Raw genomic sequence first — 52,823 nt, 5'->3', positions numbered from 1 at the left:
CGGGGAGCGAGACGACGCGCGGGGTGCCGTGAGCCGTCGGCAGGCGATCGGCCGCGGTGTGGGCTGTCTCTTCGCCCCGTACCCAGCGGGCGGCACTGTCACGGGGGTCCGTCGGGTCGTGGGGGCCCGCTGCCGGACGTGGCCGCGTCTCGGCCGTGACTCGTCCGGTGGCGGTCGCCGCGCCCGTCGCGACATAGGAGAGCAGCGCGGTGCGCAGGTCCTCGCGGGTGCGCACGACGAACGCCGCTCGGTATTCGAAGTCCTCCCGTCCGGTGCGCAGGGTGTGGGCGATGTCGGTGAGGGTCACGTCGGCGCCGCGTGGTGCCGTCAGAAAGGCGGCGAGCCGGCCGGCGGCGGCGGTCAGCCGGTCGGGGGTCCGCGCGGACAGCGGGATCAGCCGCTCCCCGTCGGGAGGTTGACCCTTGCCGGTGTCCGGCCGCGCGGCCGGACACTCCTCGATGACGGCGTGCGCGTTGGCTCCGCCGGCGCCGAACGAGCTGAGCGCCGCGCGCCGGAGCCCTCCCCCCGGAACGAGCCAGGGCTCGGCCGTGCGCTGGAGCCGGAACGGCGTGGCCTCGAAGTCGATCCGTGAGTTCGGCGGATCGCTGTGCAGGGTGGGCGCGAGGGTGCGGTGTCTGATCTGGAGGACGAGCTTGGTGAGCCCGGCGATACCCGCGGCGGCCTCGGCGTGGCCGATGTTGGGCTTCAGTGACCCCAGCGCCACCGGGGCCCGCCGCTCGGCGGACCGGCCGAATACCCGTGCCAGGCCCTCGATCTCGATGGGATCGCCGAGTTCTGTACCGGTGCCGTGCGCCTCGACGCAGCTGATGGTGTCGGGGTCGACTCCCGACCGGCGCAGCGCGGAGCCGATCACGGCGGCGTGGGCCTTCGGGGAGGGCACGGTGTAGCCGTTGGTGCGCCCGCCGTGGCTGATGGCGGTGGCACGGATGACGGCGTCGACGCGGTCTCCGTCTGCGCGGGCCGCGGCCAGTGGCTTGAGCACCACGGCTCCGACGCCCTCGCCGGGTACGAGGCCGTTGCCGCCCTCGCCGAACGCGCGGCAGACGCCGTCGGGGGACATCATGCGCTGCTCGGCGAGCATGCCGAACTTCATGGGGTGCAGATTGAGATACGCGCCTCCGGCGATCGCCATCCGGCACTCGCCGTGCCGAAGGCTCTCGCAAGCGAGGTGAAGGGCCGTCAGGGAGGCGGAGCAGGCGGTGTCGACGGCGAGGCTCGGCCCGTGGACATCGAGGAACCAGGAGAGGCGGTTGGCGAGCGAGAACTCCATGGAGTAGGCGGGAACAGGGTTGCCCCTGCCCCACTGCTCGGCGCCGACCAGTCCGTAGGCGAGACCGGTGGTGCCGGCGAACACGCCGACCGCGTGGCCGTCGTCGGTACGGGTGGCGTGGTGGAGCCGGTCCCGGGTGTAGCCGGCGTCCTCCAGCGCGGTCCAGGCCACCTCCAGAAAGAGGCGTTCGGCGGGGTCCATCCGCCGTGCCTCGCGCGGCGCGACGGAGAAGAACAGGGAGTCGAAGCGGGCCATGTCGTCGAGGAAGCCGCCCCAGCGGCCGTAGCTGGTGCCGGGCAGCCGCTCGCCCCGGTCCGTCCAGCGGGCCTTGTCCCACCGATCCGCCGGTATCTCGGTGATCGCGTCGCGGCCCTCCACCAGCATCTGCCACAGTTCGTCGATGTCGCGCGCGCCGGGGTAGCGGCCGGCGATGCCGATGACGGCGATCGCGTCGTCGGGGGCGCCCGCTCCGCTCCGGATGCCCTCGCCCGCCGGTGCGGACCGGGCGGTGCTGCTCGGCCACGTGCGCGACGCGTCAGGATCGGGATCGGCATCGGCATCGGCATCGGCATCGGCATCGGCGGAAGGCTCGGACGCGCGCGCGGAGGCGGCCAGCGCCGGGCCGTGGTGCGAGACAAGATAGGCCGCGAGGTCGTCCACGGTCCGGTGGTCGAAAAGCAGCGTCGCCGGCATGGGGCCGAGGCGGTCCTCCAACGCGGTTCCGAGGCGTTTGACCATGACGGAGTCGATGCCGAGCGCGGAGAACTCCTGGTCGGGCCGGAGCCGGCCGGGCTTCATCCGAGTGAGCCGGGAGACCTCGCCGAGGAGGAGGTCCCGGGCGGTTCCGGTCAGCGCGCCGCCCCCCGGCCCGGACGGATGGCCCACCGTGGCGTCGGCCCGCGCCGCACTCGGGGCCGGGGCCGGGGAGGCGAGCCGGTCCCGTACGAACTTCTCGATCCGGGCCCGGTGTCCGTGGACGACGACGATCTCGGGCGCGTCCACCCGCCGTGCCGCGGCCAGCACCGACAGCCCGGTGCGTGGCGGCATCGCGACCATTCCCTGGAGGGCTTCGACGGCCCGCCGGTCGGTGTCGCTCAGCGTCATCCCGCCGTCGGCCCACAGGGGCCAGCCGACGGAGACGGTACGCCCCCGGCGGCTGCCCGCCGCCACCAGCTCCGCGCGCCGGACGGCGAACCCGCCCAATGCCCGGCCCGCGGCGGCGTAGTCGGCCTGCCCCGGGTGGCCGGCGTACCCGGCGAGGGAGGAGAACAACGTGAAGTGCCGCAGCGGTTCGTCACGGGTGGCCTCGTCCAGGGCGCGCGCTCCCGCCAGTTTCGGCGCCAGCACACGCGCGTGGGCGCCGGGAGCCTTGTTGACGATGTAGGCGTCCTCATTGACACCCGCCAGGTGCAGCACATCAGTGACCGGTCCGAAAGCCCTGTGCGCCTGAGCCACCGCCCGGCGTACGTCGTCGGGGCGGGTCACGTCGCCCTGTACGTAACGGACTCCCCCGCTGCCCGCGTCCCGGACTCGCCGCACCAGGTCGTCGACGCCGGCGCCCGGCGCGGAGCGGCCGAGCAGGACCAGCCGGGCTCCGGCCCCGAAGGCCAGTTCCTCCGCCAGGCGCAGGGCGATCCCTCCACCGCCGCCCGACACCAGATGGACACCGCCCAGGGCGTCCGGCCCGGCGTGGACGGCAAGCTCGGTCGCGGTCAGCGTCCGCACCCACCGGCCGTCCGCGTCCACCCGGACCTGACGCAACGGCGCGGCGGGGAGCGCGAGTTCACGCAGGGCGGCCTCCACGGGATCGGCGAGGCCGACGGCGGAGAGGGCCACCGGGCGGAGGCGGCCGTCCTCCAGGGCGGCGATCGAGCAGAAACCACCGAGAGCGTCGGCCGACTCGGCGCCGCGCTCACCGACAGCGACACACGCGATCGCGACGGGGCCGCCGCCCGGTCGGCGGATCAGCGTACGCACGACGGGATACACGGCGTCCAGGCACCGTTCGGGGCCGTCCGCCGTGACGACCACCACCTGCCGGGGAGTCTCGCCTTCCGCGTCCAGCCGGTCCCACAACCGCTCCCACTCGGTGTCGTCGCCGACGGGGAGCGCCGAGCCGTCCGGGGAGCCGGTCCGCCCGGTCACGGCGCGCAGGACCCGCGCGCCCTTCGTCGCGAGGAGACCAGGGAGTTCGGCAGCGGCGGGGTCCAGCACGACCAATGGGCGGGTTCCGGGGGACGAGGGGGGAGCCCCGGCAGGTTCGGCTCTCTGCCACCCGGCCCGGTAGGCGACCACCTCGGTGCCGTCGTCTCCGTCCGCGCGCATGAGCGTGACCGCGTCCGTCACGGACAGCTCTCCGGTCCGGACGCGCTCCAGAATGTCCCGCCGGTTCATTCCTGAGATCACCGCACACCTTCCATCAGCTGTTCCGCCTGGTCCACCGTGAGGCGGCCTTCGTTGAGGGCCTGGAGCAGTCCGGGCAGGGAGTCGCCCGCGGGCGGCACCGCTGCCGGGCTCGGCCCGTCCGGCTCCAGGGGTTCGGCCCAGTGGCGCTGAGCCTCGAAGGCGTACCCGGGCAGCGACACGCGCCGGCCGGGGGCGGAGCGCAGCGGCGCGGTGCCCGCCGCCCATCGCCGCGCGGCCCGTGCCGCGTCGGCCGGCGGGTGCACGGAACGGACGGTCGCCGACGCGTCGGCGGCATCGCCGGTGAACGCGCGCGGGTCCGTTTCGCCGTCGATGGTGCGTCGCAGGACCTCGACCAGTTCCTCGGTCGAGGCGACGGTGAACGCGGCGCGGCTCGCCATCTCGTCCCGGCCCACGGTGAGGGTGTGGGCGATGTCGGCCACTTCGGGCAGGTCCTCGGGCCCGGTGAGGGCGGCGTACAGCGTCTCGATCTGCGCGCGCAGCCGCTCCGGGGTACGGGCGGACAGCGGCACGACGAACACGCTCCCCGCCGCCGCCGGAACGGCGGCGGGACGGGTCTCGGGGAAGTCCTCCAGGAGGACGTGCGCGTTGGTGCCGCCCAGTCCGAAAGCGCTGACACCAGCACGTCGGGGTCCGTCGTGCGCGGGCCACGGGGTGAGCCGGTCAGCCACCCGGAAGGGGCCCCCGTCCAGGTCGAGCAGGGGGTTGGGCTCGGTGAAGTGAAGCGTGGGCGGAACCAGCGCGTGCCGCATGGCGAGAACCGTCTTGACGACTCCGGTCAGTCCGGCCGCCGCCTCGGTGTGACCCACGTTGGACTTGACCGTACCGAGCAGGCACCAGGGCTCGACCTCTTCGGCGTCGGTCCTGCCGTCCAGGGTGGCGAACGCCTTGCGCAGCCCCCGGACTTCGATGGGGTCGCCGACCTCGGTGCCGGTGCCGTGCGCCTCGACATAGGTGACCGTACGGGGGGCGACTCCGGCGTCGCGGTAGACGGAGGCGATCAGCTCCGCCTGGGCGGTCGGGTTGGGCATCATCAGGGAGTCCATGTGGCCTCCCCCGCCGTGCGAGACGCCGCTGCCGCGTACGAGGGCGTAGACCGTGTCGCCGTCGGCGAGAGCCTGGGAGAGCGGTTTGACCAGGACCGCGACAGATCCCTCGCCGCGGACCATGCCGTTGGCCCCGCGGTCGAAGGCGGCGCAACGCCCGTCGGGCGACACGATGCCCAACTGACCGAGCGCGACGAACAGATCGGCGGTCAGGAACAGATGCACACCGCCGACCAGCGCGGCCTCGCACTCCCCGGAGCGGACCGCGCGCACCGCCCGGTGCAGCGCGGTCAGCGAGCTGGAGCACGCGGTGTCCACGGCTTCGCTGGGCCCCCGCAGGTCCATCTGGTACGACACCCGGTTGGCTATCAGACAGTGGCCGTTGCCGCTGACGACATGCCCCTCCCGGTGGCGACCGGCACGCTGGAGCTGCCAGTCGTAGTCGTGGGAGGTGGCGCCGACGAATACACCCGTCCGGCTGCCCCGCAGGTCCGCCGGGCGGTGGCCGGCGTCCTCCACCGCGTGCCAGGCGGTCTGGAGCATCAGTCGCTGCTGGGGGTCCATCAACTCGGCCTCCAGCGGTGTCATACCGAAGAAGTCGGCGTCGAACTCGTCCACGCCGTCGATGAACGAGCCCCAGCGGCTGTTGACGGTGCCTGGCGTACGGTGCGGGTCGCCGAACACCTCGCGCCAGTCGAACCGGTCGGCGGGGATCTCGTCGACCAGGTGCTCGCCGTCGCGCAGCCGGCGCCACCATGTGCGCAGGTCCGGTGAGCGCGCGAAGCGCCCGGCCATACCGACGATGGCGACCGGGTCGTCGGGCGCCTCGTCCTTGGTCCATGTCCTGCGGGAGGCCGCGTACCGCGCGACGGCCGACGGCACCGGGGCGGCGGGAGCCGGCTCGATGTTCGACGGAACCGGTGCGTGTACGGCCAGATGTGCCGCGAGCGAGTCGATCGACGTGTGCTCGTACAGAAGCACCTTCGGCAGCCTGCCGAACTCCGGCTCCAGACCTCGGACCAGCTGAATGGCGCTCAGAGAGTCCATTCCGTAGCGGTCGAACGGCGCGGCGGTGTCCACCTCACCGGGCTCCAGCCCGAAGAAGCCCGCGAAGACGGGGCGCAGGCGTTCACGAATCTCGTCCGCGTCGGCGGCCGCGTTGGGCGATGCGGCGGGCGCCGGGACGGCCAGGACGGGCGGTGCGGGGACGGGGGCGGGATCGCTCACGTGGGGTGTGCGTACGGACAGGTGTGCCGGGACCGTGGACGGCACCTGGCTGTAGAGCACCGCGTTGTCGAACTCGGTCTCGGACAGATCCGGCGCACCGAGCGCCCAGGTGCCCTCGAAACCCTGCTCGGCGAGAGCCGCCCGCCACCGTGGCACGTCGAAGAACGGTGAGTGCGGCAGTCGCGCCTGCGCGTCGATGGCGGACCAGTAGCCGGGCAGCGGTCCGATCATGGCGGCCATGCAGTCGTGGTTACGGACCAGTTCCTCCAGGACGAGTACACCACCGGGGGCGAGCAGCCCGCGGACGCGGGCGAGGCTCTCACCGAGGTGGCGGCTCGCGTGGACGGAGTTGGCCGCGACGACGATGTCCACGCCGCCCGGTGCGAAGCCTTGCTCCACCGGATCCCGGTCGAGGTCGAGCACCGCGCAAGAGAACTCCACCGGTGTGCCGTCGAACCGGGTGCGGGCGGCCGGCAGGAAGGCGGGCGAGACGTCGGTGAACTGGTAGCGCACGCCGGTGCCGTGCTCCGCGAGGGCCTCCAGCAGTCGCCGGGTGGTTCCGCCGGTGCCACCGCCGATCTCCAGGACCCGCACGGGCCGGTCGGGCCGGGACGCCCGGAGATTGCGCGCGCGGGCGGCCACGAGCCGGGCGACGATCTCGTTGTGGTGGTCGGCGACGGTGTTGCCGTCGTAGACGCGCAGCAGCAGATCGGGATGGTCGGAGGAGAAGAACACCTCCAGGGCGTCCGCCCGGCCGGCCAGAATGTCCGGCAGCCGGGGCAGACACACGGTCACCAGGTCCAGCCAGGGCGCGAGTTCGGGGTGCTCGGTGCGCAGCGCGGCCATCTCGGCGGGGAAGTCCGCCGGGCCGACGGGGCCGGGCAGTCGTGCGCTCATCGCGACGAGCGCGTCCGCCAGGCGGCCGTAGCGTTCCTCGTCGTGCAGCAGGCCGCGCAGGCGCTCGGCGGTGAGCGGGGAGCCGCCCTCACCGAGCAATCGCGCGCACCAGCGCCTGAGCAGGTCGTCGAGCCGGTCCAGGCCCAGCCCCGCGTGCCGGCCGGAGAATCCGCTCGCCAGGACATGCCGTCGCACCTCGGCGACCTCCGGGACCTCCGGCGCGGCCCCGGCCCCGGCCTCGGCCTCGGCCTCGGGCAACGCCTCGGCGGAGAGGACATCGGTGCCGCCGAACCAGTACCGGGTCCCGGCGAAGGGGTGCACGGGCAGATGAACGCGCGCGGTTCCCGGAGCGGGTGACACATCGTCCGGGACCGCGCCGCCGTCGGCCCAGATCCGCGCCGCCTCCCGCAGCCGGGGACCCACCGCATGGTCCGGGGCGGCGACGTACACGGCGTTCACGCTGTCCTGGCCGGCCAGGTACTCGTCCATCGCGGACAGCAGCCCATCGGCGGAGGCGGCGACCAGGGCGACCCGGTGAGGCATCGGCTCGCGGCCGTGGTGGAGCGTCGCGGCCAGCCCTGCGAGAGGCGTACGCGGCGCCTCGGCCAGGAAGTCACGGTGGCGCCGCACCAGTTGACGCAGGTACCGGTGATCGCGCGCAGAGAAGGGGAACAGCCGTGGTTCGTCGGCGGCGGCCGGCACGGGACGGCCGGGAGCCTGCTCGATGACGGCGTGGGCGTAGGACCCTCCGAAGCCGAACGAACTCACCCCGGCGAGACGCCGCCGTCCGGCGGGGGCGCGCCAGTCGAGCGGCCGTGCGGGGATGTGCAGCGGGGACCCGTCGAGCGAAATGTGCGGACTGGGACGGCTGTAGCCGGGCATGGCGGGGATCACCCCGTGACGCGTCTGCAGGACGGCCTTGACGAGGCCGACCAGCCCGGCCGCTCCCTCGGCGTGCCCCATATGCGCCTTCGCGGACCCGACGGCGCAGAACGCGGACGCGGTGGTGTGGCGGCGGAAGGCCGCGACCGCACCCTCGATCTCGACGGGGTCGCCCAGCGCCGTACCGGTGCCGTGGGCCTCCAGGTAGCCGATGTGCGCCGGGTCGACACCGGCCCGCGCCCAGGTGTCCAGGAGCAGTTGTGTCTGCCGGGCGGGGTTGGGCGCGGTGACGGAACCGGCGCGTCCGCCGTGGTTGACGCCCACGGCCCGGATGACGGCGTGGACGGGGTCGCCGTCGGCGAGGGCCCGGTCGAGCGGTTTGATCAGGACGGCGACCACGGCCTCGGCGGGTACGTAGCCGTCGGCGCGGGCGTCGAAGGTGTGGCAGCGCCCGGACGGGGACAGCGCCCCGAGCGCCGAACTGCGCACATAGTGCTGGGGGTCCAGGATCAGGTTGGTGCCGGCGGCGAACGCCATGTCGCACTCGCCGCGGCGTACCGCCTCGACCGCCAAGTGCAGGGCGTACAGGGACGACGAGCACGCGGTGTCGACCACGAGCGAAGGCCCGGTGAGGTCGAAGTGGTACGCGGCGCGGTTGGCCGTCATCGTGACGGACGTGCCGGTGACGTCGTGCGCGCCCATACGCCGTCCGGCGGACGTCATGGCCTGGTCGTAGTCGCCGAAGCAGCGTCCGACGAAGGTGCCCGTGGCCGAGCCGCGCAGGCGTGGAGCGACGGCGGCGTCCTCCGCGGTCTCGTGCAGCACCTCCATCAGCTGTCTGGTCTGGGGGTCCAGGCCCTCGGCCTCGGCAGGTGTGAGGCCGAAGAAGGCGGCGTCGAAGCGGGTGACGTCGTCCAGGAAGCCTCCGTGCCCGCAGTCGGTGGCGTCCACGCGACGGCCCTCGGGGTCGTGGAAGAGGCTGTGGTCCCAGCGTTCGGGCGGCACGGGGCTCACCAGGTCGCGAGCGGCCAGCAGGTCGGCCCAGAGTCCGGCGGTGTCGCGGGAGCCGGGGAAGCGTCCGGCCATACCGATGACCGCGATCGGCTGTTCCCCGTGCCCGGCCCCGGCGCCGGGGTGTGGATCACGGGCGGACCGGGGACCGGCGACCGCCGCGGGCGGGCCGACGGGCATCCTTGCCGGGTCCGTCGGGTCGAGCGTTTCGGGGTCCTCGTCCGCTGGCGGCCCGTCAGGCACGGACATGTCTGACGCGGCGGACGCGGCGGACGCGGCGGACGCGGCGGGCCCGTGCTGGTCGAGGAGATGGCCGACGAGCCGGTCGGTGTCCGGGTAGCGCAGGAGAGTGGTGGCCGGCAGCTCGGCACCCAGCCAGGTACCGAGTTCCGTCGTCAGCCCGGCCAGCTCTACCGAGGTCAGTCCGAGTGCCATGAAGCCGGCACGTGTCCAGTCGGCCGGCGGTTCGGTGCCGGCCCGGCGCAGCGCCCCGGTGACCATGGCCTCCACCGCGGCTTCGACACGGGCCCGTCCGTCCGGCCGGGCGGGCGGCGCCGAGGCTCGCGCCGGTGTCACCGACCGGTCCTCCGGCATCCGGCCACCTGCCTCCGGCGCGGTGTCGAGTGCGGCGGTCAGCCTGACGGGGTCGCCGTGCAGCACGACCACCCGTTCCGCTCCGAGGGCGAGTGCGGCGTCGAGAGTGTCGAGGGCGGTGCGCGAGTCGAGCGGGACCGATCCGGTCCGGGCCAGTACCCGGTCCTGGAGTCCGGCGTCGATCCGCATCCCGCCGTCCCGCCACAGCGGCCAGTCCACGGCGAGCGTCCTGCCGTGCCGGGCACCGGCCGTACGCCGCTCCTCCCGCCAGGCCGCGAAGGCGTCGAGGGCCCGGTTGGCCGCGCTGTAGTCGGCGCCGCCGATGCTGCCGACGGCCGAGGCGAGCGACGAGTGGATCAGAAGATAGTCCAGGGGGTCGTCGCCGGTGACCGCGTCCAGGCCGGCGATACCTTCCGTCTTGGGCGCGAGGACCCGCTCGGCGGAGGCGCGGGTCTTGTTGACGAGGAGGGCGTCGTCGAGCACCCCGGCCGCGTGCACGACTCCGGTGAGGGGGCCGAACCGCTCCCGTACCCTCTCCACCGCGGTCAGCAGCGCGGGCCTGTCGGTCACGTCGGCGGTGAGGTAGAGGGCATCCGCCCCGAGCGCCCGGAGTTCGGCGACCGCCTGTGCCGTTCGGTGGTTCTCGGGTGAGCGGCCGAGCAGTGCCAGGCGAACGCCGTCCGTGGCCGCGATCCGCCGGGCCGTGTGCAGGCCGATCCCGCCGGCCCCGCCGGTGATCAGGTAGACGCCGCCGGGCCGGCTGAGGACCGGTCCCGGCTCTCCGTGACCGGTGAACGGCCCGGCGGGCAGGAACACTTCGGCGAAGCGGCCGTCGTCCGTGTGGCGGATCTCGGTCCCTCGTGCATCGGCCGGCGCGCACACCTCGGCCCACAGGGTCGCGGCGTCAGCTCCCCCGGACGTGAACCGTACGGCCCGCAGCAGCAGGTTCGGCTGTTCGAGCCGGACGCTGCGGGCGAGCCCGCCGACAGCGGCGTGGCCGGGACTCGTGCCCCGCGAGGCGTAGGAGTACAGCACGGGCAGGGGGTGTCGCCGACCGGTCATCAGCGCCCGGCACAGGAACAGTGCGGAGAGTACGCCTCCCGAAGCGGTGGAGCCCGTCGTATCGCCCGCGGAGAGCGCCCAGAGATGGAGGACGGCGGCGGGGTCGCGGCCCTCCGCGCGGAGGGTCGCGACCAGCCGGTGGTACTGCTCGGCGTCACCCGGCTCGATCTCGAACGTGTCGGGCGCGGTGCGCTGGTAAGACATGCCCGGCCTGACGGTGACGACCTCGGGGTGCAGCGCGCGCAGCTCGTGCGTCCGGTCCGGATCGGTGTCGAAGACGAGCAGGGGGCCGTCCGGAGCGGTGCCGCGGCCCGGCAGCGGAAGAGGCGTGGTGGACGGCACGTACAGCAGCGTGCGGACACCGTCGGGCGTACCGGCGGAGGTCGCGGGCGGGACCTCCACAGCGGCCGGTCCGGGCTGCGCGATGTCGCCCAGCCAGTGACGGCTCCGCTCGAAGGGGTACGTCGGCAGCGGGACGCGGCAGGCTCCCTCGGGAACGGTCCACTCCGTACGGCTTCCGGTCACCCACCGGCGCGCCGTCTCGTCCTCGTCGCCGCGCCGGGCGGGTCCCGCGTCGGATCCGTCGGCCACGGTGCCCGTATGAACCGGACAGCCGGGAGGCCGGCCTTCCGCGAACGCCCGCAGACCGTCGGCGAGTTCGGCGGTCGTGGAGGCCACCACGGCGAGTCGGTGCGCCATGGCGCGGCGGCCTGCGCGCAGGGTGTGGGCCACGTCGGCGAGTTCCAGGTCCGGCCCCGAACTCAGGTGCGCGGCCAGCCGTCCCGCCTGCTCGCGCAGCGCGCTCGCGGAGCGTGCGGACACGGGGACGGCGAGGGGACGGCCACCGGCGGGCCGGGGCAGGTCCGGGGCCGTGAACTCCTCAACGATCACATGGGCGTTGGCGCCCCCCGCGCCGAACGCGCTGACCGCGGCGCGCCTGGGCAGCGGGCTGCCGTCGGCCGGGTCCACCGGGGCCGCCCAGGGTTCGGCGCGCGCGGGCAGCCGGAAGGGGGTCGTCTCCCAGTGGATCGACGGATGGGGGTCGCCGACATCCGCGGCCGCAGGCAGGGTCCGGTGCCGCAGGGCCATCAGCACCTTGGTGATACCGGCGATGCCGGCCGCCGCCTCCAGGTGTCCGATGACCGGTTTGGCGGATCCGATGGCGCAGTAGCCACGGTCGTCGGAGGCCGCCGAGTAGACGGAGGTGAGCGCCTCGACTTCGATCTGGTCGCCGAGCGGAGTCCCGGACGCGTGCGCCTCCAGATATCCGATGGTGCGCGGTGAGACTCCCGCGTCGGCGAGCGCCGCGCTGACCACACGTGCCTGTGCCTCCGGGCTGGGCACGGAGTAGCCGCTGGTGCGCCCGCTGTGCAGCAGCGCCGAGCCCCGTACCAGCCCGTAGACGTGGTCGCCGGGTACATAGCCGTCCGCGTCTCTGCCGAAGGGGCGGCACCGCCCGGTCGGGGAGAGCAGTCCGAGTTCCGCCAGCCTCAGGTACTTGTAGGGGTGCAGGGACAGATTCACCCCGCCGACGAGCGCGGCGCGGCACTCGCCGCGCCGGATCGCGTCGGCGGCGAGATGGAGGGCGGCCGTTCCGGCGGAGCACGCGGTGTCCACGGTGAGGCTGGGGCCCGCGAAGTCGAAGGCGTAGGACAGCCGGTTGGACAGCGCCGAGGACCAGGATCCGGCGATGTCGGCGGTCCCCGCGCGCAGCCGGTCCAGTCCGTGCAGCTGGTAGTCGTTCCACATGGCGCCGGCGAACACGCCCACCGCACGGCCGGTCTGTTCGGCGAGCCCTTCGGGGGTGTGCCCGGCGTCCTCGACGGCCTCCCACGCGGTCTGGAGCAGCAGCCGTTCGTGAGGGTCGGTCAGCTCGGCCTGGCGGTCGTCGAAGTGGAAGAACCCGGCGTCGAACTCGGCCACTCCTTCGCAGAAGGCGCCCCACCGGGAGTAGGTGCGCCCCGGTGTGCCCCGGCGCGCGTCGAAGTACGCCGTGTGGTCCCAGCGGTCCGCCGGAACGGCGGTGGCGCGGTCCTCGCCCTCGGCCAGCACCTCCCACAGTTGCTGTGGGGTCCGGGCCCCGGGGTAGCGCCCGGCCAGACCGACCACGGCCAGCGGCTCCACGCGGGCGCTGTCGTCGTGGGAGGACCGGTCACGGGGAACGAGCGCGGCGGCCGGGGTGACAGGGGGTCTCGGTGCGGGCTGTGCCGCCGGAGGCCCCGACGCGGGCTGCGCCGGGGCGGTGGCGGCGGGGTGCTCCTTCCGCACATGGGCGGCCAGCCGCCGGACCGTGGGGTGCTCGAAGAGCAGGGTGGGATACAGCTCGACGCGCAGGATCTCCTCCAGGTCCGCGGCGATGCCGAGCAGGTCGACGGAGCTGAGACCGCACTCGTAGAAACCGAGGTCCCTGTCGACGTCGTCGGCCCCGACTCCCAGTCGCCCTGCCACGAGAGCGCCGACCTGGTCCTCGAAGTCCCCCTCACCGACCGCGGCCGCGGCGGGAGTCGGGTCCGCCGCACCATCCGGGCGGTCGGCCGGGCGCTGGGCGCGGTCGGTGATGAGGTCGGCGGAGCGGACACGTTTGGCGCGGAAGCCGATCAGTTCGGCGACCACTTCGCCGGTCGGCGAGCAGATCTCCAGATCGGCGTCGAAGAGTTCGCTGTCCAGTCCTCCGCCGACCGGTCCCGGGACATGGACCACGTTCTGCGCCGCCACCCCGGTGCGGGCGCGGAACGACTCGATGTACAGGGGGATGTACGCGGGGCGCGGCCCGTCCGCGTCGTGCCCGTCGAGCAGGAGCATCGGCACCAGGGTCGCGAAGTCGAGCACCGCCGGGTGGGCGTGGAAGTCACCGAGGTGGGCCACCGCCTCGTCGGCCAGCCGCATCCGTGCGACGGCGTGCAGGGAGCCGACGTGGACCGTGCCGGACGCCCGCATGAATCCGCGGTGTTCGATGTCGAGCCCGCGCACCAGTCCGTACAGGTCGTCCACGGCGACCGTGCGCGGGGCCGTGTCCACCAGTGCCGCGAAGTCGACGTGGCGGGTGGGCCGGCCGTCGGCACGGTGGAGTTCGGCCGTGCAGTTGGTCTCCCACGGTGCCTGTGGGTCGTCGGCCGGACGGCTGCGTACGGTCACCGGCAGCGGCTGCCCCTCCGCCGCCTCGCCAAGGCCGACCTCGACCGTGCTCCGTCCGCCGGTGCCCATGACGGGGGCGCGGAAGACGATGCGGCGCAGCTCGACGAGGCCGGGGTCGATCCCGCCCCTGCGGACGGTTCGAAGCACCAGGTCGAGGAGGAACACACCCGGAAGCACGGGCACTTGGTGGACCAGGTGATCGCGGACGGCCGGGTCGTCGGGTCCGACGGTGGTGGCGGCCCGTCGGCCGGTGAGCGGTCGCAGGAGGTCGTCGGGGCGCTGGGGGGATCGATTCTCCGGCATGGCTAGATCAGTTCCTCCAGCTCGAACATGGGACGGGGGCGCGGGTACGAGGGGTCGAGCCGGGCGGTGCGCTCGACCCAGTGCCGGCGCCGCCGGAAGACGGGCGGTGCGAGGGGCGACCGCACGGACCGGGTGGTGCTCAGCTCCGTGTCGGTGGGCTCGCGCAGGACGACGTGACAGTTGGTGCCGCCGAAACCGAAGGCGCTCAGCCCGGCCCGGCGCACACCCTCCCGGCGTTGCCAGGGTTCGAGCCGGTCCTGCACGCGGAACGGGGAGGTCTCGAAGGCGAAGCGGGGGTTGGGGCGCTCACAGTGCAGGGTGGGTGGGAGCTGCCGGTGCCCCAGGGAGAGGACGATCTTCTGGAGTCCGGCCATGCCGGCCGCCATCAGCAGATGCCCCACGTTGGACTTGACGCTGCCGACCGCGCAGAATCCGCGTTCGTCGGTGCTTTCGGCGAACACGGCAGTCAGCGCCCGCAGTTCCATCGGATCACCGATCATGGTGCCGGTGCCGTGTGCCTCGACGTACGAGACGGAGGAAGCGCTCACTTCGGCGGCGCGCAGCGCCTCGCGCACCACGTCCTGTTGGGCTTCGGGGTTGGGGGTGGTCAGTCCCATGGTGCGGCCGTCGTTGTTCATCGCGGTGGACTCGATGACCGCGAGAACCCGGTCCCCGTCGGCGAGGGCCGCGTCGAGCGGTTTCACCAGGACGACTCCGACGCCCTCACCGGGGACGAATCCGTTGGCGGCGGCGTCGAAGACATGGCACGTACCGTCGGGCGAGAGCGCGCGGGCGGCGCTGAGCGAGAGGAACCGGGTCTCGTCGAGCAGCAGATCGGCACCGCCGACGAGGGCCATCTCGCACTCACCGAGCCGCAGTGCCTGGCGCGCGAGGTGGAGGCTGGACAGGGAGGACGAACAGGCCGTGTCCACCACGAGGTTGGGGCCGCGCAGGTCGTGCAGATGGGCCAGGTGGGCCGCGATGAAGTTCTGGTTGAGCCCGGTCGCGGTGGCCCGGCCGGGGACGGTGACGCGGGAGGCGTACCCGCTGCTCCCCGAGCCCACGTAGACGCCGATCCGGCGGCCCGCCAGCTCCTCGCCCCGGTACCCGGCGTCGGCCAGTGCCGATTCGGTCGTCTCCAGGACGAGCCGGGTCAGCGGGTCGATGTGTGCGGCGTCCGCCTCGGGAATGCCGAAGTACTCGGGGTCGAAGTCCTCGATGCCGTCCAGATAGCCGCCCCACTTGCCGACGCTCATTCCGGGGGTGTACTCGGGCGAGTAGAGCGAGGCCACGTCCCAGCGGCTGCGCGGCACTTCGCGGATGCCGGACCGGCCGTGTGCCAGCAGGTCCCAGTAGGCGTGGGTGTCGGGTGCTCCGGGGAACCTGCCTGCCATGCCGATGACCGCCAGTGGTGTCTCGGCCCGGGCTCCTCTAGGCACACCGGCACCCGGCGCCGGCACCGGGTCGGGTACAGGCGGGGCTTCCCCGTGGCCGCCGTTCGCTGTTCCGGGGCCGCCGGCCCAGCGGGCCACGGCCTCGGGGCGGGTGCTCGCCAGATGCCGGGCGAGACGCCGTACGGTCGGATGTTCAAGGACGGCCGACGGTTCGACCGCGGTACCGGTGACGGCTTCGAGCCGGACAACGATGCTCGCGATGAGGATCGAGTCGACGCCCAGATCGGCGAACGGCCGGTCGGCGCCGATCCGTTCAGGTGCCATCCCGAGGGTCTCCGCCAGGATGCCGGTGACATGACCGGAAAGACGCTCGACGAGCGCGGCGTGGGCCCCGTCGCCCGCCGTCTGCGGTGGTGAGTCCTGCAGCGAAGGGCGGCCCGCCGTCGGGGCACTCACCGGAGCCGGCCGCTCGTCCGGCCGGACCGCGACGGCGGTGAGGATCCCGTGGTCCGGCACGGCGAGAGCGGCGTCGAGCAGGGCGAGACCGTCCTCGGCGCCCATCGGCACCAGGCCCAGTTCGTCGTAGCGTGGGGTGGTCACCGCCCCCATGCCCACGCCGGACCAGCTTCCCCAGCCGATGGAGAGCCAGCGGGTGGCGCTCCCGCGTGCTCGGGCGGCGGCCGACGCGAAGTCGGCGTAGTCGTCCAGGGCCGCGTTGGCGGCGGCGTAGTCGGCGAGGCCGACGGCGAGGGCGGGCAGCCGCGCCGACACGGAGGAGTAGAGCACCACGAAGTCGGGTTCGTCGTCCCCCAGGGCACGTACCAAGGCCGCCAGTACGGGGCCCTTCGGTTCCCACGTGAGGTCGAACTCCTCCGCCTTCTTGTGCACGAAGGCGGGTGTGGACGACAGGGCTCCGGCACAGTGCAGGATTCCGGCGGGCCGGCCGAAGCGGGTGCGGACATCGTCCAGGAAGCCCTGGAGCCGGTCGGGGCCGCCGTGGTGGAGCAGCACCTGGGCGCCTGCGCGCTCCATACGGGTGATCGCGGCCGTACGGGCGCCCCACCACACGTCGGGGCCGGTGTCCTGCCATCGCTCTCTCGGCGGCAGTTCGCGGCGCCCGGTGAGGGCGATTCGCCGGGCACCACGCGCGACCAGCAGTTCGGCGGCGGCGAGCCCCAGGCCGCCGGTGCCGCCGGTGATGACGTAGGGGCGGTCGGCCGCCACCGGGAAGGCTCCGAGCCGTCCCTCGCCGGCCACGCGGGGCGGTGCGACCTCTTCGGCGACCAGGATCTCCCGGGTGCCGGCCGTCCAGCGGACCTCGGTTCCCGGGGTGGCGCCGGAGCCCTCGGAGACAGCCAGACCGAGGGTGCCCGACGTCCCCGGCGGGGGCGTGTCGTACGCGACGGTGACGGCGGTGACGGACCCGTACTCGGCACCGGCCGCCCGTACGAATCCGGCCATCCGGCCCGCCGTCAGCACCAGTTCACCGTCCGGCGAGCTCGTACGGGAGCCGGGTGTGCGCCGGACGTGGACCAGGGTCAGGGGGTGGTCGGCGGCCTTGGCCGCCAGCTCCTGGAGGAGGGCGACGCGGCCCGCGGTCCGCGGTGGCCGGCCGGGGCCGGCGAGAGCGTCGACCAGATCCACCACCATGGTGAAAGGACCGTGGGCGGACCGCGCCTCCGCGAGGGCGGTGAGGGTGCTCTCCCGGCCGCCGAGATCCGTCTCGACCGTACGGGCGCAGGGCAGCGGAAGCCTGGACGGGCCACGGAGGACAACCACGTCGCGGTCCGCGCCGGCGACCTCCTCAAGGAGGGTGGCATCGGCCTCCTCCGGCGCGAGAACCAGAAGTGTGCCGTGGCTGTGGGCGACGGGGCCGGGAACGGGCGGCTCCGCGCGCCGGACCTGGGCGAGCAGTCGCAGTGCCGGGTCGTCGCGGACGACGACGTGCTCGGAGCGTTCCGGCCAGAAGGGTGCGGTTCCGGTCGGGAGACCGGACGGCCCGTAGCGGGTCGAGTGGTCGAAGGGACGGACACACAGCGGCACGCGTCGCCGACCCGGTTCCCGGGGCCACTCCATGTCCTCGCCCGCCGCCCAGCGAGCGGCCCTCGCCGGGTCCGTGCCGATGGCTCCGGACCCGCTGCCGGTCGCGGTGTGCGGCAGGGGCACCGCGCCGCCCGCCAGGAAGGCGTCAAGAGCGGCCACGGCCTCCCCCGGGCCGGGAACGACCAGAGCGAGTCGTGCCGGCATCGGGTCGCGTGTCACCCGGGAGGTGTACGCGAGGTCGGCGAAGTCCCTTCGCGCGCACAGCAGTTCGTCCCGCAAGGCGCGGGCGTGGGCGCGCAGCCGGTCCTGGTCCGGCGCTGACAGCAGCAGCACGTGGGGCTCCCCCGGCGTCGTCCGGGACGGCCCCGGTGCGACGGCGGCCGGCGGCTCCTCCACCACGAGATGGGCGTTCGCGCCGCCGAACCCGAACGCGCTGAGTCCCGCGCGGAGCGGCAGGGGCGCGCCATCGGTGTCCACGGGCCGCCATTCGCGCGTCCGGTCCGGCAGCGCGAACGCGGTACCGTCCAGGCGAAGATGCGGGTTGGAGGTGTCCCCGACGGCGTTGGGCGGCAGTGTGCGGTGCTCGATGGCGAGCAGCACCTTGAGCAGCCCGGCGATTCCGGCCGCCGACTCCAGATGGCCGATGTTGGGTTTGACCGCGCCCAACTGGCACCAGGGGGCCTCGCCTTCGGCCGGCCGGCCGAAGGCCGCGGTCAGGCCGGCGATCTCGATGGGGTCACCGAGCCGGGTTCCGGTCCCGTGCGTCTCGACGTAGCTGATGGTGCGCGGATCGACGCCGGCACGGGCGAGGGCGGTGGTGACGACCTCGGCCTGCGCCTCGGGGCGCGGTGCGGTCAGTGAGTGCGCGCGTCCACCGTGAGCCACGGCGCTGCCGCGCAGGACGGCCCGGACCGGATCGCCGTCGGCGATCGCCCGGGACAGCGGCTTGAGGACGACGGCGCCGACGCCTTCGCCTCGGACGAATCCGTCGGCCCGCCCGTCGAAGGTCCAGCAGCGGCCGGTCTCCGACAGAAGCCCGGCCTGCCCCAGCGAGTCGAACCAGTCGGGGTCGAAGAGGGTGTTGACTCCCCCCGCTATCGCCAGGTCGCACTCCCCGGCCGCCAGCGCGCCGAGGGCACGGTGCAGCGCGGTGAGGGAGCTGGAGCACGCGGTGTCGACCACCTCGCTGGGGCCTCGCAGGTCCAGGAGGTAGGAGACGCGGTTGGCGATGACGCTCTGGACATGCCCGGTGATGCTTTGGGCGGCGATCCTCTCGTCTGCCCTGCGGAGCAGATCGGCGTAGTCGGACAGTGTGGCGCCCACGAACACACCGGTGCGGCTGCCCGCCAGGGAGGAGGGCCGGATCGCCGCGTCCTCCACGGCCTGCCACGCGGTTTCGAGGAACAGTCGCTGCTGGGGGTCCATCAGAGCGGCCTCGCGCGGTGAGAGGGCGAAGAACTCCGCGTCGAAGGCCAGCACATCCTCCAGGAAGCCGCCCCGGACGTCCGAGAGACCGAAGCGATCCGCAGGAGCGGGGCCGACGAGGTCGCGGCGCTCCAGCAGGTGCCGCCAGTAGGTGTCGAGATCGGGCGAGCCGGGCAGCCGTCCCGCCATCCCGATGACGGCGACGGGTTCCATGGCCGACGGAGTCCCCGACGGGGTCCCGGACGGCGGCACCGCGAGCGGGGCGGCCGGGAGCGTTGCGGGCCGTGTCTGTTCGGCGCCCGGCGGTACGACGACCGGCTGCCCCGACGTACGCGGTCCGGCATCGGCCCCCGCCCCGTCCGACGGCCCGGTGCCGGACAGCTCCGGAACGCGAGTGACGGTCTCCAGGAGCGCCGTGGTCAGGGCGTCGACGGTGGGGTGCTGGTAGAAGACCACCGGCGTCACCGCCACATCCAGCAGATCGTTCAGCCGGTTGGCGAAGTCGGTGAAGAGCAGGGAGTTGAAGCCGTAGTCGCCGAAGGCGGTCGTGTCGGTGAGCTGCCGTACGTCGACCTTGACGAGGTCGGCGGCCTCCTGGCGCAGCAGTTCCCGCAGTCGGGACTCGTGGTCACCGACACGGGTCGCGGCGCCGGTCGGCGGGGGAACAGATGGGCGGGCCAGTGCCGCCGCGATCCGGTCCTGGTCGCCGACAGCGACCAGGACGCGCGAGCTGTCCTGGCGCAGCGCGTTCTCCAGGGCGAGCAGCCCGGCGGGCGTTTCCAGTTGCCCGAACCCGGAAGTGGATCCGATGAGCCGGCGCACCGAGTCGGGCATCCGCATGCCCCCCTCGCGCCAGAGCGGCCAGGCGACCGAGACGGACCTGCCTGAGCGCTCTCCCCGCTCCACGAGCGAGCGGCGGTGCTCGGCGAAGGCGTCAAGGTAGCGGTTGGCGGCGCAGTACGCGGTCTGTCCGCCGTTGCCGAGAGTGCCGACGAACGACGACATCATCACGAAGAAGTCGAGAGGGTCGTCCGCCGTGGCGCTGTCGACGGCGACGGACCCGAAAGTCTTGGGCGCCAGCACGCTCCGAAGCTGCTCGCGGGTCTGTTCCCGGGCCGGAGCGTCGTGCAGGAGTCCGGCCGCGTGGACGACGCCGTGTACGGGCCCGAAGCGCCGCCGTGCGGAGGCGAGGGCGGCGGCGAGCGCGTCCGCGTCGGTCACGTCCGCCCGCAGAGTGTGCACGGCACCGCCGGAAGTCGCCTCGGTGTGGCACGCTTCGCCGGTGCCGTCCTCCTGCCCACCGGAGCGGCCCAGCCATGTCACCTTCGCCGCCCAGTGCTTCACCAGGTGGGCCGTCAGCAGCCGGCCGAGTCCGCCCGCGCCACCGGTGATCACATAGTGCGCGCCACGCCGCAGCGATGTGCCGCCGCTTCCCGGACCGGCCGCGGACCACGTTCGCACGAGACGGGCGCCGTCGGCGACACGGACTTCCCGGTCACCGGCGGCGACCTGGTCCAGGATCTCGGCGAGCGCGGGTTCCGGGGCGCCGGGATCGACCTCGACGCGTATCTGGCGGAAGCCCGGCGCCTCGTGCTCCAGTGCCCGGCCGAAGCCGGTGAACAGGGCGGCGGCCGGATCGGCCCGGTCGGGACGGGTGACGGTGACGTAGGTGCACGACCGGCCGTCCGCGAGAGCGGCCAGTGCGTCCAGGGTCTCCGAGGCACGATCCAGCGAGGCGGTCAGCGCGCCGCCGTCGTGTTCCAGGCCACGGCGGTCCACCACCACGATGTCGTACGGGCCGCCGCCGACGGCGGCGGCCAACTCCCGGGGATGCGCCACCTGGTGGGGGGCTCCGTCCGCCCACTCGGGCGGGCCGCCGACGACGAGCACGACGGCGCCGTCGGCGGGTACGGCGGTGGGGGCGGGAGCCGGTTCCCAGACCGGCGTGTACAGCGTGACGGAAGACTCGTCCCGCGACGGGGCGGCGGCCGGTGCCGTATCGGTGACGGGAAGCCAGTGACGCTGTCGCGCGAACGGGTAGCCGGGCAGCGAGACCCGCCGCCGTCCCGTGGACGGCAGGATCCGGCCGGGGTTCACCCGGGCGCCCTGGCTCCACAGCCGGCCGAGTTTCTCCAGTCCGCTTCGGTCTCCGTCCGCCACGAGAGTGCGCAGCATGTCGTCGGCCGGCTCGCCCCCGTCGAAGACGTCGCCGAGACGCCCGTCGTCGGCGCGGCCCCAGACCGCTCCGGGTGTGTGCCTGGCGGCTTCTTCCACCGTCCGGTCCGGCGCCGCCAGGCTCTCCAGCCGGTCCACCAGTTCAGCGGTGCCGGAGACCACCAGCGCGACCCGGACCGCGAGATGCTCGCGTCCTTCGCGCAGGGTGAACGCCGTGTCGGCGAGCGGCGGTTCGGAGTCGGCGGAGCGCAGTCGGCCGGCCAGCCGTGCGCAAATACGGCGCAGCGCCTCGTCGTCCCGCGCGGAAAGCAGGACGAGTTCGGGTCCCGTGATGCGCCGCGTCCGCGGCGGCGGGTCCGGTGCCTCCTCGATCACCAGATGGACGTTGACCCCGCCGGCGCCGAACGAGCTGAGACCGGCCCGCCGGCGTGCCCCGTCCGGCGGCGTCGGCCAGGGAGCTTTGTGCTGCTGGACCCGGAACGGCGTGGCCGCGAAGTCGATGTCGGGGTTGAGGCGTTCGGAGTGCAGCGAGGGCACCAGTGTGCGGTGACGCAGTTGGAGCAGGACCTTGGTGAGTCCGGCGACCGCGGCGGCGGCCTCGGTGTGCCCGATGTTCCCCTTGATGCTGCCGATCGGTATGTCCGACGACGGCGGCACTGCGGCGAAGGCACTGCCGAGCCCACGGATCTCTACAGGGTCTCCGAGTGGGGTTCCGGTGCCGTGTGCCTCGACATAGCCGATGGTGGACGGGTCGGCGTCGGCCCGCCGCAAGGTCCGTGCGATCAGGTCGGCCTGCGCCCGGGGGTTCGGGACGGTGAAGCCGTTGGTACGCCCGTCGCTGTTGGCGGACGCCGCTTTGACGACGCCGTACACGTGGTCGCCGTCGGCGAGCGCGTCCCGCAGCGGACGCAGCAGGACCACCCCCACGCCCTCACTGGTGACCATGCCGTCCGCCCCGTCCCCGAAGGGCCTGCACCGGCCGGTGGGCGAGATCATGCCGAGCTGTGCGTACTGGATACGGCGGGCCGGGTGCAGGATCAGGTTGACCCCGCCGGCGAGGGCGGCGGACACGGTCCCCGACCGGATGGCGTCGCAGGCGAGCTGGATGGCGACCCCGGAACCGGAACATGCGGTGTCCACGGCGATGCTGGGGCCGGTGAAATCCATGAAGTGCGAAACACGGTTGGCGAGTTGATACAGGTCGCTGTTCGGATAGCGGCTGTTGCCTTCGAGGGCGGCGTTCGCGCTGAGGACGGCGTAGTCGGGCCCCATCGAGGCGACGTAGACGCCCACGTCACGGCCGATTGAGGCCATCGTGTGACCGGCGTCCTCCAGGGCGTGGTGGGCGGCCTGGAGAAACAGGCGCTGCTGAGGGTCCATCGTCCGGGCCTCGCTGGGGGCGAGGTGGAAGAAAAGGGCGTCGAACTCGTCGATTCCGTCGAGCAGTCCGCCGGAGGAACTGTAGGTCCGGTCGGGGCCGCCTCGGGGGTCGACCGCGTCCAGGCCGCCCCAGCGTCCGGCCACGTCGTCCAGCGATTCAGCACCCGCCTTCAGGTTGTCCCACAGCCGGGTGATGTCCTCCGCACCCGGATAGCGGCCGGCGATGCCGACCACGGCGATGTCGTTGTTGTTGTCGTGCCGGTGTACGGAGTTGGCCCGCCCCGGCGTGGGTAGCGCGGATCTCGCCTCGGCCGGACGGGCGGCGTGGGGCTCCTTCGGCGCGGCTGGCCCCGAGTTCGGTGCGGGTACCAGCGCGCGGGACAGCGCGCCGAGAGTGGCATGTTCGAAGAACAGCGTCTTGGGCTGCCGGCCGAAGACCTTCTCCAGCGCCACGGTCGCGTCGACGATCTCCAGCGACTGGAGCCGGAGCGATTCCAGGGTGGTCTCCGGGGTCAGATCGGTGACAGGGACGCGTACGAGCCGTGACACGACCTCGCGCACGGCCTCGAACGGGTGCGGGAGTGCTTCGGCGGACGACTGCTCCCGTTCGGACGGCGGTGAGGAATCCGGGTCGGTGGACCCGTCGGTGACAGCACGGTGCAGGGCGGCGCCGTCGGTCAGCTCGCAGGCGAGTTCGGCGAGCGCCGTGCGCCGGGACGCTTCGTACGCCGGTGCGGTGGCCGTGGGAGTTACGGCACGGGCCGGGCCGTCCGGCAAGGCGCCCCGTGCGTCGGGTCGAAAGCGCAGCGCGGCGAGCCGGTCGAGCGGCGCTCGGTGCCTGCGGGTGCCGTCCTGCGCGTCGTCACCCTGGCCCATGGCATCGCGGAAGAAGTCCGCCGCGGGTGTGTTCCGGCCGGTCGGCCGGTGTCCGGCGGTCAGTTCCGCCGGTCCGGTGCCTGCCATGAGGGCGCGAGCCACCGACGCGAGAAAGGCGTGCTCCACGCCGCGGCCCAGAACACGACAGCTCAGCAGGAAGGTGTCGAGCACCACGGCGCCCGCCGATTCGCGGGTGACGGCCACGCCCACCAGTCCGTAGTCACCGAAGCGGTCGCGGACCTCGGCCACGCGGCAGCGGGCGCCCCCGGCCAGCAGGGCGCGCAGTTCGGCGAGCGTACGAGGATGAGGCGCGAGGTTGAACTGGTTTGTGCGTTGGGTGAGTTGGGCCGCGCGGGCCAGCTGTTCACCGGTGGCCTCGTGGACGTCGACCTCCAGGTCGAGTCCGTCGATGAAGGCGGCGAGCGATGTGGCGGAGCCCCGTGCCTCCTCCCGACGGCGCGATGCCCGGTACATGGCGGTGCGCCGCCGGTCCTCGTCGGTGACCTCGGCCCGGTCGAAGCTCCACAGCCGGGCGAGGAAGGCGGGCCACCGCGACTCGTCGGCGGGCAGAGTCAGGGCGAGCACGTCCGGCTGGGCCGCCTGGACCGCCGCCACCTCCACCGGGTTGTCGTCGAGGAAGACGAACGAGTCGATTCCCACGCGGAGTTCGTCGGCGAGCGCGCGAAGGTTGTCGGCCTTGGGGTTCCAGTCCACCCGTCGTGCGGCGATATGCTCCGGGCGCAGGGGCATGCCGGGGTGGTGAAGGAACACGTCGTCTATGTCCTCGGCGGTGTTCTTGCTGGCGAGGCAGACCAGTACTCCCTCGTCGTGTCGCTCGACGGCCCACCGCTGGAGCGCGAGGTGGGCGTCGGCGATCTCCACCCCGCCGGGACCGTCCTCACCGCAGACACCGCGCCACAGGGTGTTGTCGCAGTCCAGCACGAGAACCTTGTACGGCCGGCCGAGCAGCGCGTGGACCTGCCTGGCCACGGCGGTGGCCAGTACCGTGCACGCCTCGGGGGTGTAGGGGATGTGCGCCAGTTCCTCGCGCGCCGGATCGTGGTGGTCGGCCACCCAGTGTCCGTCCGCACGGTCGCCGACGCGCACCGCACGCACGCCCGGCACACCGTCGAGCGCATGGGTCAGGCGTTCTTCCATGGCCCTCAGAGCCTGGCCCCGGCGCTGAACGGCGGGCGGCGACCCGGGGAGGAGCAGGACGAGCAGGGGGACCGTGAAGCGAGCCGCCCCGGCACGGACGGCCTCCTCGAACTCGTCGGCGGTGCGCTCACCGTCGGGTCCCTCCGGCCAGTCCTCGACGCGCAGCAGTACGGCGTTGCACCCACGGGTGTTGGACGCGAAGATCCCGCCGGGGTCGAGGAGTTGCTGAAAGACCTGGCCGTAGGGGGCGGGGCGGACGGTGAGCCCGAGCCCGAGCCGCCCGCACCAGTGGGCCAGTGGGGCGTGGAGCGGATCGGTGGTGAAGGTGGCGGCCACCGCGAGCGCGGGACTGTCCGGCTCCCGGTCGACCGGGGCCGGTTCGTCCGCGGGCCCGTCCGGAGCGGGGGCTTCGGTGTCGTACGCCGCGCTTGTCTCCGGCCTCGGTCCTTCCGTGGTCGTGTCGGCGTGACGGCTGGATATCCGGGCGGGGCCGGGGCTGTTGTCGGCACTTTCGAACCGGGTCAGCAGGCCGACGGTGCCGAGGGGTACGCCCTCGGCGACACGAACCGCGACGGTCGCGGCGGCCCGCTCGACAGCGAGCGCGTCGTCGTCGGTGACACTGTCCCCGAACGCGGTGGCCAGGCGCGGAGGGCGGACGACGAGCGCGGCGAGATCGGGCCGGTCGACGGTCACCGCCTCGACCAGGCCCTCCACGGCCCGCTTGGCCGCCGTGTAGTGGGACAGGCCGCGCCGGGGCCGCTCGGCGTAGGCGGAGGACACGGCCACGACCAGCCCCCCTGCGGGAAGATCGGCGAGGAAAGCGGCGAGCGGCGCCTGGACCAGCCGCACGGCGGCGGCAAGGTGTTCCCCGGACCTGGTCACCGTGTCCGGGTGCGGATCCAGCGGCCTCACCGGTGGTGCGGCGTTGAGTACGAGGATGTCCGGTGCCCCGGTCGACCGGAGTACCTCTTCCCTTACCTCGCGGCAGCCCGGAGTGTCGCCCACGTCGGCCTGGTGGACATGGACACGGGCGCCGTCGTGGTCCAGTGCGTCGACCAGCGCCGCGGCCTCGGCCGCACTGTCCCGGTGGATCAGGTGAACGGTGGCGCCGGCCAGGGCGAATGCCTGCACGAGCGCGGCACCCAGGCCACGGCTGCCGCCGCACACCACGGCGGTACGGCCGGCGAGCGGCCGGGTCCGGAGGGTGTCCGGGCCGAGCAGATCGCGCAGCAGTCCGGTGTCCGGTGCGCCGAACTCACGCCGGGAGAAGGACCGTACCTCCACCGTGGCGGTGGTGTGTCCGGCGGTCACTTCGCCGGTCAGCCGCACCGCGCGGAAGCGGGTGTCGACATCGGCGAGGACCGCGCGCGCCGCGAACACGCCGCGGGCCGGGGCTTGTTCGAAGTCCGCGTCGATCCCGCCGACCAGTGCCGAGCGGCCGGGCACCTCCATACCGGCGAGCTGGCTCGCCCAGGCGAGGACGGCGGCGTGCTCGACCCCGACCCCGTGCCGCGCCAGTCCCGCCTCGTCCACAAGACGGGCGAGGGCAGGCCAGTCGGGCCGGTAGCGGGTGCCGAACTCCGTGCCGGGCACAAGGTCCTGGAGTACGCTGTCGGCCGCTCGCCGGACGAACCGTCTGCGCGTCGGCGCCGGCGGTGGACCGGACACGGCTCCGGGGGCGTAGCGGGCCTCGATCTCCAGCAGGACGCTTCCGCCGTCCGCGACCCTGAGAGTGGTCACCGGCGTGTCCGGCCCCCCGGTCTCCCCCGTGGCCGGCGTCTCCCAGGTATAGCGCTGGTCGGGGAAGACCGGCCCCAGAAACCGGGCCCGCAGCGAGACCAGGCACACGTCTGCGGCGACGGGGACCAGGGCCAGCGCCCGCAGTACGCAGAGCGCTCCATGCGCCACGGGCTGCCCGAAAGGGGTACGGCGGGCGTGCCCGTCGTCGACGTGCAGGGGGCTGGCGTCTCCCCCCGCTGCGGCGAAGGCACGGACGTCAGACCGGGTGACACGGAAGTCACCCGTCACGGCGGTGGGTTTCATGCCCGGTCGATCCTCCAGGTCCGGTGTGGCCGATTCGTCCGGTGTGGCCTTCTCGCGGTGCGGGCGTCGGCCACGGAGCGCGGCCGAGCCTCGACGTACGCCGTGATCCGTACGCCGTGATCCGTGGTCTGTCCGCCGTCAGCCGCCCGTCGTGACGGCGTTCCGAGCGGCGCTGATGCGCTGGGTGAGCCCGGTGAGGACGGTGCCCGGACCGATCTCGCGGAGGTCGGGATCGGGCAGCCTCAGCAGGTGGTGCACGGTGTCGGTCCAGCGCACCGGTGACCACAACTGGCGGCAGAGCAGGTCGCGTACGTCGTCGCCGTAAGGCAGCGCCGTCGCGTTGGCGATGACCGGGATCTTGAGCCGGCCGAACACGAACCCGCGCAGGTAGCGGTCGAACCGCTCGGCCACGGGCCGCATACGCCTGGAGTGGAAGGCACCGCTCACCGGAAGCGGAACGACGGTGCTCGCCCGCGCGGCCAGGGCTTTCGACACCTGGCGCACTTCCTCCGCGCCGCCCGAGACAACGATCTGGTCAGGTGCGTTGAGGTTGGCGAGGTCGACTTCCGGCGCCTCGGCGGCCAGTACGTCGCGTACGGCGGATTCATCCAGCCCGATCACCGCGGCCATCGCACCCGGACCGGCGTCGGCCATCAGCTCGGCCCGCCGGGCCACGATCTCCAGTCCGGTGCGGAAGTCGAAGGCACCCGCGGCGAAGAGAGCGGCGTACTCCCCCAGGCTGTGGCCGGCCACCGCGTCGGGGATCACGCCGACGCCGCGGACCGCGTCGATGTACGAGAGGGCGTCCACCACATAAATGGCGGGCTGGGTGAAGCGGGTGTCGGCCAGCCGCTCCGCGGGACCCTCCAGACAGAGGTCGGCGATCGAGTAGCCGAGCGCCGACTCGGCCTGGCGTACCAGGTTGGGGTAGGAGGCGAACAGTTCGGCTCCCATGCCGATCCGCTGGGAACCCTGTCCGGCGAAGAGATGGGCGACGGTCACGTTCGGCTCCTGTGGGGTGCGTTCCCGGTCAGGCCGGCCAGTTGCCGGGTCAGGACGTCGGCCGCGCCGCGCATCAGCCAGTCGGCCAGATCGTCCACGTGCCGAGCCCGCCAGTGCTCCCGGGAGGTGCCGCGCAGACGGGAGTTGAGGGCGCCGAGCGCGGGGCCGCAGTTGATCTGGTAGTCCACCTGGTGTTCCTCGGACCCGCTCATGGCGAGGCGGATCGACTGCACGAAGTACGCCTTGAAGACCAGCAGCATCTTGTGTTTCGGGTCCTGCTCGGCGCGGGCCAGCGAGCGGGGGTCGGCCTGCTCGTAATGGGCGCGTGTCTCCTCCCACACCTGCTCGAAACTCCGGCGGAAGTAGCGTCGCTGGAGCTGGTGGGCCGTGCGTTCGTCGAGATCTTCGAGGGAGTCGTGGCGGCGGTACAGCTCGTAGAGCCGGTTGGCGCGGGCCGGGTAGAACAGTCCTCGGCGCAGCACCTGGGCCCGTGCTCCGGTCTCCAGCATGTCGCCGGCCGGGACGACGGCCATGTCGTGGACCTCGGCCTGCTGGAGCATGTCCTTCACACGGTCGCTGGTGCCGCACTCGAAGGTGCACTGGTTGATACTGCCGGTGAGGACGAAGTCGGCACCGAGCACGAAGGCCGCGGCCACCGACTCCGGCACGCCGAGCCCGCCCGCGGCACCGACGCGGACCGGCGCCGCGGCCGGGAGGCGGGCCGCGGCCACGTTCCGCCGGTGGACCAGGTCGGGCAGGAGTACCACCAGTTGGCGCTGGTCGGTGTGGCCGCCCGAATCCGCCTCGGCGCACAGGTCGTCGGCGAGGGGGACACGTTCGGCGAGAGTGGCTTCTTCGGCGGTGACGACCCCCTCGGCCAGCAGTTCCTGGACGATCTCGCGGGGCGGGGGTTCGAGGAAGTAGCGGGCGACCTCGGGTCGGGACACCTTCGCCATCACCCGGTTGGGTATGTGGACGGTGCCGTCCCGCGCCGTACGCAGGCCGCTGATCCGGTATCGCACGAGTGGCCGGGTGGGGACGATGAACGACGCCGCCTCGACCCGCCGGACGCGGTGTGCCAGCAGAACCCGTACCTGCTCGTTCTCCTTGGCGGGGTTCTCGTGCGAGGCAAGGAGGTTGAGCCCCCAGGGCCCGTTCCCGATCTCGCGCTCGAAGCGCCCGACCGCGTCCGCCACCCGGTCCGCCCGCAGACCGCCGGTGCCGAAGTACGCGAGCAGCCCGGCCCGGCCCATCGTTACGACCATGTCCTCGGATGCCACCGCCTTGTACATCGAGCCGGCCGCGTAGGCGTAGCGCACCCCGTGATCGGCGCGGAAGGCCGCGCTGCCGAGCGCCCCGGCGTCGATGGCACTGCCGGGCCGGGGCGTCCGGCCGGCCTGAGCCAGTGTGGTGGTCATGGCTGCCCCCTCCTGCTTCCATACCGCTCGGATCACGTACGCGACCGGCCCGGTCGTCCGCGCGGACGCGGTCGGCCGGTTCGGGTCAGTCCGCGGACCGGGTGCCGCGCTTCTCGTAGCGGTCGAGGATGGCCGGCATCTCCGCACTGACGAAGCCCAGGAAGCGCTCCATGTTGGCCAGTCGGCGCAGCCGATCCTCGGGGGCGTTCTCGGCCCTGAGCCCGGCCAGCCCGTCCGCGGCGACGCGATGGAAGTCGGGGAACTCCGAGAAGATGCCGCGGACCTTGGGGCCCCAGCTGTTCTCCCGCAGCCGGACCGTGTAGTTCTCCTGGAGGGTGCCGGAGCGCTCGAAGACGCTGACCGGGTCGTTCTCCGGAGTGAGCTGGTCGACGATGCGGTCGATGGCCGCGCGGGGCGCACCCAGTGCCTTCTCGATGTCGGCGGCGGTCTGCTCCGGCGGCTCGCAGATCATCATCCAGCCGACGACCCGGCCGCGGTCGTGGGGCATGCCGTCGTTCTCGAAGTAGTACTGTGCGACCTTCTCGACGAACGCCTGCTCGCCGTCGGTCAGGGTGGTCGGTGGCGATTGCTCGGTCATGGAGCGGTCTCCTCGCGATATGTCCGGACGGTCTGTCTGTCGGCGGCTCAGCCGGTCAGGCTGCGGTGAGGCGGTGCTCCTCCCACCGCTTGGACATGTCGGCGAGGTCGCCGACGATGTGTCCGAAGAGTTCCTCGATCTCCGCGATCCGCCTGCGCCGCGCGTCGTCCGCGCCGGCTTCGTCGAGCACGTCGAGCCCGAAGCGGAAGATGCGGTGGTACTCGGGCCAGCTGGCGAAGGTGTCGGAGACCGCCTTCGGATATCCGTCGTCGACGAGCCGGTATCGGGTCTCGCCGCCCGGTGCGTCGATACGCCGGTAGAGGCCGGCGAGCGTCAGCTGCTCAATGAGCTGTTCGATCTCGTCGGGGGTGGTGTCCACCGCGGCGCAGATCTGTGGGAGGGTCTGCTCGACGGGATCACTGATGATCATCCACGCCATCACCCGGCCCTTCTCCCAGGTGACGCCATGGGCCTCGTGGTAGTGCCGGGCAACCCCGTCCACGAAGGACCGCTCCGCCTCGGTCAGGGTGTCGTACTGCTTGTACGTGGTGCTGGTCACGTGTCCCGCCCTTCGGATCGGCAAGTCGGCGGTCACAGAGGCCGAACTCGGGGGCGCTCGCCCTCCGGACCGGCGGCCCAGCCTGGCCGACGGGAGCGGCGCACACCCCCGGAGCGCCCCCAGCAGCGACCCCAGTCCTGTTCACCGCCCGGTCGGCGCCCCTCGCGACCACGCCGGTACGGCACGGGCGTCGGGAGCGGCACCGTATCCGTACGGCCGTCCGGAGCCAGGTGGACATGGACATGGGTCCGCCCGAGCCGGCGCGGGGGACGGCTCGGGCGAACGGGACCTTGGCCGGGGCCGGGCGGTTCACGACGTGGCGTCGCGCGCCTGGCGGCACGGCTCGCAGCCGTCCGGCGTGGGCGGTCGAACGGCGGGGATCACTCGCGGCCCGCCGGTGGCGCGCCGCCTACGCGGAGCAGCGAACGGCTGGAGTGTCCGCGGCTGCCTCGGAGCTCAGGACGCGTGAGAGCTCGGCCCGTTTGGCGATTCCCAACTTGGCGTATGCCTGGCTCAGGTGCCATTCGACGGTCTTGACCGTGACGAACAGCGCCTGTGAGATCTCGCGGTTGCTCAGACCGGCCGCCGCCTTGTACACCACCCGCTCCTCGGCGGGGGTGAGGGACGCCCTGTCCTGGCTGGCTCTGGCCAGTCGCACGCCGGCGAGACGCAGTTCGGAGCCGGCCGTCGACTCCAGCGCGTGGGCACCGATGCGATGGGCCAGTTCCATACCTGCCGTCAGCCGCTCCCGGGCGACGGCGCGACGGCCGATCCGCCGCAGGGTGGCGCCGAGCGCGACCAGTACCCGCGCGTGCTCAAGCAGGTAGGGGGTGGGGGCGAGCAGGCAGTCCGCGCGTTCCAGCATCGCCACTCCCGCCTCCCCGCCGACGATCTCACCCTGCGCCCCGAGCGCGACGGCCAGCGGCCGGGCCGCGCCGAACGTCTTCGCTCCCTCGACGGTGTCGGCAGCCAGTTTGCCCGCGGCCCGCGGCCCGGTCGTGACGGCGAGCGCCCTCACCGCGTCCGGCAGGCAGTCGATATCGGCCGAGGGGTATCGCCAGCCCTCCTTCCTGGCCCGGTCACGGCACTCGCTCAACTCCCGCAGCCCCGCCTCGAATTGGTCCTGTCTTATGAGCAGCCGCGCGCGGGCCAGACGCAGCGGTACGAACAGGGCCGACGCGGGCACCGGGCCGTCGAGGCCGTGGTGGCGCAGAGCCTCCTCCGCCTCGCGGGTCCGGCCGCGCTCGACAAGACAGTGGACGAGTACCGCGGCCGACAGCGGTACGCACGCTGTCATCAGCGATCCCTTCTCCTGCCGGTTCAGCAGGCGCCGGACCGTTCCCTCGGCCTCTCCCAGCCGTCCGGTGTCCAGCAGAACCTGGGCCAGCAGGCTTTCAGCCGCCTCGGCGGTGAGTACCTGCCCGGCGTCCCGGGCGCCGCGTACAGCGTCGCGGAGTGCCACCTCGGCCGGTTCGGCGGCGTCGCACTGGGCGAGCACCCACGCGGTGAGCATCGTGCCGTTCAGTTCGGCGTCCTCCCGGCCGCCGCCGGGGTCGCCCTGTGCGAGCGCTCCGGTGGCCAGTCGGAGCACTCGGCTCCGGGGGAACCCCCGTGCGAGCGCCTCGACCGCGGCGTGGGCACGGACGACGAACGGCCCGGAGCGGCCCGGCACACGATGGCCGGGAGCTACACGGCCCAGCACCGCTGCGACCCTGCGGGCGGTCTCGGACGTACCGGACGCGTCCGACAGCCGAAGGAGGGTGAGGGCATCTTCGTGGCGGGCCGAAGCGGCCAGTGCCAGGGCGAGTTCGAGCCTCAGCCGTTCCCGGGCGAGCGAGTCCCGGGTGCGGTGCAGCGCCTCTTTCAGGTGCTCGACGGCCGATGGCTGCCGGGCCCGCAGTTCCGCCGCGCCGAGCTGCCCCAGAATCCACGGGTCGTCCTCGGCGGCGGGGTCGGCCAGGGCTCTGCGCAAGTAACGAGCGGCCTCCTGCGGCTCGGACCTGCGTACAGCGTCCAGCGCCGCCGCGCGCAGCGTGCGCACGGTCCACGGGTCGCCGCCGGGTTCGGTACGGCACAAGTGCGCCGCGACGGTGGGAAGTTCGCTGCCGGTGGCATGCAGGCAGCGCGCGGCCCGGTGGTGGGTGTTGCTGCGGGCTTCGGACGACATGTGGGCGTAGAGGACCTGTCTCACCACAGAGCGCTGGAAAGCGTACGGGCTGCCCGCGCCGAAGATGTCGGCGTCACGCAACGCGCTCGCGGCCCGCAAGGTCGCCGACTCGTCCAGTTCGGCCACGTCCGCGCAGTGGCGGGGCTCGGCGTCCTGCTCCAGGACGGCGACGGCCCCGGCGAGGGCGACGGTCTCGGTGGGAAGTCGGTGGAGTTGACGCAGTACCTCCTTGGTGAGGCGGGCGGGGGCGAGTTGGGCGATCGCCGGGACCGCCGCCTGCTCGGGTTCGATCCCCTGGTGGTCCATCTCGTCGAGGATTTCCTTCAAGTGCAGGGGATTGCCGGCGCTCGCGGTCAGGCAGGCCGCCGCCGCCTCGTCGTGCGGGGGCCTGCCGAGACGTGCGGTGATGGTCTGCCGGACCGCGTCCGGTCCGAGCGGGGCGAGCGCCGCGTGCCGCGCCACCGGCGAGCCGCCGACGGAGAGCAGTAACTCCTGCGCCTGCCCGGGGGCGGCTGGAGTGCCACCGGCGCGGGTCGTACCAGGGGTGCTGGCCAGCACCAACAGCACACCACTGCCTTCGAGCCGGTTCACGAGGTAGTTGACGAAGCGCAGTGACGGGATGTCCGCGTGGTGCGCGTCGTCCAGGAGGAGCAGGAGGGGATCGGTCGAGCAGAGATTCCTGCACAGCCAGTGCAGTCCGTGCAGTCTTCGATACAGCCGGTCGTCGTCCTGCGGGCCGCCTCCGAGTCCCTCCGGGTCCGCGTAGTCGAAGATGGTGCCGGCGAGAGACGCGGGACCGGCGAGCGGATCGCCCTGGTCACCGTACCGCTCCGCGTTCAGGCAGTGGTCGAACAGCTGGCGGACGACGGCCCAGGGAAAGCCCTGCTCGAACTCGTTCCCCCGGGCGTGCAGGATCTGGAAGCCGTCCTTCTCCGCCTGCCGTCGCGCGGCCGCCAGAAGGTGAGTCTTCCCCGCACCGCGGACGCCCTCGAACATCACGAGCGCGCCCTCACCGGCTTGAGCCCGGCGCATCCCCGCACGTACCAGGCCCATTTCATGATCGCGTTCCACCAGCAGAAATTCCTGCCGCATCCGCCAACCCCCTCTAACGGAAACCTGAAATGACCGGCACGTTCTCCTCGGAAGGGAAACCGCTAGTCAAGCCGGCCACAGTTCGGCAAAACACGGCACCAAAACTCAGACAATGGAAATAACGACGCGCTTTTCCGCCCCAGAAATTTCCACCTGTTTACGCAAGAATCATCCGCAACCTAGCATCGACGTCACGGCCATCTCCAGCACACCGGCATCAAGGGCGCGTCAATAAAACCGAACCGGGAAATGTTTCCGAAAAGGACGAACCACCCCTTGCCGCTCGTGATCAGCAAGGAGTGGGGTCCGTCTCTCGGTGGTACCGCCGGGCGGAACGCGTCAGGCGACTCGCAGCGAGACCGGAAGCTTGTCGAAACCCACCATCTGGGGCGGAACGGCCCAGGCCAGATCGCCGTCCCGGTCGACCGATATCTCCTTGAACCGGTCGAAGAGTACGTTCAGCACGAGCCGGGTCTCCAGACGCCCGAGCGCGTTGCCGATGCAGTGGTGCGTGCCGAATCCGAACCCGAAATGGCGCCCCTCGCTGCGGCGATGGATATCGAAGCTCTCAGGTTCGGGGAACTGCCGCTCGTCCCGGTTGGCCGAGCAGAAACTGGCTGCCACGTGCTGGTTGGCCGGGATCATCACGCCCCCGACCTCGACGTCCTTCGTGGACGCCCGCAGCCCGGTGGTGATCGGTGGCCGATGGCGCAGGACTTCCTCGACCGCCTGACCGATCAGTCCGCGGTTCTGGCGGAGTTCGGCCTGCGCGGCCGGGTTGAGGTCCAGCAGGTCGATCGAGTTCGCGATGGTCATCGTCGTACTGATGTGGCCGCCGGCGAACATCACGTTGGCGAAGTTGACCGTCTCGTCCTCGGTCAGCCGGTCCCCGTTCAGTTCGGCGTTGGCAAGCCGGGTGAGCATGTCGTCACCGGGCTTGTCCCTCCTCTCGCGTACACGCTCGCGAAGGTAGGAGATCGCCTCCTGTTGAAGCTCCCCCAGCGCTTCGAGGAATCCCTCCTGCGCCATTTCCTCAGGGGTGACATTCATAACCTTTCGCGCCCAGTCATAGAAAAGGACGCGATCCTCCGCAGGCAAGCCGAGTATCGCGAGAATGACGGCTATCGGGACGGTGTACGCGAGGTCGGCGACCAGGTCGACCTGGTCCCGGTCCCCGATCTCGTCCACAATCTCATTCGTCAGCCGCACAATCTCCGGCTCGTAGGCACCGATGGAGGCGGGAGTGAAGGCCGTGCCGAGAATCTGCCGTACCCGGGTGTGACGCGGCGGGTCCATCTGCGGCAGGCTCTCCAGACCCGACTCGGGAAATCCCATACGGTGCATCTCGGAGGAGAAAGTACCGGGATTGGTGAGCACATGACGGGCTTCGGCGTACCGGTAGACCACCCACCAGCCCGTGGTGGGGTCCCGGTGGACCGGGTGCTCGTCGCGCATCATGCGGTACCAGTCGTAGACCGCCGGGTCGTTCACATTCGGTTGCGGCGGAATCTCAAGCCCTGTTACGGACACCCCATCACCTTTTCACCAGACGACACGGATCGGCGGGTCGGTCGATGCAGCCTCGCGGTACGGCCGCCCCGAACGCACCCAGGTCTCCCCCAGCACCCACCCCAGCAGTGATGCCGGGGTGGGCCTGTGTTCAGCTGTTGATGTCGCGGCGGTTGAACCGGCTGACGCCCAGCCCGAAGAGCACCAGAGCGGCGGCCGCGAGCACGAACATGTCGACCCACTGGAAGCCGTGCCGCAGTGGCTGCCCGCCGATGTAGTAGTGGAACGGCGAGACATAGGCGAGCCAGTCCGCGCCGATCTGCCCCGCGAAGGCGTGCAGGGTGTACGACACCACACCGATCACGGCACTGCCGACCAGGACGGCCGCCTTCCGGCCGACAGCGGCACCGAGTCCGATGGCGAGCGCGCCGAACAGGATCGCCAGCAGGGAGAGGCTGAGGCACTGGGCGAGGAATTCGACCGGTGTGACGCTGGTCAGTTCGGCGCTGTCACGGATCGCCAGAAGCGCCACCCACACGAGGAGGCCGACCCCCACCGCGCCGGCGGACAGGGCGCCGAACCGTTCGGCGGCGACCTGGGTGCGCGTGACGGGGTGGGCCAGCAGCAGGTCGAGCTGGCCGGACTCCTCCTCGGCCGCGACGGCCCGGGTACCCGCCGTCACCCCGTAGATCATGGCGAGCAGCGGGAGGACGATGCCGAAGACGCTGGCGTGCAGATAGCCGGCCGCGCTGGCATCGATGTTCAGCCCTTCACGCAGGGCCTCGGGAAGACTCGCGGTGTTCTCACGCTGCGAGGGGTAGGTGCTCCCGTAGACCATCCCTACCAACGCGATCCCGACCGCCCAGCCGGTGAGACTGCGGCGTCCGTCGGACAGGTACTTGGCGAAGATGGCGGCGCTCATCAGTAATCCTCTCGGAGTTCGGTTCTCGAACGGTGACGGCGCTGCCGTCAGGCGGCGGGGGCGGTCTCGGTACGGGGCGCGTCCTCGGCGCCCGCGTAGTAGCTGTGGAACAACTCCTCAAGGGCCGGCTCGGTGGCCCGCAGACCGGTGACCGTGTGCAGCGCCAGGGCCTTGACGAAGGCATCCGGACTGCCGGAGATCTGACCCGTCAGGGTGGTGCCCGCCTCGTCCAACGCCAGGCGGTCAAGACCGGGCACTTCGCTGAACTGCGCCACCGAGACGGGGCTTTCGAAGGTGACCTCGACGTCACGGACCGCTCCGGTACGGAGGTTCTCGACCGTGTCGACGGCGGCGAGGCGACCGTCGCGGATGATCCCGACGCGGTCCGCGACCGCCTCCACCTCGCTCATGATGTGGCTGGACATGAAGACGCTCTGACCGCCCTCCCTCGCCTCGGCGACCATGTCGAGGAAGGTCTGCTGGACGAGTGGGTCGAGTCCGGCGCTGGGCTCGTCGAGGATCAGAAGCTCGGGGGTGTGCATGAACGCTTGCACGAGACCGACCTTCTGCCGGTTTCCCTTGGACAGCTTCTTGATGCTGGTGCTCTGGTCCAGCCCCAGCCGCTCCGCCAGTTCGTCGATTCGCGCCTGCGGGACACCGCCACGCAGCCGCCCGAGGAATTGGAGATATCCGCGGACGTTCTGGCGGCCGTCACAGACGAAGTCGCCCGCCAGATAGCCGACTCGGGCCCGCAACGCGAGGCCGTCCGTCCGGGGATGCAGCCCGAGGACGGACACATGGCCGGCGGTCGGCCGGATCAGGTCCAGCAGCAGCCGGATCGTGGTGGACTTGCCCGCCCCGTTGGGCCCCAGATACCCAAAGACCTCGCCTCTGCGCACGTCGAGGGTCAGACCGGTCAGGCCACGGCGGGTGCCGTAGGTCTTCGTGAGCTCGTGTAGCTCAATCACGTTTGCCATTGACACAACGTATCGAACTTTCAGAGATCTGTAAACATTCGGAGCTTTCAACCCCCGCGTATGATAAGAACTCGTCAAGAGGAGGCAGCGATGGACGACAGAGACGCACAACTGCGCGAAGGCGCCGAACGGCTGGCGCTGACGCTCACGGAAAGCGGCATGCAACGGACCACGGCGCGCGTGATGACGGCACTGCTGTTCAGCCAGCAGGAGACCATGACGGCGGCCGACCTCTGCGAGGAACTCAAGATCAGCAGCGGCGCGGTGTCCGGCGCGGTCAAGCAGTTGATCCCCACCGGCATGATCGAACGGGTGCCCGCGCCCGGCAGTCGCCGCGACCACTACCGCTTTCGCGACCACGCGTGGGCGACGCTGATGGGCAACCAGAACACCTTGCTCGACAGTATGTGGAACGCCGCTGCCGAGGGCATCAAAGCCGCGGGCAAGGAGAGCGTCGCGGGCCGTCGTCTTGACGAGATGCAGGACTTCTACGGATTCATGCAGCGGGAGATGGCCGCCCTCATCGACAAGTGGCGTGAGGGGTACGACGCCGGGATGCGCTGACTCGCCGCCGACGCAATGACGTCACCCCGCGCCCAAGCACCTCACAGCCAACCCTGACGCACATCCCCACCCGACGTCGGGAGACTCCGGCTCCCCGCCTTGGGTGATTCGGCGAGCACGGTTGTCCGCAGCTAATCAACTGAGAGCGTCGACAGCTGAAGCGACCGGCGCTGTCGGCGGCAGAGCCCACCACCTTGCGAGCACCCCGTGCGGGGCAAACCCGGGTCGCTTCCGGGCCAGAGCCCCGCTGGCTCGGTCGCACACCCGATGTGTGGTCGATACCGAGCGCCCTGGCCGCCTTGGGGTCGTCTTCGTCGCCGAGTCTCCGCTCGGCGAGCCCCGGCGGGACGACCGCGGTGCTCAGGCTCGCGAATCGGCGCGGTGCGGCGAGCGGACAAGGACTCGTGCAACACCGCGCCGAGGTGCTGCTCGCCGAATCCCGCGTCGAGCCGACCGTCGAGGCCGGCTGCAAGGCGTGGCGGGCCAGTGATACTCGTACTACGACGGCGTCATCGTCACCGTCCCGGGCAAGCTGGACGTCGACCACATGGTGCCGCTCGCCGAAGCCTGGGACGAAGGCGCCAAAGACTCGGCACCGAAGCGGCGCGAGGCGTACGTCAACGACATCAACGTCGAACGGTCGCTCGTGGCGGTCACCGCGAAGACCAACCGGTCCAAGAGCGACCAGGACCCGGCCCACTGGCTGCCCTCGCTCGCCGACACTCACTGCCGGTACGCCGCCGACTGGATCGCCACCAAGCTCCGCTGGGACCTCACGGCCGACACCCGCGAGATCAACGCGCTGCGGCATCGCCGCAGGCTGCTGACACCAGACGGCGGAGTACGAACCCGCCGCGTAACCACCGGGCGAAACGGTGTGGCCCCGCTGGTCGTCGACCAGCGGGGCCACACCGTTGCACGGCGTCCTACTCCGGGCGGACGGCGACGTCCAGCTCCGCGCCGTCTCTCAGAACCGATGTCCGCGGCGGTCGAGCAGATCAGTCACCGATGAAGTGCAGATAGCCGGCCCGGTGGATGGCCTGTTTCGCGCCGTCGATCACCTGCTGTACGACGGGATTCTGTTCGTTCTCGGGAAGGGATTCCAGCTCTCTCACCAGTCGGCGCAACTGGATGCAGTTGAAGAGGGTGTCCCCGTACTTGTTCACGCCATTGAGCAGACTCTCTTCGGGCGCCGACTCACAGACGCCCATGAAGGAAGCTTCCTTGTCATCCGTGAAGGCGCTCAACCTGCCGTGCCACAGGTCCTCCACGTAGATACCGAGTCCCATTTCTCCCTCTGCGGATCAGTGCGGGTACATGGTCACGACGTCGCTCGTCGGGCAGGCGTAGATGTGCGGTTCAGAGGCACTGTGCAGCGAATACAACAAGCGCCTTCTAAGCGCTCGCTCCAGAGACACGCCGACGGCGGTTCCACTGACGAGGGTGACCGCCACCGTACGACGGGTAGCCGTTCCGCGTCTCCGAGTGGCTTGCCATCCTCGGTCGTCCCGAAGGGAGACCGCCACCTTGGCCCGCTGCGGATCGCGGCCCACGGCGTAGCGGCTGCGATCCTCGGTCGCCACGAGGGGTGGCCGAGGATCGCAACCACAAGCCGCCGCCCGACCTCTCCGGTCGGGACGGGTGGTGGTCGCCCACTCAGCTTGCCGCTTAAGGCACCCTCCTCGTCGTCCGTAGGCTCCTCCCACCGCCGCATGGCGCTCTCGATCAGATGGTTGGCGTGATCTCGCGCCTCCGCCAAGAACTTCGCGTAGTGGCGGAAGAGGACCTGAATGCTCTGCCGACGTTCGACAGCAGCCCGAGCAGGTAGGAGAGTGGGGTGGCCCGCGCCTCAACTCGGCCGAAGCGTCCCGCGATCCGAGCCATGACTTGGTCGAACATGGTTGGCCGCCGGGCAGGGTCTATGCGCTGGCCTGCGGCCGCTTCGTGATCTTCAGGAGTCCACACAACCCCTGATGATCACGCAGTTGCTTGACCCGTTCCCAGCCCGGTCCGGTCCGGTCCGTGTCAGGGTTGCAACTATCCGCACTGCGATTCCCGGCGGGCCCGCCCGCGTGCGCCCCGTCGCCAGCAGGGAATCCAGACCTCAGCGCGGGTCCTTGCGCATGCACCATGTGTGGGGGCCGCCGTCGGGGAGGGTGACAGCAGCCGTGGCCCGGAAGCCGAGCCGCTCGTAGAACCGCACGTTCCTTTCGCTGGAGGTCTCCACGAACGCCGGATACCCGGCGTGCCCTGCCTCCTCGATGCCGGGAACCAGCACCGCACTGCCAAGGCCCCTCCCCTGCGCTTCGGGGGAGACGGCCACCGTGCTGAGGAACCACGCCGGCTCCTGCGGCCGGTATGGAGCAATAGCCTGCTCTGCGGATTCGTAGGCGGCCTGCCGATCGCCGGTCAGTTCGCCGAGCACCGGGGCGACCTCGGCGAAAGCAGGCGAGGGATCCTCGTCGGGAGTGGCCCACACGGCGACAGCGCGCCCTTCGTCGGCGACCCACACGCGGCCGTACACCAGGCCGATGCGAGTGAGACAGACTTCCTGGAAGCGCCGGACCCGTTCCTCATGGCTTTCTTCGGCGATCACGTGCCGGGTGAAGGGGTAGTCGGCGAAGGCTCGGGCGAGTGTGTCGACCGAGGTGGGGATGTCGGTGTCGGTGATGGGACGTACGACAGGGACGTTTTCGTGGTGTGCCATGTTCACCGAATCATCTTGTCAGCAGGCAAACGATTGAGCCGCCCGGCCTCGTTGTCAGCCTGAACACGCGGTCCGGGAGCCGTCACCCTGCCGCAAGATCGCGAAGTCGTACTGGAGTACTAAGTGCAGATACGGGCGTTGAGGCGCTCAAGGCCGGACACCAGGGGGCGGTCGACCGTGGTGCCCATCAGTCCCGAAGCGCTGGGATGACGTCGGCTCCGTAGGCGTCGGTCGCCTTGGCGTCGTTGCATGTCATAGAGGGCGAACTGGTCGACGCCGAGGCCCGCAGCGCCTTCAGCTTCTGGATGTGCGCCTCGGCCGCGAAAGCGGTCGATGACCTCGTCTGGTACGAAGTTCCCGACGGGTTCCCGGTCCGGCCGTGGTGGCTGTACTCGTGGCCCCGGCGCTGCTTGACGTAGTCGGTCAGGGCGCCGCGGCGCCCTCACAGGCCACCGGGCCCGCAGCACTATCGCCAGCCGGCTCCTCAACGCGCGCCCCCTCACGCCTGGCGCTCCCCGATAGGCGAGAGCCAAGGTCACGTGGGGCAACCGGTCGCTGTGGAGTGCAAGGTTTCCCGGATAGAGCTCGATACGACGGGCAGGACACCTCGGATGAAGACGTGCAGAAGCCGCCCGCTGCGAGATCTGACAGGAGGGGCCGTGGCCCATGGGACAGGTGGGAAACGGTGAGCGCGCGGTGGGCGCCGCGCCGGTTCGGTGCGTGGGCGCGCGTCGCCGGGAAGGTCGCGGGCGGGGTGGCTGTGATGACCGCGGTGGCGTTCCTCGTCGTTCTCGGGTATGGGTTCGCCCGTACAGGACTTGACGGGCTGAGCAATCCCTCCCAAGGCGCCGCGCGTGAACGATCGGTCGACGGAGTCGTCCTGGCGAAAGACAGAGTGAGCGAGCCCCAGGGAAGTAGCAGCACGAGGATCGAAGTGCGATTCACCACGGACGCCGGAACGTCCTACCGATTCTGGGAAGCCGGCGATGCGAACATCGGCGACACGATCCCTGTCCACTATGAACCGGGGCGTCCCGAGACGGCGAGCACCCACTCCGTGACAAGCAACAGCATCATGTTCGGTATTCTCGCCGTGTCCGGGCTCGCGCTGGTGCTCCTTATGCCACTCCTGGTACTCAGGCTCGGCCTGGAGAGTCTCCGCCACGTCGGGCAGGCAATACGGAAACGATCGGCCGTGGGATGACGACGCCGTACCCGGGAATGTCCCATCTCACAAGCTTCTGCTCGGCCAGGAATGACGCCTGAAGCACCGGCTCACGCACCAATGCGGTTCTGCAAGACCTCGCCTCCCGCAGCGCGGGGCAGCGCGCTCGGGGATGTGTCACAACACCCCACCAGCCGTACGCGCTAGAACACATGTCACAAAGCGAACTTAGACGGCGTCCTATGTGGTGATCACTCGTTGGTCCGCTCATGGGGCGGGGTACATGGAGTTGGATTGTTCCGGACGGCTTGTGGGAGCTCCGCGCATGGCAGACCTGCAACCAGAACACCGTGGGCCGGGCATCTTCGAGCGGCTTCGGAGACCCGAGCAGGAGCGAGTAACGGCTGACCAGGCAGACCAAATAATCCACTCTCTTCGAGCTCAACTTCATCGGCACCCGAACACTCAGTAACCAGATCACGGAATGTGTGCCAGAACCTGCTTGGACCGACAGAACCCCTCGACAAGGTTCATCGTTCCAGCTCAGAAGGCACTTTCGTATTTCCTCCCCGCTTCCGGCCTCATCTCAACCGAAACGGCGAGGTTTATCAATGCAAAACCAACTACGCTGTACGGGCCCGTCAGCAGGTAGGCCATCGCCGACAGCGAAGCGCCCACGCGACCGGCGCCCCCGTCGCACACCGTACGGGACGCCGTTGATTCGGAATTGAGATTGAAACGTTCAATCCTTCGCTCCACTTCAAGGGTATTGACCTCGCGTGCAAGTGGCCTTAACTTCCCTGAAGCACAGTTGAAACCTTTCATCACATCGCCCGACGACAGACGGAGGGGTCTCGATGAGCGACGACAATGGCACACAGGTCTCGCGCAGGCGAATGCTTCAGTTGGCCGCGCTGGCCGCGACGAGTACCGGTGCGGCCGGCTTCTGGCAGCCGGTCCATGCCGCGACGCCCGGCGGTTCGGGGGGCTATTCCGCAGTCCGGTTCGCACGGCCGGGCACCGGCAGCATGCCGATGGTCCTGTGGTTCTGGAACGGTGCCGTGACGCGCGAGCTGGTGGATGAGAGCCTGGCGGACCTGCGCGACAAGGGCGTGACCGAAGTGCTGGTCTTCCCGTTCGACACCCCGGCGCTCAAGCCGTCGTTCTTCACCGAGGCGTGGTTCGACCTCATCGGGTACACGCTGCGTGAGGCGAAGCGGCACCGGATGGTGGTGTGGCTGTTCAACGACGACTTCTTTCCCAGCGGCCGGGCCGGCGGGCTGGTGGTCAACGGCGGCACGGTCGGCATCCGCACCTACCAGCCACGCCCCGATCTGCGGGCCAAGTGCGTGGTCAGAAGCACCATGGAGATCACCGGCGGGACCGCGGTAAAGCTCACGGGCCAAGGGCTCGCGGTGGCCGACGGGAGGCTGATCGTGGATGCCGCCGCCTACGACGGTGTGCGAGTGCTCAAGGAGGGCACCGCCTGGAGCGATTACACGGTCGCCGCGAGAGTCTGGGTCGAGCGGGCCACCGCGGGTCTGATGGTGCGTTGTGCGGATCAAAAGAACGGCTATCTGGCGGACCTGCGCTCGGACGGTGGGGTCGACCTATGGCGGCAGAAGGGCGGCGCCTTCACGCTGCTGCACCAGGGCAAGGCCCAGCCCGCGTTCGATGCGGACGCCGAGCACGAATTGGCCGTAACCGTGCTGGGCGACACCATCACCCCGGCGCTGGATGGCACAGGGCTCACCTCGGTGACCGACACGACGTTCGCCACCGGCACGGTCGGGGTGCGGGCCACCGCCACGCAGCGCTCGTCGTGGGACAACCTGAGCGTCGCCGGCTCCACCGGTGCGGAGTTGTTCGCCTCCGGCTTCGACACCCCCGACAGCGTCGACGCCTTCAAGACCCCCGACGACCTCGACGCGCCCGTCGCCGCCGCGGCCCGGCCCGCCGGTGCCGGTGCCGGTGCCGGGACGATCGCCAAGATGATCGATCTGACCGAGGCCGTCCAGGGCTCCGGGGTGTGGCAGGCGCCCGCGGGCAAGTGGCAGGTGGACTTCTACAGCCTCCGGCTGCTGGCCGATGCCAGCGGTCCGTGGCGCAACTACCTCGATCTCCTCGACGACGAGGCAGTGAAGTTGTACCTGGACATTGTGCCGGGTGAATACGTGCGAAGGTTCGGCTGGGCCGTGGGCAACGTGCTGCGCGGCTTCGCCGACGACGAACCGTTCGTGGCCTCCGCGGACGCGGCCTGGGCACGGGTACCGTGGTCACCAAGCCTGCCTGGGGAGATCAAGAAACTGAGCCCGAAGGCCGGTGTGGGGGTGGTGCTGTCCGCGGTCCACGACGACCTCGGGGACGACGGCGGCGAACTGCGCGGGGTGTTCTGGCGCGCCGTATCCAACCGGTTCGCCGACGCCTACTACCGGGGCATGGGCACGTGGACGGGTGAGCACGGGCTCCAGGTCATCTCCAACCCGCTGTGGGACGAGTACGGCCCGGCCGAGCAGATCAGGAGCACCGGAGATCTCAACACCGCCCACCAGTGGGTCCAGATACCGGGTACCGATCTCATCTTCGACCACTACCAGCGCGGCTACCATCGGATCCTGCCGCGCTGGCCGGCCAGCACCGCCCATCAACGAGGGCTGGAGCGCGTATACCTGGAGGCCATGGGCGGCGCCGGCTGGCAGGTCACACCGGCCTTCACCCGCGAGGTGATCGGGGCGTTCGCCGTCCGCGGCATCAACCAGGTCCTGCTGCACGCCCGCTTCTCCGACTCCGGCAACCTCGTCTACCCGCCGCCGTTCCAGCCGGCCAATCCCTGGTGGGACCTGTCCGCGCCGCTGAATGACTGGATCGGCCGAGTGGTGGAGGCGACCCGGGCCACCGCCACCGCCCGCACCGCGCTCATCCAACCCCAGCGCGCTGCCGAGTGTTTCCAGGACACCTCAGGGCAGGACGACATCAACGAGGCGTTCATCGCCGCGGCCCACGCCCTCGAAGACGTCCAGGTCGACTTCGACTTCCTCGACGAAGGCGCGCTGGACGGCGACCCGGCCCTGATCGAACACGCACACCCGCGCCGTTCCCGTCTGGTTGTCGGAGCTCAGCAGTACGCCATCGTCGTGCTGCCGTACACCCCGATGCTGTCCCTCGGCGCGGTCAGGACGCTCACCGACTTCGTGGACGGCGGCGGAATCCTCGTGGCGGTGGGCGAGTTGCCCGAGCGTGAGCCCTCCGGCCGCACCGACCGGCTCGCTCGTGCCCTGGGCAGGCTCTTCACCAGTCCCCGGGCACACCGGGCCACCGACCCGGCCAAGGCGGCCGAAGTGGTCGCGGCATCCGGCGGCGCCGCAGCCACGCTGTCCCCCGCCACCTCCGACGTGCGGGCACTGCGCCTGAAGCGCGCGGGCGAGCCGGCCTTCCTCGTCACCAACGAGAGCGACAAGGCCGTCTCGGTAACAGCGACCTTCCCGGCACTCGGGGCACCGCAGATCTGGGACCCGGACACCGGCGAGGCCACCCCCGCCGGCGTCTGGCGCAAGAAGGAGTCGGGCACGGCCGTCCCGCTCCGGTTGGAGACCAGGGCGACACTCCTGGTCGTCTTCCGCACCACCGGTGGCGAACCCGCGCACGCCATCGAGGCCAACGCGCCCGTGGAGAAGGTGACCGTTGACCACGACACCGTGACCGCCACCGTGCGGGTCTCCTCCGCGACCACCGTCCGCGTCACCGCCGTCGACGGCAATCGGCGATACACGGGTACCCACACCAGCAGCGACCCACTGACCGCGATGCCGCTGGACGGCGAATGGAGTTTCCGCTTCGACCGCGACGGCACCGAGAGCATCAGCCGCCCGCTGGGCCCGTGGACCGACCTGGATGCCTCCCACTCCGGCTCCGCCGTCTACCAGCGGGACGTCACCCTCGGGGCGCGGGACCTCGCCGGACGCCGCTGGCAGCTCGACCTCGGCCAGGTCCGCGACGTCGCCGAGGTCACCGTCAACGGCGGACGACTGCCCAGCCGGCTTTGGCCGCCCTACCGTCTCGACGTCACCGACGTCCTGCGCACCGGCACCAACACCATCCGGGTCCGCGTCACCAACACAGGCGCCAACGCCCGCGGAGACACGCTCCCCTCCGGCCTCCTCGGACCGGCCTTCCTGCGCCCCGAACGCCTCATACACATCCGTCTGTCCCGCCAGCCACACCGGTCACACTGACGGGACATGGCGTGTGCCCTGTCCGGAGCCCTGATGGCGAACGAGTCGGCCTGTGGCCTGGGCCACTAGTGCTCGGCGTTGTCTTCTTCCTCGCCGGGCAGCAGGGCCCGGCCGGGGCGTTTGCGGTGCGGGACGACGAGGCCGGTGATGATGTAAGCGCCGTCGGCGAGGACGGTCACGCCCTGGCACGGCTGGGCCAGGCCGGATTCCCGCCAGGCTTTGGCATCCGCGGTGTTGCCGGGCACCGGACGGGCTGCGGCGATCACCAGCTTCGTGTCGGCGTCGATGATGACCTGCACGTTCGCAGAAAACCGGTAGTTGCGTGAGGATGCTCCGGTCGTTCGGTCACGGACCGGGACGAGGGTGCCGTCCACGATCCACAGCCGCTCGAACTGTCGCATCCTCAGCCTGGCGAATGTCTCCACCCACGCCGGCTCACCCCTCAACACCCCACGCCCACAAGTGAAATGCCCCAATCGCAGCCTTCTGCAACACGCATCAGGGAGGGTATCGAGTCGTGATCAACTTTCAGGACCCGTGCTCTGGGCGGGGCCTGGACTGGTAGATCATCTTGCGTGACGCGAGTGCGATTGACGGGCGCGGAACGGAGGTTCATCGAGCCGTACCTGCCGATCGGCGAGTACGGACCGTAGCCTGAGCGGCTACGTAGCAGTTCGAGGGCGAAGATCACTGCCGCAGGCGCGGCGCTCACCGCCCACCTCGGCGTACTCCGCTCGCTGCCCAGCCCGATCGTCATCACCCGGTGACGCCGGTCGAGGGCACCCGGTCCCCAACTGGTCCCCAATAATGACCAAGGGCCGGTTTCGGATCTCTCCGAACCGGCCCTGATCTGCGACTCTTTCGAGTCGGGACGACAGGATTTGAACCTGCGACCCCTTGACCCCCAGTCAAGTGCGCTACCAAGCTGCGCCACGTCCCGTTGCCCGTCTGACCTGGAGTTTCCCCCGGCCGAACGCGCATGAGAACGATACCGCACTCCGGCCGGTGGTCACGAACCGCTTTCTCCGTTCCGCGACCTCGGCGAGCGGGAGACGCCCCGCTCGGCCACACACTCGCCGACGCGCTCGGCCTCACGCTTGACCTCAAGTTTGGTTGAGGTAGCACGGTGGTCCGTATGACGACATCGACGACCACGTCCCACGGCTACCGCGAGCTCGACCGGCTGCTGTCCCTGATGACCGGCGACGAGAAGCACGGTTCGGCCGCGACCTCCACCCTGGACGCGATCTGGGTGCTCTACGACCGGGTGCTGAACGTCTCCCCCGCGACCGCCGACGACCCGGCACGCGACCGTTTCCTGCTGTCGAAGGGGCACGGCCCGATGGCGTACTACGCCGTCCTCGCCGCCAAGGGCTTCTTCCCCGAGTCGCTGCTCCCCGGCTTCGGCTCGTACGACTCACCGCTCGGCCATCACCCGGACCGGCTGCTCGTGCCGGGGGCCGAGATCGGCAGCGGCTCGCTCGGCCACGGGCTGCCGCTCGCCGTCGGGAGCGCGCTCGGGCTGCGGGCACAGGGCCGTACCGGCTCCGACGTGTGGGTGCTCATCGGGGACGGCGAACTGGACGAGGGCAGCAACCACGAGGCCATCGCGTACGCGGGCCCCGCCGGTCTCGAACAGCTGCACACGCTCGTGATCGACAACTCGTCGGCGGCGCACGGCTGGCCCGGCGGGATCGAGTCCCGTTTCACGGCGGCGGGCTGGTCGGCCGTGACCGTCGACGGGCGGGACCACGAGGCGCTGTACGAGGCGTTCACCGCGCCCCACCCGGGCCGGGCCAGGGCGGTCGTCGCCCGTGTCGAAGCCCGCTCCTGACCACCACTCACTTCTGACCGACCCGGAGGTTTTCTGATGGACACCATGCGTGAGCGCTTCGCCTCGACCGCGTCCCGGCTGCTGGACGAGGACCCGCGGCTCGCCGTCGTACTCGCCGTGATCGGCCACGACGGCTTCCAGGAGGCCGAACGCCGTCATCCGCACCGGGTGATCGACGTCGGCATCCGTGAACAGCTGCTCGTCGGCGCGGGCGGCGGGATCGCCCTCACCGGGATGCGGCCGATCGTGCACACCTTCGCGAGCTTCCTCGTGGAGCGCCCCTTCGAACAGGTGAAGCTCGACTTCGGGCACCAGGGCGTGGGTGGCGTACTGGTGAGCGCGGGAGGCTCGTACGACTGGCCGGCCGGTGGGTTCACCCATATGTCGCCCGGCGACGTGGCGCTCCTCGACACGCTCGACGGCTGGACCGTGCACGCACCGGGGCACCCCGACGAGGCCGAGGCCCTGCTGCGGCTGGCCGCGAAGGGCGACGACCGGGTGTACGTACGACTCTCGGCGCAGACCAACGCGCGCGCCCTGCCGGTCACCGGCGCCGGCTTCCTGACCGTGCGCGAGGGGAACCACGGCGCGGTGGTCGCCGTCGGGCCGATGCTGGACAACGTCCTCGCGGCGACGGAAGGGCTCGACACGACGGTGCTGTACGCGCCGACCGTCCGCCCCTTCGACGGTGCCGCGCTGCGCCGGGCGGTCGGGGACACGGGCGCGGCCGAGGCGGTGATCGTGGAGCCGTACCTCGCCGGGACGTCAACGGCGGCGGCCGACGAGGCGCTGGCGGACGTACCGCACCGAGTGCTCGGGCTGGGCGTGGGGCGGCGCGAACTGCGCAAGTACGGGGAGATGGACGAGCACCTCACGGCGCACGGCCTGGACGTCCGGTCGCTGCGCGCACGCGTCGCCGGCTTCCTGACGGGCGTCGCGTGACGGACACTTCCTGACGGTCACTTCCGACGGGCACTTCCTGACGGGCGCTCAATCACAGAAGTGGGCGGCACATACAGCTCACCGGTGCGGATATTGGCCGATCGGACGGGATGACGCCGGTACCGCCAACTCCCCTACCACAGTGGACGCTTCCGACCCATTGACCCTCCGGAAGCGGGGAACCTACGCTATGCGGCGTACTTAAGAAAGCGCTTTCTTCCCATTCGTAGCCGCCACCTGCACCGGGAGCGCCCGTGAGTAGCCGTCCACCAGACCGATCCCTCCTGCGCACCGGCCGACCGCGAAGGGCCCTGACGCCCTTCACCGTCGTCCTGGCCCTGCTCGCTCTCGTGCTCGGACTCGGGGTCGCCTCGCCCCCTCCCGCGGAGGCCGCGCCCTACCGGGTCCTGGTCTTCTCCAAGGTCACCAACTTCGAGCACGATTCGATCCCGGCCGGCATCGCGGGAATCAAGAAGCTCGGCGAGGAGAACGGCTTCGAGGTCGAGGCGTCCGACGACGCGAGCGTCTTCAGCGACGCGAACCTCGCACGCTTCCAGGCGATCGTCTTCAACAACACCAACTCCACGCCGGAGTCGGGCGATCTGCTGGACGCGCCCCAGCGCGCCGCCCTCCAGAAGTTCATCCGCGCGGGCGGCGGCTGGGTGGGACTGCACGCCGCGTCCGCGAGCGAGCGTGACTGGGACTGGTACGAGGGCCTGACCGGGGCCATCTTCGACAAGCACCCCGCGATCCAGACCGGCCGCGTCAAGGTGCTCGACCAGGCGCACCCCTCCACCAAGGACCTTCCTGAGCTGTGGGAGCGCTCGGAGGAGTGGTACAACTGGCGCGTCAACCCGACGGGCAAGGTGCACACCCTCGCGCAGATCAAGGTGAACGACGGCATCACCGGGCTGGACGAGGGCGTCGACCACCCGTGGTCGTGGTGCCAGAACTACGACGGCGGCCGTTCCTGGTTCACCGCCGGCGGCCATGACTCCTCTGCCTTCCAGGAGGAGAACTTCCGCAAGCACCTGCTCGGCGGCATCCAGTGGGCGGCCGGCAACAAGCCGGGCGACTGCTCCGCCACCAAGACCGGGTCCTTCAAGCGGACGCAGCTGGCGACCGACCTCTCCGACCCTTACGAGCTGGCCGTGACGCCCGACCGCCGGGTGCTCTACATCCAGCGCACGGGCAAGCTCCAGGTCCTCGACCAGACGACCCAGGAGACCACCACCGCGCTGGACTTCGAGTACAGCCTGAAGATGACGGAGCAGTCCGACGGGCTCATCGGGCTGACGCTCGACCCGGACTTCGCGACGAACAACTGGCTCTATCTCCTGCACTCCGACAAGGCGAAGAAACAGCTGAACCTGTCGCGCTACACGCTGTCGGGCAACACCGTCGACCCGGCGTCCGAGAAGCTCCTGCTGGAGATCCCGACCGACCGCGACGAGCAGCGCGCCAACGTGCACATGGCGGGCTCGCTCACCTTCGACAAGAACGGCGACCTGTACATCGCGACCGGTGACAACACCGACCCGTTCGTGTCCGACAACTTCACGCCGATCGACGAGCGTGCGGGCCGGCAGGTGTTCGACGCGCAGCGCAGCTCGGCCAACACCAACGACCTGCGGGGCAAGGTCCTGCGGATCACGCCGAAGGACGACGGCACGTACGCGGTCCCGGAGGGCAACCTCTTCGCACCCGGCACGGCCAAGACCCGTCCCGAGGTGTACGCGATGGGGCTGCGCAACCCCTTCCGTATCACCACCGACCCGAAGGACGGCGCGCTGCTGATCGGTGACTACGGTCCCGACTCACGGGCGGTGGACCCGAACCGCGGACCCGAGGGTACGGTCGAGTTCAACCGGGTTCCCAAGGCGGCGAACCTCGGCTGGCCGTACTGCATCGGCGCCAACTCCCCGTTCAACGACTACGACTTCGCGACGAAGGTCTCGGGGGCGAAGTTCGACTGCGCGAAGCCCGTCAACGAGTCGCCGAACAACACGGGTCTGCGCGAGCTGCCGCCGGCCAAGGCCGCGACCGTCCCGTACCAGTACTCCGGCTCGCCGCTGTTCCCCGAGGTCGGCGGTGGCGGGGCGCCGATGAGCGGTCCCGTCTACGACTACGACCCGGACAACCCGTCGCCGACGAAGTTCCCCGAGTACTTCGACTCGAAGTGGTTCAACTACGAGCTGGGCCAGAACTGGTTCAAGACGTTCTCGATCCAGCGGAAGGACCAGTCGTTCAGCGACCCGCGCTTCCCGCCGGCCAAGGCGGGGGACATCCAGTCGATCAACAAGATCTTCACGGACATGAAGTTCAACCAGCTCTTCGAGGCCGACTTCGGCCCGGACGGCTCGCTGTACGTGATCGACTTCGGGATCGGCTCGGGCGCGGGACGTACGGGTGTGATCAACCAGGGCACCGCCATCTACCGCATCGACTACGTCGGTGACGGCGAGCTGCCCACCGCCAGGATCACCGCCACCTCCGACACCGGGCCGGGGCCGCGCAGTGTGAAGTTCTCCAGCGCAGGTTCCGGCTTGTCGGGGGGCAAGCCGGTGACGTACGCCTGGGACTTCGACGGCGACGGCACCGTCGACTCGACGAAGGCCAACCCGAGTCATATCTACACCGACAAGGGTGTCTTCACCGCGCGGCTGACGGTCACCGGCGGCGACAAGCTGTCGGCGCAGGCGGTCAAGGAGATCACCGTGGGCAACACCCGGCCGGTGGTCACCATCCAACGGGCCCCGGACGGCGGCATGTTCAGCCTCGGCGACACCGTTCCCTTCACGGTGAAGGTCACCGACCGCGAGGACGGCAAGGGTGCCGAGATCGACTGCGAGCGCGTCACGGTCGAGGGGCGGCTCGGTCACTCGACGACGCTGCATCCGGTGCAGTCCAAGAAGGGCTGCGCGGGTGAGTTCACCGTCCCGACGACGGACGAACACGCGAATCAGGATCTCTTCTACCGGGTCACCGCCAGCTACAAGGACGACGGCGGCGACGACACGAGCGTGCCCGCGCTGACGGGGACCGCCACGTCGAACCTCAGGACCTCCTACCGCGAGGCCGAGTTCTTCAGCGCCACCGGCGGCGAGAACGGCGGCGTCACCGTGGGTGCCCGTCCCGAGGCGTCCGGCGGCAAGCGCGTCATCGAGGTCGAGCACGGCGACTGGGTCGCGTACGACCCGGTGAATCTCACCGGGATCGACTCGGTCACCGTCGGCGCGTCGTCGGGCGGCACGGGCGGCACCGTCGAATTCCGCAACGGATCGCCGACCGGCCCGCTGATGGGCTCGGTGACCGTGCCGAACACCGGCGCCTGGACCAACTTCATCTCGCCGACGACGCATCTGCGGCCGGTGGGCGGCACGGTGAAGATGTACGCGGTCTTCCTCAACCCCGACTGGAAGCCGGACGGGCAGGACGTGCTGTCGATCGACTGGCTGCACTTCAACGGCCGGGGAGTCGAGAAGAAGCCGGGCACCACTGTCACGGTGAGCACCTCCAAGGAGGAGGGCGCGGCGCCGCTGGCGGCGGAGCTGACCGGCACGGTGACGCTCGCCGAAGGCCGGAGCGTCGCCTCGTACCGCTGGGACTTCGGCGACAACACGAAGCCCGCCGGTCAGCAGGGCGCGAGCGCGACCCACACCTACGCACGGCCGGGCGCCTACACGGCGCATCTGACGGTCACCGACGACAAGGGCGACACGACGACGGGCGCCGTCGAGATCAGCGCGCGCTGAATCCACTCAAGCCGGATCAACATCAGCCGCGTTCAAGCGGGTTGAGAGTCCGAGAGACTGAGAGAGACGAGGTCACGTGAGGGTGAACGGCACACGAAGAGCCTTTCTGGGTACGGCGGCGGCGGGGCTGGCCGCGGTCGGACTGGCGTCGACGGCGGGCACCGCGCAGGCGGCGGAGTCCGGCCGGCACCACGACCCGCGATGCCGGCGGCGGATCCCGCGCGGGGGCATCGGTATGCACCTCTACACGATGCGGTCCGTCCTGGAGACGGCGTTCGAGGGGACGCTGGAGCAGCTGGCGGACATCGGTTACGCGACGGTCGGCGTGAGCGGGCGGTTCGGCCGCGACGCCACGCAGTTCCGCCGGGTGCTGGACGATGTCGGCCTCAAGGCGGTGCTGGAGCACGTCGGTTACGCCACGGTGGCGGGCACCGGCCTCCAGAAGGCCGTCGAGGACGTCCACACGCTGGGCGGTGAGTGGGTCGTCGTACCGAGCCTGCCGACCCAGATGCACACCCCCGCGGGCTACCGCGAGGCGGCGGCGGCGATGAACCGGGCGGGGCGCGTGGCACGGGAGTCGGGCCTGGGCCCGGTGCTCTTCCACAACCACGACGCGGACCACAAGGTCGTCGAGGGCGAGGTGCTGTACGACATCCTGCTGAACGAGACCGACCCCGAGTACGTCGGCTTCGAGCTGGATGTGTACTGGGCGGCGAAGGGCGGCGCCGATCCGCGCCGGCTGTTCGTCGAGGAGGGCCCGCGCTTCCCGGCGCTGCACGTCAAGGACATGGCGCCGAACGGCGACTTCGCGGACGTCGGCTCCGGCGTGCTGGACTTCGCGGAGATGTTCGAGACGGCGCACCGGGGCGGCGTACGGCAATGGCTGGTCGAGCACGACTCGCCGAAGGACCCGATCGCCACGGCGCGCAACAGCTACCGCCATCTGTCGAGGCTGCGGTACTGATACGGCTCCGACAACGAAGCCGCACCCCTCGTCCCGGCCGCGCGGCCGGG

21 protein-coding genes, 1 tRNA gene and 2 pseudogenes are annotated in these 52,823 nt (G+C 71.1%); 8 read left to right on the top strand and 16 right to left on the bottom strand.

Going from position 1 to position 52,823, the window contains the following annotated elements; translation table 11 throughout:
• The 11 genes from BHU15_RS17780 to BHU15_RS17730 all read right to left on the bottom strand — a co-directional run.
• Positions 1-3,697, bottom strand: a 3,697-nt coding sequence (locus BHU15_RS17780; protein WP_171908388.1) for an SDR family NAD(P)-dependent oxidoreductase, incomplete at its 3' end; no start/stop codon positions are given.
• Positions 3,694-13,872, bottom strand: coding sequence for an SDR family NAD(P)-dependent oxidoreductase (locus BHU15_RS17775; RefSeq protein ID WP_069628092.1), 10,179 nt, complete (start codon positions 13,870-13,872; stop codon positions 3,694-3,696). The genes BHU15_RS17775 and BHU15_RS17780, both read right to left, overlap by 4 nt.
• A 2-nt stretch (positions 13,873-13,874) precedes the next feature.
• Positions 13,875-26,366, bottom strand: coding sequence for an SDR family NAD(P)-dependent oxidoreductase (locus tag BHU15_RS39290; RefSeq protein WP_069628091.1), 12,492 nt, complete (start codon positions 26,364-26,366; stop codon positions 13,875-13,877).
• A gap of 138 nt (positions 26,367-26,504) precedes the next feature.
• Positions 26,505-27,368, bottom strand: a complete 864-nt coding sequence (gene fabD / locus BHU15_RS17765; RefSeq protein ID WP_079128211.1) for an ACP S-malonyltransferase — start codon at positions 27,366-27,368, stop codon at positions 26,505-26,507.
• The gene (locus tag BHU15_RS17760) at positions 27,365-28,786 is read right to left on the bottom strand and encodes a PfaD family polyunsaturated fatty acid/polyketide biosynthesis protein (RefSeq protein ID WP_069628090.1); all 1,422 of its coding nucleotides are present in this window, start codon (positions 28,784-28,786) and stop codon (positions 27,365-27,367) included. The genes fabD and BHU15_RS17760 overlap by 4 nt, the downstream gene beginning before the upstream one ends.
• A gap of 85 nt (positions 28,787-28,871) precedes the next feature.
• Entirely contained in the window at positions 28,872-29,384 is a 513-nt protein-coding gene (locus BHU15_RS17755; protein WP_069628089.1) for a hypothetical protein, read from the bottom strand.
• A 55-nt stretch (positions 29,385-29,439) separates the two neighbouring features.
• Positions 29,440-29,943 carry a hypothetical protein gene (locus tag BHU15_RS17750; RefSeq protein WP_069628088.1) on the bottom strand — a complete coding sequence of 168 codons (504 nt, stop codon included), beginning with the start codon at positions 29,941-29,943 and terminating at the stop codon, positions 29,440-29,442.
• Positions 29,944-30,352: 409 nt separating this feature from the next.
• Positions 30,353-33,202, bottom strand: a complete 2,850-nt coding sequence (locus BHU15_RS17745) for a helix-turn-helix transcriptional regulator (protein ID WP_079128210.1) — start codon at positions 33,200-33,202, stop codon at positions 30,353-30,355.
• A gap of 339 nt (positions 33,203-33,541) precedes the next feature.
• On the bottom strand, positions 33,542-34,693 hold the full coding sequence (locus BHU15_RS17740; protein ID WP_069628086.1) for a cytochrome P450: 1,152 nt from the start codon (positions 34,691-34,693) through the stop codon (positions 33,542-33,544).
• Between the two features lie 169 nt (positions 34,694-34,862).
• The gene (locus BHU15_RS17735) at positions 34,863-35,633 is read right to left on the bottom strand and encodes an efflux permease Rv1217c-related protein (RefSeq protein ID WP_069628085.1); all 771 of its coding nucleotides are present in this window, start codon (positions 35,631-35,633) and stop codon (positions 34,863-34,865) included.
• Positions 35,634-35,680: 47 nt separating this feature from the next.
• Complete coding sequence (locus BHU15_RS17730; protein ID WP_069628084.1) at positions 35,681-36,610, bottom strand: ABC transporter ATP-binding protein; 930 nt, start codon at positions 36,608-36,610, stop codon at positions 35,681-35,683.
• A 90-nt stretch (positions 36,611-36,700) separates the two neighbouring features.
• On the opposite strand from BHU15_RS17730, the gene BHU15_RS17725 reads away from it, so the two are divergent.
• Positions 36,701-37,174 (top strand): GbsR/MarR family transcriptional regulator, encoded by a 474-nt coding sequence (locus BHU15_RS17725; RefSeq protein WP_069628083.1) that lies wholly within the window; start codon positions 36,701-36,703, stop codon positions 37,172-37,174.
• Between the two features lie 547 nt (positions 37,175-37,721).
• Positions 37,722-38,186: a GmrSD restriction endonuclease domain-containing protein gene (locus BHU15_RS42285; protein ID WP_069628082.1), complete on the top strand. Its 465-nt coding sequence runs from the start codon at positions 37,722-37,724 to the stop codon at positions 38,184-38,186.
• Here the strand turns inward: BHU15_RS42285 and BHU15_RS17715 are convergent.
• From BHU15_RS17715 to BHU15_RS42280, 3 genes and pseudogenes are all read right to left on the bottom strand, one after another.
• Positions 38,173-38,463 (bottom strand): hypothetical protein, encoded by a 291-nt coding sequence (locus tag BHU15_RS17715; RefSeq protein ID WP_069628081.1) that lies wholly within the window; start codon positions 38,461-38,463, stop codon positions 38,173-38,175. The two genes, BHU15_RS42285 and BHU15_RS17715, sit on opposite strands and share 14 nt — an antisense overlap.
• 815 nt (positions 38,464-39,278) lie before the next feature.
• Positions 39,279-39,881: a GNAT family N-acetyltransferase gene (locus BHU15_RS17710; RefSeq protein ID WP_069628080.1), complete on the bottom strand. Its 603-nt coding sequence runs from the start codon at positions 39,879-39,881 to the stop codon at positions 39,279-39,281.
• A gap of 187 nt (positions 39,882-40,068) precedes the next feature.
• A pseudogene (locus tag BHU15_RS42280) lies at positions 40,069-40,311 on the bottom strand (TIGR03842 family LLM class F420-dependent oxidoreductase); the annotation flags it as partial.
• A gap of 324 nt (positions 40,312-40,635) precedes the next feature.
• On the opposite strand from BHU15_RS42280, the gene BHU15_RS17700 reads away from it, so the two are divergent.
• Both BHU15_RS17700 and BHU15_RS17695 read left to right on the top strand, forming a co-directional pair.
• Positions 40,636-41,085 carry a DUF3592 domain-containing protein gene (locus BHU15_RS17700; protein WP_135068231.1) on the top strand — a complete coding sequence of 150 codons (450 nt, stop codon included), beginning with the start codon at positions 40,636-40,638 and terminating at the stop codon, positions 41,083-41,085.
• A gap of 818 nt (positions 41,086-41,903) precedes the next feature.
• Complete coding sequence (locus tag BHU15_RS17695) at positions 41,904-45,278, top strand: glycosyl hydrolase (RefSeq protein ID WP_069628077.1); 3,375 nt, start codon at positions 41,904-41,906, stop codon at positions 45,276-45,278.
• A gap of 68 nt (positions 45,279-45,346) precedes the next feature.
• Here the strand turns inward: BHU15_RS17695 and BHU15_RS17690 are convergent.
• Both BHU15_RS17690 and BHU15_RS17685 read right to left on the bottom strand, forming a co-directional pair.
• Positions 45,347-45,667 (bottom strand): annotated as a pseudogene (locus BHU15_RS17690) (transposase); the annotation flags it as partial.
• Positions 45,668-46,144: 477 nt separating this feature from the next.
• Positions 46,145-46,218: transfer RNA gene (locus BHU15_RS17685), tRNA-Pro, on the bottom strand.
• A 195-nt stretch (positions 46,219-46,413) separates the two neighbouring features.
• On the opposite strand from BHU15_RS17685, the gene BHU15_RS17680 reads away from it, so the two are divergent.
• From BHU15_RS17680 to BHU15_RS17665, 4 genes are all read left to right on the top strand, one after another.
• Entirely contained in the window at positions 46,414-47,112 is a 699-nt protein-coding gene (locus tag BHU15_RS17680; protein ID WP_069628076.1) for a thiamine pyrophosphate-binding protein, read from the top strand.
• Positions 47,113-47,148: 36 nt separating this feature from the next.
• Positions 47,149-48,054: a transketolase family protein gene (locus BHU15_RS17675; RefSeq protein WP_069628075.1), complete on the top strand. Its 906-nt coding sequence runs from the start codon at positions 47,149-47,151 to the stop codon at positions 48,052-48,054.
• A gap of 254 nt (positions 48,055-48,308) precedes the next feature.
• On the top strand, positions 48,309-51,809 hold the full coding sequence (locus BHU15_RS17670; RefSeq protein WP_069628074.1) for a ThuA domain-containing protein: 3,501 nt from the start codon (positions 48,309-48,311) through the stop codon (positions 51,807-51,809).
• Between the two features lie 82 nt (positions 51,810-51,891).
• Positions 51,892-52,773 (top strand): sugar phosphate isomerase/epimerase family protein, encoded by an 882-nt coding sequence (locus BHU15_RS17665; protein ID WP_069628073.1) that lies wholly within the window; start codon positions 51,892-51,894, stop codon positions 52,771-52,773.
• Positions 52,774-52,823 lie beyond the last annotated feature (50 nt).

Origin of the sequence: Streptomyces niveus, assembly GCF_001723055.1 — a bacterium.
Classification (GTDB): Bacteria; Actinomycetota; Actinomycetes; order Streptomycetales; family Streptomycetaceae; genus Streptomyces; species Streptomyces niveus.
This window is presented reverse-complemented; position numbering and strand designations above follow the sequence as displayed.

Coding starts and splice junctions, on each gene's coding strand:
- BHU15_RS17675 (WP_069628075.1), top strand. CDS start 47,149: ATGGACACCATGCGTGAGCGCTTCGCCTCGACCGCGTCCCGGCTGCTG.
- BHU15_RS17755 (WP_069628089.1), bottom strand. CDS start 29,384: ATGACCGAGCAATCGCCACCGACCACCCTGACCGACGGCGAGCAGGCG.
- BHU15_RS39290 (WP_069628091.1), bottom strand. CDS start 26,366: ATGAAACCCACCGCCGTGACGGGTGACTTCCGTGTCACCCGGTCTGAC.
- BHU15_RS17730 (WP_069628084.1), bottom strand. CDS start 36,610: ATGGCAAACGTGATTGAGCTACACGAGCTCACGAAGACCTACGGCACC.
- BHU15_RS17775 (WP_069628092.1), bottom strand. CDS start 13,872: ATGCCGGAGAATCGATCCCCCCAGCGCCCCGACGACCTCCTGCGACCG.
- BHU15_RS17715 (WP_069628081.1), bottom strand. CDS start 38,463: ATGGGACTCGGTATCTACGTGGAGGACCTGTGGCACGGCAGGTTGAGC.
- BHU15_RS17745 (WP_079128210.1), bottom strand. CDS start 33,202: ATGCGGCAGGAATTTCTGCTGGTGGAACGCGATCATGAAATGGGCCTG.
- BHU15_RS17680 (WP_069628076.1), top strand. CDS start 46,414: ATGACGACATCGACGACCACGTCCCACGGCTACCGCGAGCTCGACCGG.
- BHU15_RS17735 (WP_069628085.1), bottom strand. CDS start 35,633: ATGAGCGCCGCCATCTTCGCCAAGTACCTGTCCGACGGACGCCGCAGT.
- BHU15_RS42285 (WP_069628082.1), top strand. CDS start 37,722: ATGGTGCCGCTCGCCGAAGCCTGGGACGAAGGCGCCAAAGACTCGGCA.
- BHU15_RS17695 (WP_069628077.1), top strand. CDS start 41,904: ATGAGCGACGACAATGGCACACAGGTCTCGCGCAGGCGAATGCTTCAG.
- BHU15_RS17710 (WP_069628080.1), bottom strand. CDS start 39,881: ATGGCACACCACGAAAACGTCCCTGTCGTACGTCCCATCACCGACACC.
- BHU15_RS17760 (WP_069628090.1), bottom strand. CDS start 28,786: ATGACCACCACACTGGCTCAGGCCGGCCGGACGCCCCGGCCCGGCAGT.
- BHU15_RS17725 (WP_069628083.1), top strand. CDS start 36,701: ATGGACGACAGAGACGCACAACTGCGCGAAGGCGCCGAACGGCTGGCG.